The 56,169-nt window shown below is 72.4% G+C and carries 54 protein-coding genes and 1 pseudogene (2 of these 55 cut by a window edge); 36 read left to right on the top strand and 19 right to left on the bottom strand.

The genetic code is table 11. The features are described 5' to 3' along the window. The 7 genes in view from ABD140_RS25280 to ABD140_RS25250 are tightly spaced (at most 42 nt apart) and all read right to left on the bottom strand, a layout consistent with a single transcriptional unit that may run on beyond the window. Positions 1-550, bottom strand: the 5' end (the start) of a protein-coding gene (locus tag ABD140_RS25280) for a class I adenylate-forming enzyme family protein (RefSeq protein ID WP_344243465.1). Its footprint begins 1,133 nt before the window's first position; 550 of the gene's 1,683 nt are visible here — the first part of the coding sequence; the start codon lies at positions 548-550; its stop codon lies off the left edge, out of view. Further along, positions 547-1,296, bottom strand: coding sequence for an enoyl-CoA hydratase/isomerase family protein (locus ABD140_RS25275; RefSeq protein ID WP_344243464.1), 750 nt, complete (start codon positions 1,294-1,296; stop codon positions 547-549). Before ABD140_RS25275 ends, ABD140_RS25280 begins: the two co-directional genes overlap by 4 nt. Next, positions 1,293-2,498, bottom strand: a complete 1,206-nt coding sequence (locus ABD140_RS25270; protein WP_344243463.1) for an amidohydrolase family protein — start codon at positions 2,496-2,498, stop codon at positions 1,293-1,295. The genes ABD140_RS25275 and ABD140_RS25270 overlap by 4 nt, the downstream gene beginning before the upstream one ends. A gap of 42 nt (positions 2,499-2,540) precedes the next feature. After that, positions 2,541-3,698, bottom strand: coding sequence for an acyl-CoA dehydrogenase family protein (locus tag ABD140_RS25265; protein WP_344243462.1), 1,158 nt, complete (start codon positions 3,696-3,698; stop codon positions 2,541-2,543). Next, entirely contained in the window at positions 3,695-4,708 is a 1,014-nt protein-coding gene (locus tag ABD140_RS25260; RefSeq protein ID WP_344243461.1) for an acyl-CoA dehydrogenase family protein, read from the bottom strand. Before ABD140_RS25260 ends, ABD140_RS25265 begins: the two co-directional genes overlap by 4 nt. 4 nt (positions 4,709-4,712) lie before the next feature. After that, on the bottom strand, positions 4,713-6,266 hold the full coding sequence (locus tag ABD140_RS25255) for an AMP-binding protein (RefSeq protein WP_344243460.1): 1,554 nt from the start codon (positions 6,264-6,266) through the stop codon (positions 4,713-4,715). Between the two features lie 28 nt (positions 6,267-6,294). Then, the gene (locus ABD140_RS25250) at positions 6,295-7,590 is read right to left on the bottom strand and encodes a cytochrome P450 (protein WP_344243459.1); all 1,296 of its coding nucleotides are present in this window, start codon (positions 7,588-7,590) and stop codon (positions 6,295-6,297) included. 311 nt (positions 7,591-7,901) lie between these two features. Between ABD140_RS25250 and ABD140_RS25245 the strand changes: the two genes are divergently transcribed. The 3 genes from ABD140_RS25245 to ABD140_RS25235 all read left to right on the top strand — a co-directional run bounded on the left by ABD140_RS25245 (position 7,902) and on the right by ABD140_RS25235 (position 11,037). After that, positions 7,902-8,615 carry a TetR/AcrR family transcriptional regulator gene (locus ABD140_RS25245; RefSeq protein ID WP_344243458.1) on the top strand — a complete coding sequence of 238 codons (714 nt, stop codon included), beginning with the start codon at positions 7,902-7,904 and terminating at the stop codon, positions 8,613-8,615. Between the two features lie 171 nt (positions 8,616-8,786). Further along, entirely contained in the window at positions 8,787-10,181 is a 1,395-nt protein-coding gene (locus ABD140_RS25240; protein WP_344243457.1) for a cytochrome P450, read from the top strand. A 25-nt stretch (positions 10,182-10,206) separates the two neighbouring features. After that, positions 10,207-11,037 (top strand): acyl-CoA thioesterase domain-containing protein, encoded by an 831-nt coding sequence (locus tag ABD140_RS25235; protein WP_344243456.1) that lies wholly within the window; start codon positions 10,207-10,209, stop codon positions 11,035-11,037. Positions 11,038-11,043: 6 nt separating this feature from the next. Here ABD140_RS25235 and ABD140_RS25230 read toward each other — a convergent pair whose 3' ends face one another. Both ABD140_RS25230 and ABD140_RS25225 read right to left on the bottom strand, forming a co-directional pair. Beyond that, positions 11,044-11,685, bottom strand: coding sequence for a TetR/AcrR family transcriptional regulator (locus ABD140_RS25230; RefSeq protein ID WP_344243455.1), 642 nt, complete (start codon positions 11,683-11,685; stop codon positions 11,044-11,046). A 105-nt stretch (positions 11,686-11,790) separates the two neighbouring features. After that, positions 11,791-12,435: a TetR/AcrR family transcriptional regulator gene (locus ABD140_RS25225; RefSeq protein WP_344243454.1), complete on the bottom strand. Its 645-nt coding sequence runs from the start codon at positions 12,433-12,435 to the stop codon at positions 11,791-11,793. A 149-nt stretch (positions 12,436-12,584) separates the two neighbouring features. Here ABD140_RS25225 and ABD140_RS25220 point away from each other — a divergent pair, with 149 nt between their 5' ends. From ABD140_RS25220 to ABD140_RS25170, 11 genes are all read left to right on the top strand, one after another. Next, positions 12,585-13,430, top strand: coding sequence for an amidohydrolase family protein (locus tag ABD140_RS25220; protein WP_344243453.1), 846 nt, complete (start codon positions 12,585-12,587; stop codon positions 13,428-13,430). After that, positions 13,427-13,576: a hypothetical protein gene (locus ABD140_RS25215; protein ID WP_344243452.1), complete on the top strand. Its 150-nt coding sequence runs from the start codon at positions 13,427-13,429 to the stop codon at positions 13,574-13,576. Before ABD140_RS25220 ends, ABD140_RS25215 begins: the two co-directional genes overlap by 4 nt. Positions 13,577-13,579: 3 nt before the next feature. After that, positions 13,580-14,419 carry an enoyl-CoA hydratase/isomerase family protein gene (locus ABD140_RS25210; protein ID WP_344243451.1) on the top strand — a complete coding sequence of 280 codons (840 nt, stop codon included), beginning with the start codon at positions 13,580-13,582 and terminating at the stop codon, positions 14,417-14,419. A 29-nt stretch (positions 14,420-14,448) separates the two neighbouring features. Next, on the top strand, positions 14,449-16,071 hold the full coding sequence (locus ABD140_RS25205; protein ID WP_344243450.1) for a class I adenylate-forming enzyme family protein: 1,623 nt from the start codon (positions 14,449-14,451) through the stop codon (positions 16,069-16,071). A 62-nt stretch (positions 16,072-16,133) separates the two neighbouring features. Next, positions 16,134-16,946, top strand: coding sequence for an SDR family NAD(P)-dependent oxidoreductase (locus tag ABD140_RS25200; protein WP_344243449.1), 813 nt, complete (start codon positions 16,134-16,136; stop codon positions 16,944-16,946). Positions 16,947-17,127: 181 nt separating this feature from the next. Continuing rightward, positions 17,128-18,303: an acyl-CoA dehydrogenase family protein gene (locus ABD140_RS25195; protein ID WP_344243448.1), complete on the top strand. Its 1,176-nt coding sequence runs from the start codon at positions 17,128-17,130 to the stop codon at positions 18,301-18,303. A 16-nt stretch (positions 18,304-18,319) separates the two neighbouring features. Continuing rightward, positions 18,320-19,585, top strand: a complete 1,266-nt coding sequence (locus ABD140_RS25190; protein ID WP_344243447.1) for an acyl-CoA dehydrogenase family protein — start codon at positions 18,320-18,322, stop codon at positions 19,583-19,585. A gap of 73 nt (positions 19,586-19,658) precedes the next feature. Then, positions 19,659-20,768, top strand: coding sequence for an NAD(P)-dependent alcohol dehydrogenase (locus ABD140_RS25185; RefSeq protein ID WP_344243446.1), 1,110 nt, complete (start codon positions 19,659-19,661; stop codon positions 20,766-20,768). Between the two features lie 115 nt (positions 20,769-20,883). Next, complete coding sequence (locus tag ABD140_RS25180; protein WP_344243445.1) at positions 20,884-21,336, top strand: PaaI family thioesterase; 453 nt, start codon at positions 20,884-20,886, stop codon at positions 21,334-21,336. A gap of 92 nt (positions 21,337-21,428) precedes the next feature. Continuing rightward, positions 21,429-22,064: a TetR/AcrR family transcriptional regulator gene (locus ABD140_RS25175; RefSeq protein ID WP_344243444.1), complete on the top strand. Its 636-nt coding sequence runs from the start codon at positions 21,429-21,431 to the stop codon at positions 22,062-22,064. A gap of 49 nt (positions 22,065-22,113) precedes the next feature. Next, a complete protein-coding gene (locus ABD140_RS25170) occupies positions 22,114-23,706 on the top strand; it encodes a class I adenylate-forming enzyme family protein (RefSeq protein ID WP_344243443.1) in 1,593 nt (530 codons plus the stop codon). A gap of 4 nt (positions 23,707-23,710) precedes the next feature. Here ABD140_RS25170 and ABD140_RS25165 read toward each other — a convergent pair whose 3' ends face one another. After that, a complete protein-coding gene (locus ABD140_RS25165) occupies positions 23,711-24,565 on the bottom strand; it encodes an enoyl-CoA hydratase/isomerase family protein (RefSeq protein WP_344243442.1) in 855 nt (284 codons plus the stop codon). A gap of 98 nt (positions 24,566-24,663) precedes the next feature. On the opposite strand from ABD140_RS25165, the gene ABD140_RS25160 reads away from it, so the two are divergent. The 5 genes from ABD140_RS25160 to ABD140_RS25140 all read left to right on the top strand — a co-directional run bounded on the left by ABD140_RS25160 (position 24,664) and on the right by ABD140_RS25140 (position 29,340). Then, on the top strand, positions 24,664-25,476 hold the full coding sequence (locus tag ABD140_RS25160; RefSeq protein WP_344243441.1) for an enoyl-CoA hydratase/isomerase family protein: 813 nt from the start codon (positions 24,664-24,666) through the stop codon (positions 25,474-25,476). A 25-nt stretch (positions 25,477-25,501) separates the two neighbouring features. Beyond that, the gene (locus ABD140_RS25155; protein WP_344243440.1) at positions 25,502-26,284 is read left to right on the top strand and encodes an enoyl-CoA hydratase/isomerase family protein; all 783 of its coding nucleotides are present in this window, start codon (positions 25,502-25,504) and stop codon (positions 26,282-26,284) included. Next, complete coding sequence (locus tag ABD140_RS25150) at positions 26,284-27,771, top strand: class I adenylate-forming enzyme family protein (protein ID WP_344243439.1); 1,488 nt, start codon at positions 26,284-26,286, stop codon at positions 27,769-27,771. Before ABD140_RS25155 ends, ABD140_RS25150 begins: the two co-directional genes overlap by 1 nt. Further along, entirely contained in the window at positions 27,768-28,439 is a 672-nt protein-coding gene (locus ABD140_RS25145; RefSeq protein WP_344243438.1) for a PaaI family thioesterase, read from the top strand. Before ABD140_RS25150 ends, ABD140_RS25145 begins: the two co-directional genes overlap by 4 nt. An 82-nt stretch (positions 28,440-28,521) precedes the next feature. After that, positions 28,522-29,340, top strand: coding sequence for a FadR/GntR family transcriptional regulator (locus tag ABD140_RS25140; RefSeq protein WP_344243436.1), 819 nt, complete (start codon positions 28,522-28,524; stop codon positions 29,338-29,340). 48 nt (positions 29,341-29,388) lie between these two features. Here the strand turns inward: ABD140_RS25140 and ABD140_RS25135 are convergent, their stop codons facing one another. After that, positions 29,389-29,994 carry a TetR/AcrR family transcriptional regulator gene (locus tag ABD140_RS25135; RefSeq protein WP_344243435.1) on the bottom strand — a complete coding sequence of 202 codons (606 nt, stop codon included), beginning with the start codon at positions 29,992-29,994 and terminating at the stop codon, positions 29,389-29,391. 75 nt (positions 29,995-30,069) lie between these two features. Here ABD140_RS25135 and ABD140_RS25130 point away from each other — a divergent pair, with 75 nt between their 5' ends. Beyond that, entirely contained in the window at positions 30,070-30,894 is an 825-nt protein-coding gene (locus ABD140_RS25130) for an SDR family oxidoreductase (protein ID WP_344243434.1), read from the top strand. Positions 30,895-30,956: 62 nt separating this feature from the next. Here ABD140_RS25130 and ABD140_RS25125 read toward each other — a convergent pair whose 3' ends face one another. Beyond that, positions 30,957-32,378, bottom strand: a complete 1,422-nt coding sequence (locus ABD140_RS25125) for an NHL repeat-containing protein (protein ID WP_344243432.1) — start codon at positions 32,376-32,378, stop codon at positions 30,957-30,959. 150 nt (positions 32,379-32,528) lie between these two features. Between ABD140_RS25125 and ABD140_RS25120 the strand changes: the two genes are divergently transcribed. After that, positions 32,529-34,067 carry an acyl-CoA synthetase gene (locus tag ABD140_RS25120; RefSeq protein WP_344243431.1) on the top strand — a complete coding sequence of 513 codons (1,539 nt, stop codon included), beginning with the start codon at positions 32,529-32,531 and terminating at the stop codon, positions 34,065-34,067. Positions 34,068-34,091: 24 nt separating this feature from the next. Here the strand turns inward: ABD140_RS25120 and ABD140_RS25115 are convergent, their stop codons facing one another. After that, on the bottom strand, positions 34,092-36,038 hold the full coding sequence (locus ABD140_RS25115; protein WP_344243430.1) for an AfsR/SARP family transcriptional regulator: 1,947 nt from the start codon (positions 36,036-36,038) through the stop codon (positions 34,092-34,094). A 99-nt stretch (positions 36,039-36,137) separates the two neighbouring features. On the opposite strand from ABD140_RS25115, the gene ABD140_RS25110 reads away from it, so the two are divergent. The 4 genes from ABD140_RS25110 to ABD140_RS25095 all read left to right on the top strand — a co-directional run bounded on the left by ABD140_RS25110 (position 36,138) and on the right by ABD140_RS25095 (position 38,803). Beyond that, entirely contained in the window at positions 36,138-37,016 is an 879-nt protein-coding gene (locus ABD140_RS25110; RefSeq protein ID WP_344243429.1) for an alpha/beta fold hydrolase, read from the top strand. A gap of 88 nt (positions 37,017-37,104) precedes the next feature. Next, the gene (locus ABD140_RS25105; RefSeq protein WP_344243427.1) at positions 37,105-37,467 is read left to right on the top strand and encodes a PadR family transcriptional regulator; all 363 of its coding nucleotides are present in this window, start codon (positions 37,105-37,107) and stop codon (positions 37,465-37,467) included. Then, the gene (locus ABD140_RS25100; protein ID WP_344243426.1) at positions 37,464-37,868 is read left to right on the top strand and encodes a hypothetical protein; all 405 of its coding nucleotides are present in this window, start codon (positions 37,464-37,466) and stop codon (positions 37,866-37,868) included. Before ABD140_RS25105 ends, ABD140_RS25100 begins: the two co-directional genes overlap by 4 nt. A 59-nt stretch (positions 37,869-37,927) precedes the next feature. After that, positions 37,928-38,803, top strand: a complete 876-nt coding sequence (locus ABD140_RS25095) for a MerR family transcriptional regulator (protein WP_344243425.1) — start codon at positions 37,928-37,930, stop codon at positions 38,801-38,803. On the opposite strand, the gene ABD140_RS25090 is transcribed toward ABD140_RS25095, so the two are convergent. The 6 genes from ABD140_RS25090 to ABD140_RS25065 all read right to left on the bottom strand — a co-directional run bounded on the left by ABD140_RS25090 (position 38,770) and on the right by ABD140_RS25065 (position 44,367). Next, positions 38,770-39,420 carry a response regulator gene (locus ABD140_RS25090; RefSeq protein WP_344243424.1) on the bottom strand — a complete coding sequence of 217 codons (651 nt, stop codon included), beginning with the start codon at positions 39,418-39,420 and terminating at the stop codon, positions 38,770-38,772. The genes ABD140_RS25095 and ABD140_RS25090 overlap by 34 nt on opposite strands. A gap of 5 nt (positions 39,421-39,425) precedes the next feature. After that, complete coding sequence (locus ABD140_RS25085; RefSeq protein ID WP_344243423.1) at positions 39,426-40,379, bottom strand: HAMP domain-containing sensor histidine kinase; 954 nt, start codon at positions 40,377-40,379, stop codon at positions 39,426-39,428. Between the two features lie 106 nt (positions 40,380-40,485). Continuing rightward, complete coding sequence (locus ABD140_RS25080) at positions 40,486-41,214, bottom strand: TetR/AcrR family transcriptional regulator (RefSeq protein ID WP_344243422.1); 729 nt, start codon at positions 41,212-41,214, stop codon at positions 40,486-40,488. Positions 41,215-41,238: 24 nt separating this feature from the next. Next, positions 41,239-42,891, bottom strand: a complete 1,653-nt coding sequence (locus tag ABD140_RS25075) for an FAD-dependent oxidoreductase (RefSeq protein ID WP_344243421.1) — start codon at positions 42,889-42,891, stop codon at positions 41,239-41,241. A 19-nt stretch (positions 42,892-42,910) separates the two neighbouring features. Beyond that, entirely contained in the window at positions 42,911-43,933 is a 1,023-nt protein-coding gene (locus ABD140_RS25070) for an AurF N-oxygenase family protein (RefSeq protein WP_344243420.1), read from the bottom strand. A gap of 104 nt (positions 43,934-44,037) precedes the next feature. Further along, entirely contained in the window at positions 44,038-44,367 is a 330-nt protein-coding gene (locus ABD140_RS25065) for a TraR/DksA family transcriptional regulator (RefSeq protein ID WP_344243419.1), read from the bottom strand. A 281-nt stretch (positions 44,368-44,648) separates the two neighbouring features. On the opposite strand from ABD140_RS25065, the gene ABD140_RS25060 reads away from it, so the two are divergent. From ABD140_RS25060 to ABD140_RS25010, 11 genes and pseudogenes are all read left to right on the top strand, one after another. Beyond that, the gene (locus ABD140_RS25060; protein WP_344243418.1) at positions 44,649-46,052 is read left to right on the top strand and encodes a M1 family metallopeptidase; all 1,404 of its coding nucleotides are present in this window, start codon (positions 44,649-44,651) and stop codon (positions 46,050-46,052) included. Between the two features lie 108 nt (positions 46,053-46,160). Beyond that, positions 46,161-47,237 (top strand): annotated as a pseudogene (locus ABD140_RS25055) (LLM class flavin-dependent oxidoreductase); the annotation flags it as partial. A 202-nt stretch (positions 47,238-47,439) separates the two neighbouring features. Further along, positions 47,440-48,156: a CE1759 family FMN reductase gene (locus tag ABD140_RS25050; RefSeq protein ID WP_344243417.1), complete on the top strand. Its 717-nt coding sequence runs from the start codon at positions 47,440-47,442 to the stop codon at positions 48,154-48,156. 19 nt (positions 48,157-48,175) lie between these two features. Continuing rightward, positions 48,176-48,736: a TetR/AcrR family transcriptional regulator gene (locus ABD140_RS25045; RefSeq protein WP_344243416.1), complete on the top strand. Its 561-nt coding sequence runs from the start codon at positions 48,176-48,178 to the stop codon at positions 48,734-48,736. Positions 48,737-48,854: 118 nt separating this feature from the next. Then, positions 48,855-50,435, top strand: coding sequence for a GMC oxidoreductase (locus ABD140_RS25040; protein WP_344243415.1), 1,581 nt, complete (start codon positions 48,855-48,857; stop codon positions 50,433-50,435). A gap of 82 nt (positions 50,436-50,517) precedes the next feature. Next, positions 50,518-51,435 (top strand): D-alanyl-D-alanine carboxypeptidase family protein, encoded by a 918-nt coding sequence (locus tag ABD140_RS25035; protein WP_344243414.1) that lies wholly within the window; start codon positions 50,518-50,520, stop codon positions 51,433-51,435. 71 nt (positions 51,436-51,506) lie between these two features. Continuing rightward, positions 51,507-51,743 carry a hypothetical protein gene (locus tag ABD140_RS25030; RefSeq protein WP_344243413.1) on the top strand — a complete coding sequence of 79 codons (237 nt, stop codon included), beginning with the start codon at positions 51,507-51,509 and terminating at the stop codon, positions 51,741-51,743. Beyond that, entirely contained in the window at positions 51,740-51,829 is a 90-nt protein-coding gene (gene kdpF, locus ABD140_RS25025) for a K(+)-transporting ATPase subunit F (protein WP_344243412.1), read from the top strand. Before ABD140_RS25030 ends, kdpF begins: the two co-directional genes overlap by 4 nt. Continuing rightward, positions 51,829-53,490, top strand: a complete 1,662-nt coding sequence (kdpA, locus tag ABD140_RS25020) for a potassium-transporting ATPase subunit KdpA (RefSeq protein WP_344243411.1) — start codon at positions 51,829-51,831, stop codon at positions 53,488-53,490. Before kdpF ends, kdpA begins: the two co-directional genes overlap by 1 nt. Then, positions 53,490-55,601: a potassium-transporting ATPase subunit KdpB gene (kdpB, locus tag ABD140_RS25015; RefSeq protein WP_344243410.1), complete on the top strand. Its 2,112-nt coding sequence runs from the start codon at positions 53,490-53,492 to the stop codon at positions 55,599-55,601. The genes kdpA and kdpB overlap by 1 nt, the downstream gene beginning before the upstream one ends. After that, on the top strand, positions 55,598-56,169 hold the 5' portion of the coding sequence (locus ABD140_RS25010) for a potassium-transporting ATPase subunit C (RefSeq protein ID WP_344243409.1). Its footprint extends 301 nt past the window's final position; the window shows 572 of its 873 coding nt (coding positions 1-572); the start codon lies at positions 55,598-55,600; the stop codon falls past the right edge of the window. Before kdpB ends, ABD140_RS25010 begins: the two co-directional genes overlap by 4 nt.

The raw sequence follows: 56,169 nt of genomic DNA, 5'->3' as shown, positions 1-56,169 counted from the left end.
ACGATCCGGTGATCCGCGCGTAGAGGCCGGGAGTGAACTCCACACGCGGCAGATCAGGGGCCACCCGCGCCACGACGTCGAGCCTGCGCGCATCGCCCAGCACGACGCGCGGCGCCGCGAGGGAGAGCGCCGCGTCGACCTCCGGTTCACTCCAGTAGCCGTTCATCGCCGCGACCACGCCCCCGGCCGCCAGCACGGCCCAGAAACCGATCACCCATTCCATGGAGTTGGCGGCGAGCAGCGCCACCCGGTCCCCTGGAGCCACCCCGTACTCGTCGCGGAGAAGCCGCGCGAGGGAGGCCACGGCCGACAGATGCTCGCGATAAGTCAGCCCGCGCTCGTCGTCGGCCAGGTATTCACGGTCCGGGTACGCCGCCGTGGCGTCGGTCAGCAACTGGAGGATCGACGTAGCGCGTTGCTCGAACACGGCCATCCGCTCGCCCAGAACGTCCTCCTCAACGACGCGGTACGCCCCGCCCGGCCCGATGAGAGACCGTCCGAACCCGCTACCGGAGGCGTTAGGAAAGGTCCGCCGCACCAGATCACTCATCCGATAGCCCCGTTCGCTCCACGCCGCGCCGCCACCGCACGCCGCTGCGCCACCGCTTCGTGCTCCAGCGCCTGCGTGAACGTGGAGTGCCAGGCGTCGTCGATGAGCTCGAGCGTGCCCGAGGCCGCGACGGGCGCGCACGCGGCCAGCCGCGTGCACCAGTCGTCGACCGTCGCATCCAGCTCACCGGCCGGTACGACGAGGTTGGCGAGGCCGAGCTCGCCGGCCTCGGGCCCGTGCACGATCCGGCCGAAGAGGGTGAGTTCCTTGGCCTTGTGCGGTCCGACGATGCGGGGCAGCAGCCAGCTCAGCCCGCCGTCCGGGGTGAGGCCGACCCGGGAGAACACCGCGCCGAAGCGTGCGCGTTCGGAGGCGACGACGAGGTCGCAGCCGAGCGCGAGGCTCAGCCCCACGCCGACGGCCACCCCGTCGACCTTCGCCAGCGTCGGTTTGGGCATCGTGTGCAGCCGGACGATGACCGAGGCGACCTCGCGCATCTTCGCGGAGACCTGCTCGGCCGACCCGGTGATGCCGCCGCCCAGGTCGGCGCCGGAGGAGAAGTTCCCCTCCGCGCCGGAGAGCACGAGGACGCGGGCCTCGGGGTCCTTTTCGAACCGTTCGAGCGCGTCGGCCAGCAGCTCCCAGGACCGGGCGTCGAGGGCGTTCTTGACCCGAGGCCGGTTGAAGACGATCCGCGCGGTGGTTCCCGGACGGTAGAGGACGGGCGGCTCATCGGGGTGCGTCACGCGCGCTCCCCGACCGTCATGCCGAGGCAGTCGGCCAGGTTGTCCCGCATGATCCGGCGGACCGCGTCGTCTCCCAGTCCCGCGAGCTCCTCGGCGTAGTCGGTCGGCTCGGCGAGTCCTTCGCCGTGCGGCCAGTCGGAACCGAACAGCACGCGCTCGACGCCGATCCACGCGATGAGCCCGGCGACGTCGTCCTCGAAGTACGGAGCCACCCGGACGTGCTCGCGCAGCGTGTCGCCCGGGTCGTGCGCGAAGTGCCGGGGCTGCTGGTTGGCCAGCTTCCGCAGCCGCTCGACCAGCAGCGGCACCCAGGCCGCGCCGTTCTCGATGCTCATGACCTTCAGGGCCGGGTGCCGGTCGAAGACGCCCCGGACGATCATCGAGCCGATCGTGTCGTGGATGGCGCGGTCGCTGACCACTAGCTTGGTCAGCGGGTCGAGGTGGAAGGGGTCGTAGTGGGCGGGGCCGCCCCACGCGCCGGACAGGAGCGTGTAGCCGCTGTCGGAGAGGTGGAAGGCGACCGGCACCCCGGCCTCGGCGAGCCGCGCCCAGACCGGGTCGTGCGCCGGGTGGCCGAGGTCGCGGGGCCGGCCGTCGGCGCCGGGCACGGGCGCCGGACGCACGCAGACGACACGGGCGCCGCGGTCGAGAACCCAGTCCAGCTCCGCCGGCGCGGCCTCGGGGTCGGCCAGCGAGAGCATCGGCGCGGCGTAGAGGCGGTCCTGGTAGGTGAAGCCCCAGTCCTCGTCCAGCCAGCGGTTGAACGCCGACAGCGTCGCCATCGTGGCGGGGACGTCGTGCCGCAGCGCCTCCTCCACCCCGCAGCCCAGGGTGGGGAAGAGCAGGGCGAGGGCGAGCCCCTGCTCCTCCAGCCGGGCGACGCGCGCGTCCCGGTCCCGGTACTCGGGGTGGAGGGGCTCGACGACCCGCAGGCTGTCGGGGGCCACGCCCTCGGGGATGCGGCCGCGGAAGTACGGGTCGAGCGCGCCGGGCACGAGCACCGGGTCGAAAGTGGGATTGGGGATGAACCGGCTGACCCTCTCGCCGATGAGGACCATCGGCCGGTCGTCGGCCCGGACGACCTGCACCCCGCGGCGGCGGAAGCGCTTGTCCAGGTGCCGGGTGAAGGAGTCCAGCGTCTCGTAGTAGTGGTTGTCGGCGTCGAACGGCCGGAATGGACGGCCGCCGAGGGTCATGGGCATGGACGTTCCTCCTCGTCGTCGGTCATGTCGCCTTCTCCGTGCTCACCCCGGGCGCGGCAGGCCCAGGCCGCGCTCGGCGATGATGCGCCGCTGCACCTCGCTGGACCCGCCCCAGATCGACAGGATGGCCGCGTGGCGGAACTCCTCGGCGAACGCCCCGCCGGCCACCGCCCGCGGATCGCCGGTCTCGCGCAGGCCCCGAGGGCCGAGGAGGTCCAGCATCACGGTCGAGAACCGCACCCGGGACTCGGCGTGGAAGAGCTTGTGCATCGACGCCTCGACCGTCGGCGTCCCGCCCGTCGCCTCGATCCAGCAGCTGCGCCGCCCCAGGAGCTTGGCCACCTCGACCTCGACGGCGAGCCGGGCCAGCCGCTCGCGCGCCACGGGGTCGCCGATCGGCGCCGGGCCCGCCGCGCCGGGCTCCCGCACCGCCCGGACGAGTTCCTCTAGGAGGCGGGAGTCGTCGCCGACCCCGCTGCGCTCGAAGGTCAGGGCGGTCATGAGGACGTCCCAGCCGCCGTCGACGGCGCCCACGCGGGCGCTGTCGGGCACCCGGACGCCGGTGTAGTGGACGGTGTTGGTGCGTTCGCCGCCGAGGGTGGCGATGGGGTGGATCTCGATGCCGGGTGTGTCCATGGGCACGAGGAACAGGGTGAGGCCGCGGTGCTTGGCGGCCTCGGGATTCGTACGGGTGAGGAGGAAGACGTAGTGGGCTTCTTCGGCCAGGGTGGTGAACACCTTCTGGCCGTCGATGACCCAGCCGTCGCCGTCCCGCTCCGCGCGGGTGCGTGCGGAGGCGATGTCCGAGCCGCCCTGGGATTCGGTGTAGCCGAGGCAGATGAGGATCTCGCCGTTGATCGCGCGCGGGATGACCTCGGCGCGCATCCGCTCCGACCCCGCGGCCAGGATCGTGCGCGCCACGAGCATCGTCATGCCCATGCCCTCGGTCGGCGCGTGCCGCCTCTTCAGCTCCTCGCGCATCGCCATGAGCTCCAGCGGGCTGCGGCCCTGGCCGCCGTACTCCTTCGGCCAGCCCGCGGCCAGCCAGCCGCGCCGGGCGAGCGCGCGGTGCAGCTCCCAGTCGTGCATCGAGCCGGTGCGCCGGACGCGCTCGCGCACCTCGGGCGTCAGATGCTCGTCGAGGTAGGCGGCGACCTCCGCCCGGAAGGCCTCGCTCTCGGCGTCCAGGGCGAAGTTCACGAGCCGGCCTCCCGTCCGGCCGCGCCGAAGAGCAGGTCGGCGAGGCGCTGGTACTCCCGCTGCACCGAACCCCAGACCAGCGGATAGGCCTGGGCGTGCCGGTAGTACAACTGGATGTCGTATTCGAGGGTGAAGCCGTAGCCGCCGTGGAAGTGCAGGCTGTCGCCCGCGACGGCGACGGCCTGTTCGGCCGCGAAGCAGAACGCCATGGCCGCCAGCCCGGCGGCGCGGGGGTCTCCCTCGTCGACGGCCCACGCGGCCTCCCGCACCAGCAGCCGCGCCCCGTCGACGGCCGTCGCGTGGTCGGCGAGCTTGTGCGCGACGGTCTGGAACGAGCCGACCGGACGGCCGAACACCCGGCGCTCCCGTACGTACTCGACGCCGATCTCCAGCGAGCGGGCCGCCACGCCGACCAGTTGGGCGGCCGTCAGCAGCTGCCAGTCGCGCCGCGCGTCCTCGAACGCCGCCCGCAGCGCTTCGGCCACCGTTTCGGCGGGGCCCGTCAGGTCGCGGTCGGCCAGAGGCAGATGGCCGACGTTGGGCACGGCGGCCATCGGCGGTCCAGCGGAGACCGCCGTGATCGTGTCCCCGTCGCAGGCCAGGACGATCTCCGCCACGGCACCGGCGGGCACGAGCTCCGCCCATCCCTCGGCAGGGGGGTGCAGGGCCAAAGTCGCGATCGCGCCGTCCGCGCACCGCGCCGCGAGCGCGTCCGCCACCGGACCGCCGCACCGTTCGAGCAGCCGCGCGGCCGCCAGGGTCTCCACGACCGGGGCGCAGGCCAGGTGGCGGCCCGCCTGCTCGGCGATCAGTACGAGCTGACCCGCCCCGGCGGCGTCGGGACCGGACGCGAGGTCCGGAACGCCGATCCGCCGGAGCGCCGCCCACAGCGCGGGGTCGAATCCGAGTCCCTCGGCCGCGCGGACGCGGTCGGTCGAGGACTCCTTGGCCAGCAGGGCCGCCAGGGCGGCGACCAGTTCCTCGTCCTCGGGCCGGAGCGCGAGATCCATGGTGTCACCCCTCCTGCGCGGCCTCCCGCACCAGCCGGTCGCGCAATTGGCGTTTGAACAGCTTGCCGGTCTCCGAGCGGGGGAGCTCGTCGGCGAACAGGACGCGGCGCGGGCACTTGTAGCGGGCCAGCCGGGCGGCGCACCAGTCCGTCAGCTCGGCGGCGAGCCCGGGTCCGGCCTCGGCCGGGTCGACGGGCCGCACGACCGCGACGGCGACCTCGCCGAGGTCGGCGTCGGGCAGTCCGAGGACCGCGGCGTCGTAGACCTTGGGGTGCTCGATGAGGGCGTTCTCCGCCTCCTGCGGGTAGATGTTCACCCCGCCGGAGATGATCATGAAGGAGGCGCGGTCGGTCAGGTAGAGGTAGCCCTCCTCGTCGAGCCGCCCGATGTCGCCCACGCTGCGCCAGCCCTGCGGACTGGTCGTCTCGGCGTCCTTCTGGGGGTCGTTGAGGTAGACGAAGTCCACGTTCTCCGCCCAGATCACCCCGGTCTCGCCGACGGGCAGCTCCTTGCCGCCGTCGTCGCAGATGTGCAGGGGCCCCAGGAGGGAGCGCCCGACCGAACCCGGGTGCGCGAGCCACTCGTCGGGGCCGATGAAGGTGAAGCCGGCGCCCTCGGAGGACGACCAGTACTCGTGGACGATCGGCCCCCACCACCGCATCATGGCGTGCTTCACCTCGACCGGGCAGGGCGCGGCGGCGTGCACGACGCCCCGCAGGGTGGAGACGTCGTAGCCGAGCCGCTCGTCCTCGGGGAGCTTGAGCATGCGGGTGAACATCGTGGGCACGAACTGCCCGTGCGTGACGCGGTGCTCCTCGATGAGCCGCAGCGCGTCGTGCGGGTCGAACCTGGACATCAGCACGACGGTCGCGCCGATCCGCAGTGCCGCCATGGTCCAGATGAGGGGGGCGGAGTGGTGGAGCGGCGCGGGACAGAGATAGACCGAGTCCTGGTCCACGCCGATCAGCCTGACGAGGAGGGTGAAGGAGTCCTCGGCCGGCCCGGTGGCGGTCCGAAGGGGGCGCCTGATGCCCTTCGGACGGCCGGTCGTGCCGGAGGAGTACTGCAGGAGGTCCCCTTCGTACTCCGTGTCGCTCGCGAAGTACGGCGCGGCCGCGATCGCCGCCTCGTAGTCGTCCCAGCCGGGGTGGGAGCCGCCGCGCAACAGCCGGTGCTCGACGCCGGGGACGCGGTCGGCCGTCAGCGCGGTGTGGACCGGGCGGCCCGCCGTGGCCAGCAGGGCCCGTGCTCCCGAGTCGTTGAGGATGTAGGAGGCCTCCTCGGTCCCGAGGCTCCTGTTCACGGTGGCGTAGTACAGGCCGGCCAGGCGGCACGCCCAGGCCATCTCCAGGTAGGCGGGGCTGTTGTCCGCGAGGATCGCCACGACGTCGCCGACCCGGAGGCCGCGCCGCCGCAGCTCACCCGCCAGCCGCGACGCGCGGTCGGCGAGCGCGCCGTAGGTCAGGGTCTCCCCGGAGTCGCAGACGACGGCGGGCCGGTCGGGGTGGGTCGCGGCGTGGGGCAGCGCCCGGACGGCGGCGCCGAGGTCTGCGGACATGTCTTCCCCTGTTCCGTGCGCGGTCGGGTCATGACGGGGAGACCGGCAGGTGGTCGATGCCGGCGATGAAGCTGGAGGTGATGCGCTCGGCCTCGCCGTCGAGGCGGAGGCGGGGATAGCGGGCGAGCAGCTCGCCGAGCATGACGGAGATCTCCAGCTTCGCCAGGCGCGTGCCGAGGCAGAAGTGGGGACCGGTGCCGAAGGCCAGATGCGGGTTGGGGTCGCGGGTCAGGTCGAGGCGGTGCGGGTCGGTGAACACCGCGGGGTCGCGATTGGCGGCGTTGTACCACATGACGACCTTGTCGCCCGCGCGGACGGGCTGCCCGCCGAGCTCGGTGTCGCGGGTCGCCGTACGCCGGAACTGCATGACGGGGGAGACGAGGCGGACCAGTTCGTCGATGCCCGTCATCGTCAGCCCTCCGTCGCGGGCGAGCTTTTCCCACAGGCCGTTCTCCTGGAGGAGGAGCACCGATCCCGACAGCGAGTTGCGGGTGGTCTCGTTGCCCGCGATGACGAGGAGGATCCAGAACATGCAGAAGTCGTCGTCGCTGAGCCGCTCGCCGTCGATCTCCGCGTTCGCGATGGCCGACATGATGTCGTCGGACGGGTGCGCGCGGCGCTCCGCCGCCACCTGCCTGCCGTATTCGACGGCCTCGGCGAACGACGCCACCGCCTCGGCGGGGTCGCCGGCGAGCTCGGCGTCCTCGAAGCCGATCATCGCGTCCGACCACTTCACGATGAGGTGGCGGTCGGCCTCGGGCATGCCGAGCAGGTCGGCGAGCACCCGGGTGGGCAGCTCCTTGGAGACGGCGGTGACGAGGTCGACCGACCCGGCCCCGGCGATGCCGTCGGCGATCTCGCGGGAGTGCCGCCCGACGGAGGCGCGCAGCGCGTCGACCGCGCGCGGCGAGAACGCGGGAGAGATGATCTTCCGGATCCGGGAGTGCTCCGGCGGGTCCATGTAGAGCAGCATCAGGCGCAGTCCGGCGAGGGTGAGCTCGTCGGCGTTGAACAGCTGGACGCCGCCCAGGCGGGAGGAGAAGACGTCCGGCCGCCGGGAGGCCTCGTGCACCAGCGCGTGGGAGGTGACCGCCCAGAAGCCCGGGGACGGCGGGGCGGGCAGCCCGCTGGAGGCCTCGCTCGCCCGGTGCGCGACCGGACGCTCGTCGTTCCAGGCCACCGGCGCGGCGGCGCGCAGGACGTCGAACGCGTCGTGCGGTGCGCCCGGCAGGTAGGTCGTGGGGTCGGAGAGGTCGGTGCCGCAGATGTCCGCGACGCGGGGAGCGCCTTCCGGAGCCGTCTGCGGTTGCCGTACATCGTCCATTCGGCACATCCGTTCTGCCGTCCGCCGCTGGGGCTTCCGGCGGTTCGCCCGTCCGCGCGACCGGCGCCGCCGCGGAGGCGGCGGGGCTCGCCGGAGGGGCGCGGCCAGGGCGGTGGCACCGGTCGCTGACAATACACATTTCATTTGGTGTCCTGTCAAGGACGGCGGCGGGAGGAGATGGGAGAGGAAGATTTTCGCCAACTGGTACCCGTGTTATCTTTAACCGGTACATGGACGTTTCATCAAGAGGGAACGCCCGGCTCCCGGCCGGAAGCCCGGAAGCCCGGAAGCCCGCAGGTCCTGGAGGCCGCATGGCACGGTCCGACGGTGAGGCCATCGAGATCCGGGACGCCCCCGACGCGTCGTGGCAGGACCGCGCCCTCGAACGCTCGCTCAAGGCCGCCCGCGCGAAGGCGGTGTCGCGGAGCCGCCGGTACATCGTGACCGCCGCGCAGATGCTGCAGGAGAGCGGCCGCACCGACTTCACGGTCCACGAGCTCGTCCAGCGCTCCCGCACCTCGCTGCGGTCCTTCTACCAGTACTTCGCCAACAAGGAAGAGCTCCTGCTCGCCCTGCTCGAGGAGACGATCGCCGACTCCGTGGCCCAGTGGCGCCGGGAGGCCGGGGACGAGGACGCGCTCGGCGGCCTGCGGGTGCTGGTGCACCGCATCCACGGCTCCACCGGCGACGATCCGTGGAACCGGCTGAACCGGGTGCTCGCGCTGTACCACGCGGGCCTCGCCCGGCAGCGGCCCGAGGCCTATCTCGGCGCGCTCTCCCCGCTGGTGGCGGTGGTCCGCGAGCAGGTCGAGCGGGGAGCGGAGCAGGGACTGCTCCGCTCGGACCTCCCGCCCCGGCAGCTGGCGGCGGTCTTCGTCGAGCTGGTCGTCGGCGCGGCGGTGCTCAACGCCCTGGGCGCGCCGCGGTTCGGCGGCGTCTCGGACCCGGACCGGATGTGGGAGTTCTGCCGGGCGGGCCTGGTCGGCACCGCCTCGGCGGATCCGGGTACCGCCCCCGGCCCTTGAGTGGTACTTCCATTATGCAAATAACGGTAATACGATTCTCGATCATCACCTGTGATGGAGGGAAGACATGTCGTCACGCGGCCTCCAGCCCCCGATCTTCGACGCGGACAACCACTTCTACGAGCCGCGCGGGGCGGAGAGGACCGCCGGACGACGCCGGAGGAGGACGCCGTGAGCGAGGAGCGGACGGACGCCGCCGACGCGGCGCGCAAGAGGCCCGCCATCAGCCTGGACCGGCTCTCTCCGCGCCACCGCGTGGAGTTCGAGCGGATCACGGACGAGCTGCACGCCGGGTGCCCGCTCGCCTGGAACGACATGCACGGCGGCCACTGGTTCGCCAGCGGGAACAAGGAGCTGTTCGACCTCGCGCGGCGCGCCGACGTGCTGTCGAACGACAACGACGTCGAGGGCGTCAGGCGGGGGTACACCGGAGTCACCATCCCGCCGCCGTCGCTGGAGGGGAGGGCCCGGCTGCAGGGCGGGTTCCTGGAGATGGACCCGCCGGAGCAGCGGTACTACCGGCAGGCGCTGAACCCCTACCTGTCGCCGGCGGCGGTCGCCCGGTGGAAGCCGGTCGTCGAGGAGCTGACCCGCGCCTGCCTGGACGAGGTCATCGAGTCGGGCCGCGTCGACTTCGTGGACGACCTGGCCAACATCGTGCCCGCCGTGCTCACCATGGCGATGCTCGGCATGCCGTTGAAGGACTGGGAGATCTACTGCGAGCCCGTCCACGCCGCGGTCTACACCCCGATGGACTCCCCGGAGTACGTCCGGGTGCGCGACCTCCAGTTCCAGATGGGCGCGCACATGATGCGGGCCATCCAGGACGCCCGGACCAGCCCCCGCCCCGGGCTGGTCGACGAACTGGTCAACCTCGAGATCAACGGCGCGCGGCCCGGCGACCTGGAGCTCTTCGGCGTCGTCATGCTGATCATCGGCGGCGGTTTCGACACGACCACCGCGCTGACCGCGCACTCCCTGGAGTGGCTGTCGCAGCACCCGGACGAGCGGGAGCGGCTGAGCGGGGAGCGGGAGACGCTGCTGGACAGCGCCACGGAGGAGTTCCTGCGGTTCTTCACCCCGGCGCAGGGCGACGGCCGCACGATCTCCCGGGACTGCGTGATCAACGGCACGGAGTTCAAGGAGGGCGACCGGCTCTGGCTGTCGTGGGCGATGGCCAACCGCGACGCCGAGGTCTTCGAGGACCCCCACACCGTACGGCTCGACCGCCAGGGCAACCGGCACAACAGCTTCGGCCTGGGCATCCACCGGTGCATCGGCTCGAACGTGGCACGCGTGCTCTTCAAGATCATGATCGCCGCGGTGCTGGACCGGATGCCGGACTTCACGTGCACCCCCGGCGGCGCGGTGCACTACGACACGATCGGCGTCATCAACGGCATGAAGAAGCTGCCCGCGACGTTCACCCCCGGCGAGCGCCTGGGCCCCGGCCTGGCCGAGACGATCGAGCGGATGCAGCGCGTCTGCGACGAGCAGCGCCTCGCCGAGCCGATCACCGTCCGGCGCGCGCAGGCGCGGCTCGACGTCGGGGAGTCCGCCCGATGAGCAGAGGAAGGCGAGGGAGACGCCCGTGAACGGTCCCGCCGACGAAGAGGGCGTCCCGGACGGCGCTGCGCTGTTCGAACGGGACGGCTCACGCGTCGTTCCGACGAACAGGGCCCGCGGCCCCTGGCGTCCGGACGCCCTGCACGGGGCCGCCGTGGCGGGCCTGCTGGCCTGCGGGATCGACGTGCCGGGGCGGACTCCGGCGCGTGTCGTCTTCGATCTGCTGGCGCCGGTGCGCACCGTCCCGATGACCCTCTCGGTGTCCGAGGCCGAGGGCGGCAAGCGGGTGGTACGCCAGACGGTGACCCTGCTGGAGGGGGACGTCCCGGTGGCGCGTGCGCAGTGCCTGGCGGTGCGCAGGGCCGAGCTGGAGCTGCCCGAGGGGGTGACGGAGCATCCGGATCCGTTCGCGGGGGAGCCGGTGCCGGACCTGAGCGCACCCGCGCCGTCCGCGCGCAGGGCCGTCGGCTGGGAGTGCTTCGACAACAGCTCGGTCTCGCTGCGTCCGCTGCGGTCACCGAAGCCGGACGGCGCCGGTCTCGGCCTGTGGGTCGACCTGCTGGTCCCGGTCATCGCCGGTGAGCCGACGCCCGGGATCGCGCGGGCGGCCGTGGCGGCGGACTACGCGTCCGTCGCGACGAACGCGCTGCTGCCCTTCGGCCGGTGGAGTTTCATGAACGCCGAGCTGAGCCTGCACCTCTCCCGAGATCCGGTCGGCTCCTGGGTGGGCCTGGTCGGCACGGGGGTCCTCCAGCCCCACGGGTGCGGCCTGAGCGTCGCCGCCCTCTACGACTCCGGAGGCAGGCTCGGGCAGTCGGCGCAGGCCCTGGTCCTGGAGGAGCGGCAGCGCGGATAGGTCCGCTCAGCCTTCTGAAGGGCGGCCCCGCTCCCAGGACGAATCGGCTATTCCCATCTGGAGCGCGAAGTCGGACAGCCGGTGCATCATCGCGCGGAACCGCCGGCGCCCCTCGGCGGTGTCCGGACCCATCGGAACGCCGTTCTCGGTGATGACGCCGCCGAAGAGGAACCCGTAGACGCTCCAGGCGAAGAGGTTCACGATCAGCCGGTAGTCCGGGTGGCCGGCGATCTCCGGGCCGACCATCTCCTCCATCCACCGGAAGACCGAGGACCGGTGCACGTCGACCTCGGCCAGGTCGGCGGCGTCCTCCAGGTACCGGTGCTGCCAGATCGCCATCGAGAGGGGGTGGCTCAGGTACAGGTCCAGCGCGTCGTCGAGGTGCCTGCGGAGTCCTTCGGGGCCGGAGGCGTAGTCCGCCATGCCCTTCTCGTACAGGGACCGCTGCTCCTGCTGGAAGTCCTCGACTATCCGCTTGTAGAGGGTGCTCTTGCCCCCTCGGTCCTGGACCTCCTGAAGATCCACGCCCGCGGCGTCCGCGATCATCCGCGCGGAGGTGTTGTCGTAGCCGATGCCCGCGAACAGGCGCAGCGCCGCCGCGGTGATCGGATCGTCGTCGAACGCGCCTTCTTCCGTCGTTTCCCTCATGCGCTGGCTCCTCTGCCCCTTCACCCTAGGGCCGGCACCGTTAAGCCCTTTTCGCGAAAGAGGAAATCGTTGGCCACGGGCGGGGCAAGGGCACAGCCGCCCGTCTCAGGTCAGACCGCTGATGGCGTACCGCCGGACGAACAGGCCGACCGCGAGCGGATCGCCGGCCTCGTGCGAGATCGAGGCCTGGAAGATGGTGAAGGACAGCAGGATCCGCGCGAGCCATTCGCCCGCGTCGTCCAGGTCGAGGTCCGCGCGGACCTCGCCGCGCTCGCGGGCCGCGGCTATGTAGGGCCGGAGGAACCGGGCGGTGCGGCGGAGCGCCTGCACGCTCTGCGTGGCCAGCAGGCGGACCAGGGCGATCCTGTTGCCGGACGGCTCCTCGCTCTCCGGGTGGATCGACTGGATGATCCGCTTGGAGAACTCCCCGAGCTGTTCGGAGAGGAGGAGGAGGCCGTCCATCGCCGCGGCGACGTCGGTGAAGAACCGGTCCGCCGCACGCTGCGACAGCGCGTCCAGGAGCACTTCGCGGGACTCGAAGTAGCGGTACAGGGTCCCCCGCGCGACCTTCGCGCCGCGCGCGACCTCGGCCATGCTGACCCGGCCGATGCCGATCTGGCGCACCAGCCGGTCCGCGGCGTCGAGGATGCGCTCCTCGGCCGCCCGGTCGAGGGCTCCCGGGGCGGCGTCCTTCACGCCCGGCCGCACCGGGTCGGTCGACGGCCAGAGCCCGTCGAGTCCGTGGGTCATCTCGCGCTCTCCCTGATCATCGTCGTGCGGATCCCAGTATGGTCGCTCGACCGACGCTAGACAATTGAACACTTTCCGACTTAATGTCTCATCACGTCGACGGCGGCGCTCCGACCCGGCGCCGCGGAACGCCGCGAGAGGGGACTGCCATGACGACGGTGTCCAGGGCCATCGACTGCCTGGTGAACGTGAGCCTGACCGGTGGCCAGGACCCGCCCGAGTGGCTCGTCCGGGTCAAGGAGGACTACTTCAAGGGCGGAAGGGCGTTCCTGGAGGACCTCGACTTCGACGAGCTGGTCGACGAGATGGACCGGCTCGGCGTGCGCCGCGCCATCCTCATGAGCAGCATCCGCAAGGGCTCCCTGGCCAGGGCCAGGGAGTTCGCCGAGAAGGCGCCTGAGCGCTTCTCGCTCGGGGTCGGCGGCCTCGACCTGCTGCGGCCGATGCCGACCCTCCGCGCCCTGGCCGAGGTGGCGGCGAACGCGCCGGTCTCCTACGTCTCGGTCGGTCCGAGCTTCTGGGGCGACGGCAACTACCCGCCCGGCGACGCGGTCTACTATCCGCTCTACACCAAGGCGTGCGAGCTGGACCTGCCGGTCTGCGTGAACACGGGGCTGCCCGGGCCGCCGCTGCCGGGCGAGGCGCAGCACCCGATCCACCTGGACCGGGTGTGCCTGCGCTTCCCCGAGCTGAAGCTGTGCATGATCCACGGTGCCGACCCCTGGTGGGACACCGCCGTCCGCCTGATGATCAAGTACCGGAACCTGCACCTGATGACCTCGGCCTGGTCGCCGAGGCACCTGCCGGACTCCCTGCTGCACTACATGCGGACGCGCGGCCGGAAAAAGATCATCTTCGCCTCGGACGCCCCCGTCCTCCCGCTCACCCGGGCCGTGACCGAGGCGGCGCGGCTGGACCTCGAACCCGAGGTCCTCGACGACTACCTGTACGCCAACGCGGAGCGGTTCTTCTTCAACGGAGGCGAGGAGCGGTGACGGCCGCCTCTTCCGAGCGCGTGGGGGTCCGGCGGGAGCACGCCCTGCCGTTCGTCGCGGACGACCACCACTACGAGCCGGTCGGCGCCTTCACCCGCCGCGTCGGCCTTCTTGATTCCGAAAAGCAAAAATGGATATTTTATTAAATAATGCGCAGTCCGGAGAGGGCCGGGATGACCTACGAGACCATCGTCTTCGAACGCCGGGGCAGGACCGCCTGCATCACCCTGAACCGGCCGGAGCGGCTGAACGCCGTCGACCACCAGATGATCGCGGAGCTGGAGCACGCGTACCGCACCGTCGAGAACGATCCCGACATCTGGACGTACATCATGACGGGCGCCGGCGACCGGGCGCTGTGCTCGGGCGCGGACGTCGGTGTCATCCCCGACTCGGCGCTGCCCGGCCAGGACACCCGGGGGGAGTCACCGCTGGCCTCCTACTGGCAGTGGGACGCGCCCCAGGAGGCCACCCCGCCGTACCTGCGGATGACCAAGCCGATGATCTGCGCGGTCAACGGGCTGGCGGCGGGCGCGGGCCTGGACCTCGTCACCACCGCGGACCTCGTCATCGCCGCGGATTCGGCGACGTTCTTCGACCCGCATGTGAGCATCGGTGTCGCGTCCGGCCGCGAGGCGGTCCGCCTGGCCAGGGTCCTGCCGCTCAACATCGCCATGCGGGTCGCGCTCATGGGCAGGCAGGAGCGGCTGGGCGCGCAGCGCGCGTACGAGTTGGGCCTGGTCAGCGAGCTGGTGCCGCGGGAGGCGCTGCTGGAACGGGCGTGGGAGCTCGCCGAGATGCTCAACAAGAACGCTCCGCTCGCGGTCAGGGGCACACGGCTGGCCGTGCGCAAGGGGCTGGGGCTGCCGGTGTACGAGGCGGAACTCCTCGCGGAGGGCCATCGGCTCCGGGTGGCGGCCACCGAGGACGCGCGGGAAGGGCCGCAGGCCTTCCTCGACAAGCGCGACCCCCACTGGAAGGCGCGGTAGGCGGACCGGACACCCGGGCGAGGAGAGTGATGATGGACATCGCGGAAGCGGACGAGGCCGGGGCGATCCCGACGATGCCCCGGTTGATCCGGCGGCAGGCGGCCTCGTTCGCGTCGAAGAGGTTCCTGGTGTGCGACTCCGACGTTCTGCGCTACGACGAGGCCGAGCGGCGTTCGGCGCTGCTCGCCCGCGGCCTGCTGGCGGCCGGCGTCGGCAAGGGCATGCATGTGGGCCTCCTGTACCCCAACGGCTCGGAGTTCGCCGTCGCGGCGCTGGCCGTCACCCGCATCGGCGCCGTCGCCGTTCCGATCAGCACCATGTCCACGGCCCATGAGCTGCGCGCGCTGCTCCGGCAGGCAGACGTGCGCTTCCTGCTCGCCGCGGACTCCTACCGGTCGCGTGACTTCGTCGAGACGGTCAGGGAGGCGGTTCCCGGGTTCGCGGCGGAGGCGGATCCTCCCGTGCTGTCGTCCACCGTGCCGACGCTGCGGCACGTGTGGTTCTCGGGAGCGGAAAGCGGCGCGGTCCCGGCGCGGTGGCGGGCCGAGTCCCTGTACACGGCGGCGGAGCGGGTCGGCGCGGACCTGCTGCGCGCGACGGAGGACCTGGTCAGACCGGCGGACCCGTTCGTCATCGTGCACACGTCCGGATCGGCCGGCGACCCCAAGGGCGTCGTCCACACGCACGGAAGCCTGCTGCGCCACGCGGCGGACCTGAACAGGGTGCGGGGATACGGCGCCGACGACATCCTGTTCTCCAACAGCCCCTTCTTCTGGATCGGCGGGTTCGCCGCGGCCTTCCTCATCACCCTGGCCGCAGGGGCCCGTCTGGTCTGCTCCGGCGCCCGCGACGCGGGGGAGGTCCTCGATCTGATCGAACGCGAGCGGCCGACCCTCTGCAACGGATTCGCGCAGACGGTGGCGCATCTCGCCGAGCACCCGAGCTTCCCCGGCCGCGACCTGTCGTCCCTCCGGCGCGGCAACCTCTACCCGGTCATGCCGGACGGAGCGAGGCCCGCGGACCCGGAGCTGCGCCACAACATGCTGGGCATGACCGAGACCGGCGGCATCTGCCTGCTCAGCGAGGACGAGGGCGACCAGCCGGAACACCGCCGCGGTTCGTTCGGCAGGCCCGCGCCGGGGCTCGAAGCGCGCGTGCGCACGGCCGACGGAGCGGAGTGCGGTCCCGGCGAGGTGGGCGAACTGCACTTCCGCGGCCCGTCCCTGATGGCGGGCTACCACGGCCGCGAACGCAGGGAGACCTTCGACCCCGACGGCTGGTACGCGACCGGTGACCTGGTGAGCCGCGACGCCGACGGCTTCCTCTACTTCAAGGGCCGCCGCAGCGAAATGATCAAGACGTCCGGCGCGAACGTCTCACCGCGCGAGGTGGAGCGGGCGATCCACGACGTGACCGGGCTGCGGTCGCACGTCGTGGGGGTCGAGGACGCCGGCCGCGGCCAGATCGTCGCGGCCGCCGTCATCGCCGCCGACCCGGAGGCGGTGGACGAGGCGGGGCTCCGGGCGGGCCTGGCCGAGCGGCTCTCGCCCTACAAGATCCCGCGGCGGGTGCGCACGATGACGGCCGAGCAGCTGCCGATGACGACGAGCGGCAAACCCGACCTCCGCAGCCTCCGGAAGCTGCTGGAGTGACGGCCGCCCGGACGCGGTGGAGCACCACAGGAGAGCACGCCCCCGGCAGGGAAGGACAGGCGATGGACCTGGGATTCGACGGCGCCGCCGTCGTCGTCAACGGCGGATCGAAGGGGATGGGCAGGGCCGCCGCGGAGGCGATGGCCGCCGAAGGGGCCCGCGTCGCCCTGCTGGCGCGCGGCGCGGAAGCGCTGGCCGACACCGCGGAGGCGTTGCGGGCCCTCGGCTCGCCCGACGTGGTGGAGATCCCCACCGACCTCACCGACCGAGGCCGGGTCGACGCGGCCTTCGCGGCGCTCGGGGAACGCTGGGGCGAGCTCAACGTCCTGGTGAACGCCGCGGGCCCGGTCGACGTCGGCGTCGGCCGCCGGTTCGACGAACTCGACGACACCGAGTGGCTCTCGACCTTCGACATCGGGACGCTCAGCGCCGCCCGGTGCGCCAGGGCCGCCCTGCCCCTGCTGCGCAAGGCGCGGTGGGCGCGGATCGTGAACGTCTCCGCCCACTCGGTGCGGCGGCAGACCCAGGGACTGGTCGCCTACACCGCCGCCAAGGCCGCCCTCACCAGCTTCAGCAAGAACCTGTCCCTCACCCTGGCTTCCGACGGGATCCTGGTCAACACCGTCTCCCCGGGCTCGTTCCTGTCGCAGGGCCTGAAGAACTACATCCTGCGCCTCCCGTCGGAGCGGCAGGTCGACTTCGACGACCTCCACGCGGTGATGGGGATCATCGCCGAGGACTTCGGCCACCCGGCGCAGCTCGGCCGCGTCGCGCTGCCCTCCGAGATCGGTCCGGTCATCGCCTTCGTCGCCTCCCGCGCCAACACCTACATGACAGGCGCGGACATCAACGTCGACGGCGGCTCCGACTTCTGAGAAGGGGAGCGGGAAGCGCCCGGGACCGGTGAGCACCCGCTCACCGGAGGGAGAGAGGGGTTGTGAGATGAGCGGCTCGGACACGGCGCGGGTGGGGTTCATCGCGGCGGGTTTCCCGACGGCCCTGTGGGCGCGGCGGAACGCCACGCTGTAGACGCTTAGATATATATCATTGACATAAATGGCGCGTGGTGGTCTGCTGTGGCCCTGCGACGCGGAACGGAGTCCGATGGAGATCGAGCTCTCACCGGATCAGAGGCTCTTCCGAGCGACGACCAGAGCATTCATGGACAAGGAGTTCCCCCTGGCGCGGGTCCGCGAGACGGCGGCCACGGGCGGACGGGGCTTCCGCGGCTGGTGGGCGCGTGCGGCGGAGCTGGGCTGGACGGCGCTGCTGGCGCCCGAGGAGCTCGGCGGCGGCAGCGTGTCCGGCGAAGGGGTGCGGGACCTGGCGCTGCTCGCCGAGACGCTCGGGGAGAGCGTCGCCCCGGGAGCGCTGCTGGCGACCAACATCGTGCTGGCCGGGCTGGTGGCGGCGCAGGCGGACGGCGGTGACCACGCCGCGGTGATCAGGGAGCTGGTCGGCGGCGCGAGCATCGCGACCTGGGCGGTCTACGAGCCGGGGCGGCCGTGGGAGCCGCTGGAGCCCGGCCTGGCCGCGACGCCCGTCGCGGACGGCCACCGGCTCAACGGGGTGAAGGACCGGGTGGAGCTCGCCGGCGAGGCCGACCTCTTCCTGGTCACCGCCGACACCGGGGAGGGCGTCGCCCAGTTCCTCGTCCCGGCCGACGCGGGCGGGATCACGGTGCGGCCGCAGTGGAGCCTGGACCTGGCCCGCCCGTTCGGCGAGGTGCGCTTCGACGACGTCCTGGTCCGCCCGCGTGCCCTGGTGGGCGCGGTCGGCTCGGGCGCGGTCGTCGCACGGCAGGCGCGGATCGCCGGAGTGCTGCAGTGCGCCGAGATCTGCGGCGGCCTGGACCGCGTGTTCGAGATGACCACCCGCTGGGCGGCCGACCGCCACTCCTTCGGCCGTCCGCTGGACTCCTACCAGGCGCTCAAGCACCGGTTCGCCGACATGCGCACCTGGCTGGAGGCCTGCCACGCCACCACCCAGGCCGCCGCGGCGGCGGTGCAGGAGCACTCTCCCGACGCCGACCTCGCCGTCAGCGTGGCGAAGTCCTTCGTCGGCGACCGCTCGTTGCGCATCCTCCAGGACTGCGTGCAGCTGCACGGCGGCATCGGGGTGACCTGGGAGCACGACCTGCACCTGTACCTGCGCCGGGCGACGGTGGACCGCGCCCTGTACGGCACACCCGAGGACCACCGGCGGCGGCTGGCCGACCTCACCCTTTCCTGACGTTCTGGAGGCGAGCGTGGTGACCGAGAATCCGGCGGCGGAGAGCGTCGAGTCGTTCCGGCTGCGGGCCAGGGCATGGCTGGCGGAGAACATGCGGCGGCCGGTCGAAGGAGAGAGCGGACGCAAGACCGCCGAGGAAGAGGACTGGCGGCGGGCCCGCGAACTGCAGCGCAGGCTCTACGAGGGCGGCTTCGCCGGCATCTGCTTCCCCCGGGAGTACGGGGGGCTCGGGCTGAGCCCGGCGCACCAGCGGGCGTTCACCGAGGAGGCCGACGGCTACGAGATGCCGCTGCTGCTGAACATCCCCACGTTCGCGATCTGCGCGGCGACGATCCTGGACATGGGCGGCGAGGACCAGAAGCGCGAGCGGATCGGGGCGGCGATCCGGGGCGAGGAGGTGCTCTGCCAGTTCCTGTCCGAGCCCGGAGGCGGCTCGGACCTGGCGGGCCTCATCACCCGCGCCGACCGGGACGGCGACGGCTGGGTCGTCAACGGGGCGAAGACGTGGAGCACCTGGGCGTACGCGGCGGACTGGGCGCTGTGCCTGGCCCGCACCGACTGGGACGCGCCCAAGCACCGCGGCCTGACGATGTTCCTGATGCCGACGAAGGCGCCGGGCGTCACGATGCGGCGCGTCCGGATGGTCGACGGCTCGGACGAGTTCTGCGAGGAGTTCTTCGACAACGTCGTGCTGCCCGCCTCCGCGGTCGTGGGAGAGGTCAACGGCGGCTGGACGGTGGCCTCGCGGCAGCTCGTGCACGAGAAGACCGCCGTCGGCGGCGGCTCCCCGTACGTCAGCGGACGGCTCCGGCACGGGGGCCTGCGCTGGGAGGACCTGCCGGAGGTCGCCCGCGTCACCGGACGCGTCGACGATCCCGCGGTACGGGAGGAGATCGGCGAGTGGGTGGCCATGAGCCACGTCCGGGACCAGCTGATCGAGCGGGTGTCCCGGTCGATCGGAGATGGTGTGCTGCCCCCCGCGGCGACGGCGTTCATGAGGCTGTTCAGCGCCGAGGCCTCCCAGGCCGCCAACGACGCGATGCTGCGGATCGCCGGCCCGGCGGCGGTCGTCGGCGGTGTCGACGAACCCGGCCTCGGCCGGCTCGTCGGGGTCCGCCAGCTCATGCGCCAGGAGTCGAGCCTGGGCGGCGGGAGCACCGAGATCTCCCGCAACATCATCAGCGAGCGGGTCCTGGGCATGCCGCGGGAGTACGCCGCCGACCGGGACGTCCCGTTCCGCGAGGTCAGGCGCGGCCGGGGCGCGGACGAGAGGAGGGCGTGATGTCCCTGGGCGAGCGCATGCTCGTGACCGCCGAGCTCGCGACCGCGACCCCGTCGTCGAGGAAAGGAAACACATGACCGAGTCCCGCAGCGCCGTCCTCCGCGACTTCGCCGCCCCCTACTCCATCGAGACCGTCACCGTCGCCGACCCCGGGCCGGGGGAGGCGCTGGTGCGGGTGGCCGCCACCGGGATGTGCCACACCGACCAGTTCGGCCGTTCGGGGGTGTTCGGCGAGGCGTTCCTGCCCGTGATCCTCGGGCACGAGGGCTCCGGCGTCGTCGAGGCGGTCGGGCCGGGCGTGACCTCGGTCGCGCCGGGCGACCACGTCGTGCTGTCCTTCGACTTCTGCGGGGAGTGCGCGGCGTGCCGCACCGGGGCGCCGGCGAACTGCGCGATGTTCGAGCTGCACAACCTCTCCGGCAATCGGCCCGACGGCAGCGGGTGCGTCACGGACGCCTCCGGCGCCCCGGTGACCAGCCGGTGGTTCGGGCAGTCGTCCTTCGGGCAGTTCACGCTCGCCACCGAACGCAACATGGTCAAGGTGGACAAGGACGTTCCGCTGGGCATCCTCGGTCCGCTCGGCTGCGGCGTCCAGACCGGGGCGGGCGCGGTGCTCAACACCGCGCGGCTGGCGCCCGGCCAGTCCATCGCGGTGTTCGGCACGGGCGCGGTGGGCCTGGCCGCGATCATGGCGGCGAAGGCCTCCGGCGCGGGCGAGATCGTCGCGGTGGACCTGAACCCCGCGCGGCGCGGGACGGCGCTGGAGCTGGGAGCCACCCGGGCGGTCGACGGGGCGGACCCGGCGCTGGTCGCCGAGGTGCGGGCCGGAGGGCCCGGCATGGACGTCGCCTTCGACACCACCGGGGTCTCCGCGGTGATGGGCGCCGCCGTGGAGGTGCTGGCCAGGCCCGGCACCTGCGTTCTCGTCGGCGCGGGCATGGACGTCTTCACGGTGCACCCGGCGTCCCTCGCCGGCCGGACCGTGACCTACGTGTACGAGGGCGACGCGGTGCCCCAGGTGTTCATCCCGCGCCTGATCGGCCTGTGGCGGCGCGGGCTGTTCCCGTTCGACCGGCTGATCAGGCAGTACCCGCTGGAGGAGATCGACCGGGCCGAGGCGGACGCGCACGCCGGCACGGTGATCAAACCGGTGCTCGTCATGCCCGCCGCCACCGCCCGGTAGACGAACGGCCGCCGCCCCGGTGGAGCAGGGGGGAACCCGCTCTGAGAGGATAATTCTGAAAAACGGAAACATCATTCCCGGTGCGGGTTCCTCCGGGAGCGGAAGGGGAGGTCCCATGGAGGCGAAGGCCGACGGGCAGGCGGGCGGCACGGGGGCGCTCGCCGTCCAGGACGACCATCTGCTGGGGCGGCTCGACATGCGCGACGTCGAGGTGCCGGAGGGCGCCGACCTCGCGATGGCCATGCCGGTCACCCCCCGGGTGGCGAACACGCGCGGCGGCCTGCAGGGCGGCCTGCTGGCCACCCTCGTCGACGTCGTCGCCGGGCGCGCGGCGGGCAGGGCGCTCCCCGAGGGGGACAGCGCCGCCACCGCGGACATGGACATCAAGTTCCTCTCCGCGGTCACCGTGGGTCCCGCGCACGCCGTGGCGCGGGTGCTGCGGCGCGGGAGGACGCTCATCGTGGTGCAGGTGGACGTCCGCGACCAGGGGCGTGACGTCCTGGCCGCCGTCGCCACCCTGTCGTTCTCGATCCTGCCCCTGCGGCCGGGGCAGTCCCGCGCCCGCTGACCGGCCCCCGGTGCGCGGGGCGCGGGGCGCGGGGCCGCAGACAGGACACATCTGTTCGGGTGTCCTCTCGGGGGAGGCGGTAGGTTGAGCGCGTGCGTACACACGGGTGGGGCGGTGCGCCGCCTTCGAACGACGACGAGGCGATCCGCAGGATCAAGGACGCGACCCACCGGTGCGTCGCCGAGCACGGCGGCTCCACCAGCATCGCCCATGTCGCGGGCGAGCTCGGGATCAGCCGCCAGACCGTCTACCGGTACTTCCCGAGCACCGAGGCGCTGCTGATCGCCGCGGCGATGGAGGGGACGCGGCCCTTCCTGGCGCGCCTGTCCCGCCGGCTCCGGCACATCGCCGATCCGGGGGAGGCGCTGGTCGAGGCGGTGACGTACATGATCGGCCAGGTGGAGAAGGAGCCGTACCTGCGGCTCCTGCTGGACGTCCGCGGCGGAAGGTCGCTGCTGCGCAGCGTCACCTCGGACACCGCGAGGGCGGTCGGCCGCTCCCTCCTCGACCGGAGCGCGGTGGACTGGGAGGCCTCCGGGATCGGCCCCGAGCAGCGCAACGAGCTGATCGAGTGGACGCTGCGGGTCGTGCAGTCCTTCCTCCTCGACCCGGGCGATCCGGTGCGCGGTCCCGCCGAGCTCCGCGGCTTCCTGCGGCGCTGGCTCGCCCCCTGCGTGGAGGCCGCCGCGGCCCGTCCGGCGTCCGGTGGACCCCGCGTCGCGTCCTGACCGCTCCCGGCCCTGGAGCTCGCCATATCCGCAATTTAAGATTTCATAGATGTATAACATAGATGAAAAAGCGTCGGGAGCCGGTGAACCTCCGGAGACGGTTCCCGGGCTGCTCGCGTACCGGGCGCGCACGGCGGGCGAGGAGCAGGCGGTCGTCTGCGACGACACCGCCGCGACCTACGCGGCGCTCGACCGCGACAGCCGCGAGATCGGCGCGCGGCTGCTCGCCGCGGGCATCGGCGGCGGGGACAGGGTCGGCCTCCTCATGCCGAACGGCATCGACTGGGCCGTCGCCGCGTACGCCGTGGCGCGCATCGGCGCCGTACTCGTGCCGCTGAGCACGCTCCTGCGCCCCCGCGAACTGGAGGCGCAACTGCGCACGGTGGAGGTCGCCGCGCTCATCATCGTGCGCGCCTACCGCGACCGCCGCTACGCCGAGGATCTGGAAGAGGTGCTGCCCGGCGCGCTCTCGCCCACCGCCGGAACCCACCCGTACCTTCCCTCGCTGCGGAGGGTGTGGGTGTGGGGTGAGGGCCTCGCGGTCGAAGGCGCCTTTGCCGACGGGCCGCCGGGGCCCGCCGTCCGGCCGGACGACGACTTCGTCATCCTGTTCACCTCCGGGAGCAGAGGGGCGCCCAAGGGCACCGTCCACACGCACGGCAGCGCGTTGCGGGCGGTCTCCGGAGGTCTCGAAGCGCGCTGCGTGCGGCCGGGCGAGCGGCTGTACATTCCGATGCCGTTCTTCTGGGCGGGCGGGTTCGCGGGCGGCCTGCTCACCGCCCTCGCCGCCGGGGCGACGCTCCTCACCGAGCGCTCCCCGGAGCCCGGACGGACCATCGGCTTCCTCAAGCGGGAGCGGGTCACGGTGTTCCGCGGCTGGCCGCAGCAGGGGGCGCGCATCGCGGCCCATCCCTCGTTCGATCCGTCGGAGCTGCCCGGCCTGCGACCCGGCAGCCTCGACGCGGTCCTTCCCGAGGAGTTGCGGGCCCGGCCGGGCGCCCGCGCGAACCTGTTCGGGATGACCGAGACGTTCGGCCCGTACGCGGGATACCGCCTGGACACCGATATGCCGCCGGAGAAGCACGGCAGTTGCGGGCGTCCCTTCGCCGGGGTCGAGGTCAGGGTCGTCGACCCGGAGACCCGGCGGCCGGTGCCCGCCGGAGGGAGCGGGGAGATCCTGCTGCGCGGCCCGATGCTGATGCGCGGCGTCCACGGCAGGAGGGACGGCGAGGTGTTCGACGCCGACGGCTACTACGCCACCGGCGACCTCGGCCGCCTGGACGAGGACGGGTACCTCTGGTACGAGGGGCGGCTCGACGACATGTTCAAGGTGAGCGGGGCGACCGTCTACCCCGTCGAGGTGGAGCAGGCGCTGCGCTCCCTGCCCGGGGTGCGCCAGGTGTTCGTGACGGACGTGGAGCGCGCCTCCCGGAGGGAGGTGGGGGCGGTGCTGGTCGGCGAGGGGCTGGACCCGGCCGGGCTGGCGGCGGCGGGGCGCGCGGTCCTGAGCTCCTTCAAGGTCCCCTCGCTGTGGCTGGTGCTCCCCGACGAGACGGGGATCCCCCGGCTCGCCTCCGACAAGCCGGACGTGTCCGCGCTGCGGCGGCTCCTGCGCGACCGCGGTGTGCGCGCCGCCTCCTGACCGGTCAGTCCTCGATGCCGAAGTGCTCGTCGCGCAGGCGGAACGCCTCCTTGGTCCCGTGCTCCGCCCGCGCCTTGACGAAGTTGAACTCGCCCTCCTCGAAGCGCAGGTTCGTGCCGAACGCGTGGGTGAGGTAGCTGAGCACCTCTTCGCCCTGGTAGGCCTGGAGCTGCTCCACCAGGCGGAACGCCTCCTTGGCGATCACGATCCCGTCGGCGGGCATCCGGGACGCCTTGCGCGCCCAGTAGGCGGCGCGCGCCGGCACGGACTCGGCGTCGGTGAACTCGGTGAAGACGCCCAGCGCCTCCAGTTCGCCGGCTTCGACGAGGTCGCCCGTCAGGAGCATGCGCCGGGTCAGGACCGGCCCCAGCCGGTGGAAGAACAGGTGCAGCGAACCCAGGGCGGGGCCCAGGAAACGCGCCGCGGGCATGCCGATCCGGGTGTCGCGCGCGATGACGGCGATGTCCGCGGCGAGGGCGAGCTCCAGGCCGCCGCCGAGCGCGAAGCCGCTGACCTCCGCGACGGTCACCTTCGGGAAGCCGATGAACTCGTGGTAGAAGCCGAACGCGTGCCGGTCGACGGCCAGCCGCCGCCGCTGGCTGGGCCTGCGGCCGTCGCCCTTCCCGCCCCCGTACCAGGCGTAGGCGTTGTCCATGTCGGCTCCGGTGGAGAACACGCCTCCCGACCCCCGGAGGTGCACGACCTTGACGTCGTCGTTCCGGGCGGCCTCGTCGAGGTGGGCGGCGAGCCGCTCGCGCATCGGGGGGTCGTAGGCGTTGCGGCGCCGCGGGTTGTCGATGGTGAGCCGGACGACGCCGGCCTCCTCGTCGTGGTCCCGCAGGATCCTCGCGTCCGGCATCGGGTGACCTCCGTCTGTGGCGGGTCTGTCGATTGAGCGCCTTCTAAGATATATACATTAGTAATCTTAAAAATCGTATCCGGGGCGCGGGAGGCGGAATGGCCGAAGCGGATGACGGAGATGGCGGAACGGTGGCGGTACGCCGTGAGGACGAGGTCCTGCGCGTCGTCCTCGAACGCCCGGAGCGCGGGAACGCCCTGAGCCCGGGCATGGTGCGCGCCTTCGCCGCGGCGTTCGAGGAAGCGGCCTCCGACGACGGCCTCCGGGCGATCCTGATCGAGGGCGCCGGCCGTGACTTCTGCACGGGCGTCGACTGGGTGTCGAGCAACGAGGAGGGCGGCCGCCCGAGGACGGGCCACCTCGTCCGGCGCACTCCGCTGCGGGCCCACCGGATCGTCCAGCTCCTGCACGACGTGCACCTGCCGGTGGTGTGCGCGGTCCAGGGCTGGGCCGCGGGATTCGGCATGGGCCTCGCCCTCGCCGCCGACTTCACCGTCGCCACCCGCTCGGCGCTCCTGTGGGCGCCGTTCACGCGGCGGGGCTTCACTCCCGACAGCGGGAGCACCTGGCTGCTGCCGCGCCTGGTCGGGATGGCGCGGGCCAAGGAGCTGCTGCTGCTCGGGCGCAGGATCACCGGGGCCGAGGCAGCGGAGATGGGCCTCATCCACCGCGCCGTCGAGCCGGACGAGCTTCCGTCCGCGGCCGCGGCCCTGGTCGGGGAGCTGGCGAACGGGCCGACGGTGGCGCTGGGCCTGGCGAAGGCGGCCCTGCACGGCGCGGCGAACCGGACCCTGGCCGACGCGCTGACGGACGAGACGATGCGGCTCGAGCTCGCCTGCCGCACGCTCGACTTCAAGGAGGGGCTCGCGGCGTTCGCCGAACGGCGGGACCCCGGATTCCGCGGGCGCTGACGGACCACGCAGGAGGGCGGGACCCGTGACGACCTACGAAACGATCACCTATGAGACCGACCGCGCGGCGAAGGTGGCGACGCTCACTCTGGACCGCCCGGAGGTCCTCAACGCCTTCGACCGGACGATGTGCCGGGAGGTCGCCCACGCGTGGCGGCGCGTCCGCGACGACGCGGGGATCAACGCGGTCGTGCTGCGGGCGAGCGGGGACCGCGCGTTCAGCACGGGGCTCGACGTCAAGAAGAGCTATGGACAGCCGGACGACGTGTGGAACCACGAGGACCCCGGAGAACTGCTGAGCGCCAAGTGGCAGAAGGTGTGGAAGCCCGTGGTCTGCGCGGTGCAGGGCATGTGCACCGCGGGCGCCTTCTACTTCGTGAACGAGTCCGACGTCGTGATCTGCTCGGAGGACGCCACGTTCTTCGACTCCCATGTGAGCGCCGGCCTGGTGTCCGCGCTGGAGCCCGTCGGCCTCATCCGCAAGATCGGCCTGTCGCAGACCCTGCGCATCAGCCTGATGGGCAACCACGAACGGGTCGGCGCGGCGACGGCCCTGGCCATCGGCCTGGTCACCGAGGTCGTGCCCCGCGAGGAGCTGTGGGACCGCGCCTTCGAGCTGGCGAGCACCATCGCGGCCGCCCCGTCCGCGGCGACGCAGGGCACCGTGCGCGCCATCTGGGAGTCCCTCGACCGGCCCTACCGGGCCTCCCTCGACCAGGGCCTGCTCTACACCAGGCTCGGCAACCCGATCGGCCAGGCGGAGCTGGGCGGCCGGCCCCGGCGCGTCGAGAACCCGAGGATCCGCTGATGACGCCCCGCCTGTCCGGCAGGATCGCGGAGGTCGCCGCCGCGGACCCCGCGGCGCGGGCCCTGGAGTTCCGGGGCCGCTGGCACACCTGGGCCGAGCTGGCCGCGGCCATGGACCGGATCGACGGCGTCATCGACGCCCATGCCGGTGGCGGTACGGCCGTCGTCGGCGTCCCGGCCCGCAACACCCCTCTCCACGTCGCGCTCCTGCTCGCCGTCCTGCGCCGCGGCGGATGCTTCGTCGTCATCAACCCCGCTCGCGGCCGGGAGAGCGTGCGCTCCGACGTCGCCGGGCTGGGCCTGCGGCTCGTTCTGGGGCAGACCGCCGACATCGAGGAGCTGGCGGGCGCCACCGACGGCACCGCGCTGGTCGCCTTCGACGACCTCGACGCGGACGCCCGGGTACAGCACCGCCCCGCCCGCCCGGCGGAGGGCCGGAGCCGTCCCGGCGTCGCCGTCCGCATGCCGACCAGCGGCACCACCGGCCCGCCGAAGCGGATCGACCTGGCCTACGACGCCCTGGACGCGAGCATGGCCGTGGCCAAGCACTACGAGGCGAAGAAGCGGGACCCCGCGCGCAGGCCGAGCGGCGTCGCGCTGGTGAACTCGCCCCTGGCCCATATGGGCGGGGTCTTCCGCGTGCTCCAGTGCGTCCTCGACGGGCGCGCCTTCGTGTTCTTCGAACGTTTCGACCTCCGACCCTGGCTCGAAGCGGTTCGCACGTACCGTCCGAAGACGGTCAGCCTGGTCCCGGCGGCGCTGCGCATGGTCCTCGAAGCCGACCCCGATCCCGCGGACCTCTCCAGCCTCCGCGCCGTCACCTCGGGCACGGCGCCCCTGGCGCCGGAGGACGCGGACGCCTTCACCGCCCGTTTCGGCGTGCCCGTGCTGACGTCCTACGCCGCGACGGAGTTCGCCGGGGGCGTGGCGGGATGGACGCTGCGCGACCACGAGAAGCACTGGAGCGAGAAGCGCGGCAGTGCGGGCCGCGCCCAGCCCGGCTGCGCGCTGCGGGTCGTGGACGAGCACACCCACGACGTGCTCGGCCCCGACCGGCCGGGCCTGCTGGAGGTCAGACCGGCGCAGCTCGGCCGGGACGCGGGGTGGATGCGCACGAACGACCTCGCGCGCATCGACGCCGACGGGTTCCTCTACATCCTCGGCCGCGCCGACCAGGCCATCATCCGGGGCGGCTTCAAGGTGCTGCCCGACCGCGTCAGGTCCGTGCTGGAGGCGCTCCCGGACGTCCGCGGGGCGGTGGTCCTGGGCGTGCCGGACGGCCGACTGGGCGAGGTGCCGGCGGCACTGGTCGAACCCCGCCCCGGAGCGGCGCCCGACCCGGCCGCCCTCCGCGCGGAGGCCGCGCGCTCGCTGGCCGGATACGAGGTGCCCAAGGAGGTCCACATCGTGGCGGAACTGCCCCGCACGACATCGGGCAAGGTCGACCTGGGCGCGGCGAAGGCGCTGCTGCGGGAGGTCTCGGCATGAGCGCGGCCTGGAGCTTCGGTGAGGAGCCCCTGGACCAGACCCGGGCGTTCGCGGCCGCCGTGCGCGCCCTGACCGAGACGGCGCTCTCCCTCGAAGGACCGTCGCCCCTGCTGGAACGGCTCATCGCGGACATCCGCGGGACGGACGCCGAACTGCGCGCGGCCGCGCGGGTGACTCCCGCCGTCCGGGTCGGGGCCCGCGCCGACGACCCCGGAGCACGCCTGTATCTCGACCACGCCACGGACATCGGAGCGTTCAACCCGGCGTTCCCCGAGTACGGCTTCCGGGAGATCGGCCACGACCGGGCGAGCGGCTCCATCCGTTTCCCGATCGTCTACGAAGGGCCTCCCGGTTTCGTCCACGGCGGCTTCCTCGCGGTCTTCTTCGACGCGGTCATCGCCCACCACAACTGCCGCGCGGGGGTCGCGGGCAGGACGAAGAGCCTGGAGATCCGCTACACCAGGCCGACGCCGCTCGGCGCCGACCTGGACTACGAGATCAGGAGGACGGTGACGGAGCGGGAGGTCGTCTCGGCGGCCGCGCTCTACCGCGGCTCGGACCTCCTGTGCACGGCCGAGGCCAGGAACGCGGCGGGGAGTCCCGAGGCGCTGCCTCCGGTGGGGCGCCGGGGCCGTCGGGCGCCGGGACACGCGCGGCGTCGCCGTTGATCACGTCAAGGCGGTCAATCTTATCTACTATAGATAGAGAAGCCCCGGATCGGCGGGGAACGGACCATGACAGGAGGACGGCGTGGCCCACCTGCGGCAACCGCGGCTCGCCGAGATCATCGCGGCGCAGCTGCGCGAGGACATTCTGACCGGCCGCCTGCGGGAGGGCGACCTCCTGGCGAGTCAGGCGCGGCTGTTCGACGGCTACCAGGTGAGCCCGCCGGTGGCGCGGGAGACGCTGCGGATCCTGGAGACCGAGGGGCTCATCACCGTGCGGCGCGGCAACGTCGGCGGCGCCGTGGTGCACAGCCCCACGCCCGAGCGCGCCGCGCAGATGATCGCGATGGTGCTGCAGAAGCGGTCGTCGTCGCCCCGGGAGGTGAGCGTCGCCCTGCGCCACATGGAGCCGGTCTGCGCCGGGTTGTGCGCCTCTCGGGAGGACCGGGCGGAGACCGTCGTCCCGGCGCTGCGCGCGATCGTGGAGCGGCAGCGCGAGAGCCTGGAGGACATGGAGGCCTACCTGCGCCATTCGCGGGACTTCCACTCCGGCATCGTCTCGTTCTGCGGCAACGAGCCGATGATCGTCGTGATCGGCGCGCTGCAGGCGATCTGGTCGGCGCACGACTCGCTGGTGTGGGCGACGGTCGCCGACGGCGCCGACATCGAGGCGGACCCGTCGGCGCCGCTGGCGCGCAGGACCCGCCGCGACGCCCTGCGGGTCCACGAACGGCTGGTCGACGAGATCGAGCGCGGCGACCCGGCGAAGGCCACCCGGCTGGCCGCCGCGCACCTGGACCTCTCCCACGCCAACACGCTGGAGTCCGGCGAGCACGAGACCGTCCAGGCGAAGCTGGTCAGCGCCGCGTCCTTCGACGTCCCCAAGGCCACGGCGGTCGGCTAGGCGCCGCGGCCCCGCGCGGGATCCGGGCGGGGCGTTCGGCGCGCGGGATCAGCCGGGCGGGGGAGGGGGCGCGCCCGCTGCGAGGGCGGCCCCGTGGAGCAGGGGGATGACGGCGGCGCTCATCTGCCGCGCGGTGCCGGGGCAGCCGCGGCGCAGCCGGTCCAGGACGGCGCCGACCAGGGCGCCGGCGAGGACCACGGCCGCGGTGTCGGGGGAGGCGGCGGCCGTGCCGCCGCCGCGGACGAGGTTGGTGCGGACGGAGGCGGTCAGCCGCTGGTGCATGTGGTCGATCACGTGGGCGCTGCCGCCGTCGCCGAGCAGGGCGCCGTAGAGGCGGGCGTGCTCGGCGACGTGGGCGAAGACGTCGGTCAGGGCGTCGGCGGCGGGCCCCGGCTCCTCGATGCCGTACCGTCCGCCGATCACGGGGGCGGCGGCGATCAGCTCGTCGAACATCGCGGCGCACGCGTGGGCCGCCAGGTCGCCGACGCTCCCGTAGTGCTCGTAGAACGTCGAGCGGTTGACGCCGGCCCGCCGGGTGATGTCGAGGATCGTGATCCGCGCCAGGTCGTGCTCGCGGATGAGGTCCAGCAGGGCGGTCTCCAGCGCGGTGCGGGAGCGGTGGACGCGGCGGTCGGAGGGTTCTCGGGGCGGCACCCCCCTACTGTATTGTTTCCGACACATGCCGGAAAACCGGCATGTGTCGGATTAGGTGAACCGAGGGGCGGGCGCATGGCGCGGAACGTGGTGGTGGTCATCGGGATCGGCGGGATGGGACAGGCCATCGCCCGCCGGCAGGGGACCGGGGCGCACGTCCTGGCCGCGGACTTCGACGAGGGGCTGCTGGAGTCGGTGACCGGCGAGCTGCGGGGCGAGGGCTACGAGGTGACGCCCGCCGCGGTCGACGTCTCCTCGCGGGAGTCGGTCGCCGCGCTGGCGCGGCTGGCCGCGTCGCTGGGGGAGGTGCGCGCGGTGGTGCACACCGCCGGGCTGTCCCCGGTCCAGGCCCCGGTGGAGGCCATCCTGGCGGTCGACCTGCTGGGCGTCGCCCTGGTGCTGGAGGAGTTCGGCGAGGTCGTCGCCTCCGGCGGGGCCGGAGTGGTCATCGCCAGCATGGCCGGGCACTTCCTGCCGCCGCTGCCCGAAGAGGCGGCCCGGAGCCTGGCCACGGCGCCCGCCGACGAGCTGCTGTCCCTGCCGGTCGCCGACGCCTCCCGCTTCTCCGGCCCCGGCGAGGCCTACAGCCTGGCCAAGTACGCCAACCTGCTGCGCGTCCGGGGCGCGAGCCCCGTGTGGGGGGACCGGGGCGCCCGGATCAACTCCGTGAGCCCCGGCGTCATCGCCACCCCCATGGGCCAGGAGGAGCTGAACGGCGAGAGCGGCGCCGGAATGCGGATGATGATCGACGCCTCCAACGCCCAGCGCGTGGGCACCCCCGCCGACATCGCCGCGGCCGTCGACTTCCTGCTCGGCCCCCTCTCCGGTTTCATCTCCGGGACCGACCTGCTCGTCGACGGCGGCGCCGTCGCCGCCGTCCGCACCGGCCGCCTCGGCTGAGCCGCCTTCGCATCCGCCGAACGTGAAGGGCGGCCCCGCGCCGGGCCGCCCTTCACGCGCCGTCAGCCGTTGGCGATGCGGACGACGCCGGTCGTGGTGCCCTGGTAGACGACGCCCGGGGTGATGGTGCCGACCATCTGCAGGGAATCGAAGATGAAGCCGGTGCCGAGGTTCTTGCTGCGGACGGTGGCGCCGGTGGCGGGGTCGATCTCGGCGTAGGCGTAGGTGTCGAGGACGGACGTCGAGGTCGAGCCGGGGATGACCGGCTTGCGGACGATGGTGCGGAGCAGGCCGTCCCCGAGTGACAGGCGGGGGACGGCGGCGGAGCGGACGACGACGTCCCAGGCCAGGGTGCAGCCCGACGCGGTGACGTTCACGCGGGACAGGCCGCCGGGGAAGTCGGCGGACGCCGGGACGCTGGTTCCGGCGTCGTCGGGCAGCGCCGGGTAGGGGTAGCCGTAGGTGCTGGCGACGAAGACGGTGTCGCCGCCGGCGACCGGCGAGTTCTCGCTGCCGCTGCCACCGGCCTTGAGAACGGGGAGCTTGCAGATCTGCCGGCCCGTCCCCGTGGCGTACACGAGCAGGTTCACCGTCGGGGCGGCGTTGTCGACGATGGTGACGTAGTCGGTGCCGTTCGGGCCGAAGAACGTCGGGGTGGAGCCCGAGCCCCAGCTGAGCTGCCCGGGCTTGCGGCCCGGCCCGCGGTCGTAGGCCTGGCGCCACACCACGGACGGCGTCCCGGCGGCGTCGGCGCGCAGCAGGTAGGTGGCGTGGGTGGTGGTGACGGCGGTGCCCTGGGGCACGGTGGAGATGCTGTTGGCGACCTTCTCCCCGGCCGGGAGGGCGAGGGTCTTCACGGTGCCGGTGGCGTCGTCGGCGGTGCCCACGACGCCCGCGCCGGTGGCGAACCACACGCGGCCCTGCCAGTCGGGGGAGAGGCCGATGACCGAGTCGTTCTCGGCGATGGCGGAGTCCAGGGGCAGGCGGCTCGCCACGTGGAGCTCCCAGCCGCCCGAGGCGTTCCTGCGGTGGCCGATGCGCAGCAGGTCGCGGGTGCCGTCGACGACGACCAGGCGGTCGAGGTGGTCGAGGTAGGCGTAGACGCCGCCGAGCAGTGAGCCCTTGGTGAGGCCGAGCTCGGCGACGGAGTCGCCGGTGGCGGGGTCGAGCAGGTGGACCGTCGGGGCGCGGCCGAAGATCTCGGTGCACAGCGCCACGGGGTACCCGTCCGCGCCGACCAGGACCGTCGGGCAGGCCGAGGCGAGGGCGGCGCGGTGCGAGGTCAGCGACCCGGCGGAGGGGCCTGCGTGCGGGGTGGCGTCGGAGGAGGCGGTGTCGCCGTGCATGGTGGCGGTGCCGAGGGGGCCGGCGTAGGGGTTGGCCGGCGGCAGGGGTTCGAAGGGGCCGGCCGCGGCGGCGGGGGAGGCGGCCGCGGCGAGCAGCGCCACGACGGCGGCGGCGCGGGTCAGGGCGGTGGAGCGCAAGGGGATTCCTCGGAAAGGGTGCGGGGGGCGGCCATCGGGCGATGATCGCGACGCCGATCATAAACCTACTTTATCGACTGATCTAGTGGGGTTATCGCCCGGGAAAACTCGACCTATCGCTTGCTTGCTCGGTTCATCTACGCTGGCCCCGTGACGGCTTTCAATCTGGCGGACCTGTTCGAGATCGTTGCCGATGCCTGCCCCGACAGGCTGGCGCTGGTGGCCGGTGACACCCGGCTCACCTACCGGCAGTTGGACGAGCGTGCCACGCGCGTGGCCCATCACCTGCTCGACGCGGGTGTACGACCCGGGGAGCACGTCGGCATCCTCAGCTACAACCGCGCCGAGTGGCTCGAGACGATGATCGGATGCTTCAAGGCGCGGGTGGCGCCCGTCAACGTCAACTACCGCTACGTCAAGGACGAGCTCACCCACCTGCTCGGCGACTCCGAGTGCGTCGCGCTGGTCGCGGAGGCCGACCTCCTCCAGAACGTCAACCGGGGGGACCTGCCCCTCCTGCGGCACGTGGTGGTGCTCGACGGGCCGGCTCCGGACGCGCAGGACTACGAGAAGGCGCTGGCGGAGGCGTCCCCGTCCCGGGCGGACGTGCTGAGCCTGACGGGCGAGCGCAGCGGCGACGACCCGTACATCCTGTACACCGGCGGGACGACGGGGCTGCCGAAGGGCGTGCTGTGGCGGTCGGAGGACATCTTCTTCTCCGCCATGGGAGGCGGGAACATCGGCGGGACGCCGATCTCCGACCCGTCCGAACTCGCCGCGGCCGCCGACCGGGACGGCATGCGCACCCAGGTCCACGCGCCGCTGATGCACGGCGGCGGGCAGTGGGTCACCTGGATCAACCTGACCACCGGCGGCACGATCATCCTCTACACCGAGCGCCGGTTCGACGCCGCCAAGGCGCTGGAGATCGCCGCGCGGGAGCGCACGCAGATCCTCATGCTCGTCGGCAACGGCATGGGCCACCCCGTCGCGGAGGAACTGGCGGCCCGCGAGTACGACCTGGAGATCTTCGCCTTCGGCTCCGGCGGCGCGCCCCTGTCCGACGACGTCCGCGCCAAGCTGCTCGAAGCCATTCCGCACGCCTTCATCTCCGACAACCTCGGCGGTTCGGAGACCGGCGCGATCGGCCCGTCCCTCGGCGGCGGACGCTTCCAGATGCACCCGCAGATGGCCGTGCTCTCCGACGACCTGCTCCCCGTGGCGCCCGGTGAGACCGGGACCGTCGCCCGCACCGGGAACATCCCCCTCGGCTACTGGAAGGACGAGAAGAAGTCCGCCGAGACCTTCAAGACCGGTCCCGACGGCCGCCGCTGGGCGCTGCAGGGCGACTACGCGCGTCTCGAAGAGGACGGCGTGGTCCTGCTGCTCGGCCGCGGCTCCCTCGTCGTCAACACCGGCGGCGAGAAGGTCTTCACCGAGGAGGTCGAGGCGGCCCTGCGCACCTGCCCCGGCATCACCGACGCCATCGTCGTCGGCCTGCCGGACCCGCGCCTGGGCTCCAAGGTCGCCGCCGTCGTCGCGGGCACCGCCACCGAGGAGGGCGTCAAGGAGCACTGCCGCAGCCTCCTGGCCGGCTACAAGATCCCCCGCGCCCTCGCCGTGGTCGACGAACTCCAGCTCACCGCCGTCGGCAAGCCCGACTACGCCTGGGCCCGCGCCCAGTTCTGACTCCCCGCCGCCCGCGTACCGGTCTCAGCCGGTGCGCGGGCGTACGGCGAGGAGTTCGGCCACGGGGCCGAGGGAGACCAGGCCGCTCGCCGCGCCCGCCAGCTCGCCTGCGGCCGGGAGCAGTGCGGCCTGAGCGCGTCGTAGGGAGGCTTCGTCCCGCAGCTCCAGCGCCGCGCGGGCCAGGAGGGCCCACATGGCCTCGGCCAGCAGGTCATGGGGAGGGTCGGGCGCCGCGCCCAGGGCTTCGGCGGCCTCGGCGCGGTGTTCTGCGGCCAGCAGCAGAAGCGGACGCACCCACGGCTCGTAAGGGCCATAGGCGTCTGCGGCTTCCGGACCGGGCGGCCGGTCGTGCCGCAGCCGCAGGCAGAGCAGGGCGAGCGGAAGCAGCCCGTCGCTCAGGCCCGGCATGCCCGCCGAGTCCAGGGACGCGGCGGCGGCGCGGTAGGCCGCTTCCTTGTCGGCGTAGGCCGCCTGCGTGTTCTCGGCGAGGCGGAGCGCGCGGTACCAGGTGGTGAAGACCGACGTCAGCGGCCGGTCGTGGCGTCGCGCGAGATGGTCGAGACGCGCGGCATGCCGGTCGGCGCGGGTGAAGTCGGCGAAGGCGCAGGCGGACTGGAGCCGGATGAGGTGGCCCAGGATCTCGTAGGTGCGCAGGCCGTGCCGTTCGGACAGCTCGACGATCTCCGCGCCGACGCGGTCGCGTTCTCCGGCGAGGCCGGTCCGCGTGAAGGTCTGCATGTAGACGCCGTTGAGGGCGAAGGCCAGCAGCGCCGGGTCGTCCAGGCCGCGGGCGATCCGTTCGGCCTCCGCCGCCGCGGCATGGGCGCGCGGTGAGGCCGCACCGCGTGACTCCAGCGCGATCGACGCCAGAAGGCGGGCACGGGTGCCCAGGGGCGTGTCGGACGGGAGCCCGGCCAGCGTGCGTTCGGCCGCGGCCACGACCCGGGCGGCCTGCGCCGGGTCGTCGGAGCGGGTCCAGTTGGCGGGGACGTCGTAGGCGCCGATCACGCGTGCGGTGAGATCGGGATCGCCGAGTTCCTCGGACGCCTCGATGGCGGCGGCGCGGTGTTCGCGGGCCGCGACGAGGCCGCCTCCTCCCGTCACCGCCAGCCCCCGCATGAGCCCGACGGTCGCCTCCAGCCGCAGGCGCGCGTCGGGCGCGGCGCGTTCGTGGGCGGCGGTCGCGCTCGCCCACAGCCGGGTCGCCGCGTCACCGGGGGCGGCCAGCCGGTCGTCCTGGCGCAGGATGCCGGCCTCCAGCTCACGCAGCCCGCTCCCGGGGTCCAGGCCCAGCCGCTCGGCCAGCGCCGTACGGGCCTCGCGCAGCACGGCGAGCGCGTCGGCCTGGCGTCCGGCCCGGTACAGCGCCAGCGCCAGCAGCCGCCACGCCTCCTCCCGCCACGGGTGCGCGTGGGCGTGCGCGTCGAGATCGGGCACCGCCTCGGCGGCGCGGCCGAGATCGAGCAGGGCTTGGGCGCGCCGCTCCACCGCGTGCAGCCGCAGCTCCGTCAGCCGAGCCCGCTCCGGCTGCGCCCACGGCGCCTCCGCGAACTCGGCGTAGGCAGGGCCCCGCCACAGGGACAGCGCCGAGTCCAGCACGGGAAGCAGCCGTTCGGGCGCCTCCCCGGACTCGGCGGCCCGCTCGAAACGCCAGGCGTCGACGGCGTCCGCCCCGGCCCGCAGCGCGTAACCCGGACCGACGGTGACGATCAGCCGGGGCGGGGTCCGCGGCGGGCGGCCCGGCTCCAGGGCCCGCCGCAGCGCGCCCACGAACGTGCGGATCGCGCCCACCGCGCCCGGCGGAGGGTCCTCCCACAGGTCGGCGGCGAGCAGATCGACCGGCACCACGCGGCCCCGCGCCGCGACCAGCCGGGCCAGGACCTCCCGGTGCCGCCTGCCCCGCAGGGAGATCTCCGCGCCCGCGCCGTCCCAGGCCTGCACCGGCCCGAGCACCCCCAGGAAGACGTCCACCGGCCCCGCCCTTCTCCCTCGTGCTGATCGGTTGCTCATCGACGCACGGCAGCCTCGAGGAGTCAGGACATCGACGACGTCCCCCGAGGAGAGAAGCCCATGTCACCCATGATCCAGGATTTCACCTACCACCGCGTCCCCGCCGCCGACGGCACGATCCTGAACGCCGCCGTCGGCGGCTCGGGCCCGGCCGTCGTCCTGCTGCACGGCTTCCCCCAGACGCACCTCATGTGGCGGCACGTCGCCGCCGACCTCGCCGCCGACCACACGGTCATCTGCCCGGACCTGCGCGGCTACGGCGCCAGCGGCAAGCCCGCCGAGACCGGTCCGGACACCTACTCCAAGCGCACGATGGCCGCCGACACCGTCACCGTCGCCCGCGCCCTCGGCCACGAGCGGTTCGCGCTCGCCGGCCACGACCGCGGCGCCCTCGTCGCGTTCCGCGCGGGCCTGGACCACCCCGACGCGATCACCCGTCTCGCCTGCCTCGACGTGCTGCCCACCCTCGACATGTGGGACGTCATGCACGGCGCGTCGGCGGCCGTCGGCTTCCACCTGTACCTCATGGCCCAGCCGCCCGGCCTGCCCGAACGGCTGATCGGCGCCGAGCCCGACGCGTTCTTCGGCCACTTCCTCGACCAGTGGACGCAGGACCCTTCGGCGATCCCCGCCGAGTTCCGCGCCGCCTACCTGGCCGCCTGCCGCGACGCCGTCCCCTCGATCGTCGCCGACTACCGCGCCTCGGCGGGCATCGACATCGAACACGACAGCGCCGACCGCGCCCGCGGCACCCGCCTCCGCATGCCCGTCACCGTCGTCCAGCAGGACTGGGGCGCGGCCCTCGGCTACGACGCCACCGCCCTGTGGCGCGCCTGGACCACCGACCTCCACCACCACACCACGACCGCCGGCCACTTCATGGCCGAAGAAGCCCCCGCCGAGATCACCCGCCTCCTCCGCGAACTCCTCACCCGCTGACCCGGGACGCCCGCCGCGAACGGCACCACCGCCCGGACCTCCCCAGGGGCGCTTGCTTATAGGAAGATATCTTCCTATTCTTTTGTCCATGCCAAGACGGAGACCCGGCACCCTCCTGCCTCTCGAGACCGAGATCCTGGAGGCCGCGCTGTCGATACTGCGTTCCGGTGAGGACGCCTTCCACGGGTTCGGTCTCGCGCAGGCCATGCGGGAACAGAACGACTCACGCTCACTGACCGCTCACGGGACCCTGTACAAGGCCCTGGGGCGCCTGGAGGACTTCGGCCTCCTCACCTCCCGCTGGGAGGACGCGGAGGCGGCCGAGGGGCGGCCGCGGCGGCGCCTGTACGAACTCACGGCACCAGGCGTCCGCGCGGCCGAACAGGCGCTCGCCGAGCAGAGGGACAAGGCGGTCCGGCGCTCCCCGCGCATCGCTCCGGGGTCGGCATGACCCCGGAGCGCGCGGCCGGGCTGGTGGTCCGGTGGACGCGCTTCTACACCCGGGACCTGCCCGCCGCGATCTCCCAGCGCCGCGTCGAGGAGATCGCCGCCGACCTCCACGACCACATCGCCCACGAACGCGCGCACGGGACCGAAGAGCGGCGCATCGCCCTGAGCATCCTGTCGCGGATGATCCGCGGCCTGTCCGCCGACGCCTCCTGGCGATGGCGGTTCCGTCCCTCGAAAGGAAGTCTCGTGAAGCCTCTTCTCGCAGTCCTCGCCGCCGCCCTCGGCTCCGCCGCCGTCGTGCTGGGGGAGGCCGACGACTCACCCGGCCTCCAGCTCCTGGGCGCCCTGTTCGTCATCGGCGCGATCACGTTCGGTGTGCGCACCGCCTTGCGCAGCAGATGAGACCGTCCGGGGGGCCGCGCGCTTGACCTTGTGGTCGCTGCAAGGCCGAGACTTGAAGCATGTTGTCCATCAGCGAGTTCAGCGAGATGTGCCGGTTGTCGCCGCAGGCGTTGCGGCTCTACCACTCCGAGGAGGTGCTCGTTCCCGCCGTGGTCGACGAGCAGACCGGCTACCGCTCGTACATGTTCGACCAGGTCGAGCGGGCCATGCTGGTCACCGTTCTGCGCGGTGCGGGGATGAGCCTCAAGCTCGTCCGTGATGCCCTGGACGATCCGGAGGGGGCGCTGGTTCTGCTGCAGCGGCACAGTGCGGAGGTCGAGCGACAGCGGCGGGTCCAGGACGAGGCGATCAGCGACGCGCGTGAGCTGCTCGGCTCGCGGCCGGAGGTGATCTTGCGTCATGCGCCCGAGATGACGGTGGCGTCGAAATCGGTGCTCGGCACGTCGGCCGAGGACGACTGGGACAAGGTCGATGCCGCCGTCGCCGCGACGGTGCGGGACGTGGTCGAGGTGGTGGAGTCCTGCGGGGCCGTCGTGTCGGGGACGCCTTGGCGCGCTTGGGCGGGTGAGACCCCGGAGCAGAAGCGGCGGAGCCGCACCGCCGAAGGGCCGCACTGGCTGGTGAAGGTCCCCGTCGCGGTGGGAGGGGAGGCCGTCGCGGATCTCCCCGGGGACATCGAGGTGCAGGGCTTCGCGGCCCGGGACGAACTTTCGATCTTCATTCCGGGCCGGAACTCGATGGCCAAGTACGGCACCGCGCTCTCGCGCCTGCTCGCCCATCCCCTCCAGGGGGCCTACCTCGATGTCTCCCGCATGCGCCATGTGCTGCACGAGCACGGCGTCGAGACGGCCGCGGCGGTCCGCGGGCCCGGAGCCGAGGAGGGGATGGCGGGAGAGCCGGGTCAGGGCTCGATGAGGCCGACGCGGATGGCGTAGCGGGTGAGGGCCAGGCGGTCGTGCAGGCCCAGCTTGTCCAGCAGGTTGGCGCGGTGGCGCTGGACGGTCTTGACGCTGATGGCGAGGGTCTCGGCGATCTCCTTGGAGGAGTGGCCCTCGGCGATGAGCTTGAGGACCTCCTCCTCCCGTGCCGTCAGGACGGTGTCGGGGACCTCGTGGCCCTGGCGGAGGCGTTCCAGGTACTCGCGGACGAGCGTGGCGACGGCGTCGGGGTAGAGGAAGGACTCGCCGCGCATGGCGGCGCGGCACGCCTCGATGAGGTCGCGGTCGGCGGCGGACTTCAGGACGTATCCGCAGGCGCCGGCCTTGAGGGACTGGAAGAAGTACTGCTCGTTGTCGTGCATCGACAACATGAGGATGCGCAGCTCGGGATACAGCAGCGACAGCTCGCGCGCGGCCTGCAGGCCGGTCAGGCGCGGCATGGCCACGTCGAGGACGGCGAGGTCGGGATGGTGGGCGCGGGCCAGGGCGATGGCCTCGGCGCCGTCGCCCGCCTCGGCGACGACCTCGAAGCCGGTCGCGCCGTTGAGGATCATGCGTACTCCGCGGCGGACCAGGGCGTGGTCGTCGGCCAGGAGGACACGGGTGGTGGACATCGTCGTCACGAGCCTTCGCGGGAGAGAGGGATGGTCAGGGTGAGCAGGGTGCCGCCGCCGGGGTTCGGGCCCACGGACAGGCGGCCGCCCACCAGCAGGGCGCGTTCGCGCATGCCGCGGATCCCGGCGCCCTCGCGGACCGCGCCGATGCCGTGGCCGTCGTCGGAGAGGCGCAGCACCACGGCGTCGTCGGCGCGGTGCAGTTCCAGCTCGGCGTGCTCGGCGTCGGCGTGCCGGGCGACGTTGGTCAGACCCTCCTGGGCGACGCGGTAGAGCACCAGCTCGACCTCCGGGTCCAGCGGGGGCAGGCCCGGTGGGAACCTGCGGGTGACCGCCAGGCCGGTGTGGGCGGCGATCTCGGTGCTCAGTGAGATCAGCGCGCTGCTCAGGCCCAGGTCCTCCAGGACGTCCGGACGCAGCCGGCGGGCCAGGCGCCGCACCTCGGCCAGGCTCTCCCGGGTGACCTCCTGGGCGTCCAGCAGCTCGGCGTGCAGCGGCTCGGGGGCGCGGTCGGCGAGCCGGCTCAGGCTCAGCAGCACCGCGGTCAGGCTCTGGCCGACCTCGTCGTGGAGCTCCCGCGCGATGCGGCGCCGCTCGGCCTCCTGGGCGGACAGCACGCGGGCGCTGGCGTCGGCGCGTTCGGCCTCCAGCCGGTCCAGCATGGCGTTGAAGGTGCTGATCAGACCGGTGAGGCCGCCCCTGCCCGGCACCGGCAGCCGCCTGCCGGGCTGGAGCAGGTCGACGGTGGTCATCAGCCGGGACAGCCGGTTGAGCGGGGCGAGGCCGACCCCCAGCAGGGCGGCGTTGGCGACGAGCATCACGGCGAGCCCGGAGAGCAGGACGGCCGCCTCGGTCAGCAGCACCGGCACCGAAACGGTCACCGGCGCCCACAGCAGCAGCGCCGTGGCCGCGCCCAGCACCAGGGCGTTGAGCCCGAAGATCCGCCAGAACAGGAACAACGGATGCGCCTCCTCGACCGACAGGGATTCCCACCACTATGGGCCACGCCCGTCCCGGACGGGCCCGGGGCCGCCGCCGGGGCGTGCCGGAGGGCGGCGGGAGGGGTCAGCTCCGCTCGACGAGCGCGGCCCGCTCCAGGAGGGACTGCACCGGCTCGTCGCGGGGGAGGGACACGCCGAGGGAGCGGCCGTGCCCTTCGATGAGGTACCACACCGAGTCGGTCAGGGAGGTGACGAGCACCGGGGCCGGGGGCCGCTGGGCGCCGACGGACAGCCAGCGCCGCACGGCGCTGAAGACCGCGCCGACCAGCCCGAAGGCGAGCGGGTCGAGCATCGCGCGCTCGTCGTCGTCCAGCTCGACGCCGAGCGTGTCGAGGGCGGTGACGATCACGCTCATGACCTGCTCGGAGATGCGCTCCAGGCCGCGCTGCAGGGGACTGCCGGCGCGGGCCGCGGGCTCGGACTCGGCGAGCCGGTGCAGGGAGGGATGGGCGACCGCCCAGCCGACATAGCGGGAGACGACCCGCTCGATGATGTCGGGGATGGTCCCCTCCAGGGCGACGGCGGGCAGCAGCTCGTCGGCGAGGGAGTCCACGACCGCCGTCCGCACCGCGCGGTCGAGGTCCGCGCGGTCGGCGAAGTGCCGGTAGATCACGCTGCGGGTCAGCCCGGCCCGCTCGGCGATCTGCTGGAGGTGGACGTGGGTGCCGGGCGCGTTCTCCTCGATGACGGCGATGGCGGCGCCGACGATGTGCTGCTGCCGCTCGTGGTTGTGCCGGTCCCAGCGGGCCTGGCGGCCGTCGGGCCGCTCCGTCGCGTGATCCGGCACCGACATCGTCGCAACTCCGTCCTGGTCTTCCTAGCGTCTCCCGCCGCCAGCGTAGCGGCCCGCGAGCCGGTCGCGGGCCGCCACCCGGGTGAGCTCGGCGGGATCGACGATCTTCCGGCGCGGCCGCCCCGCCGCCGCGCCCCGCCGCCGCTCCTCCTCGTCGATGGCGCGCCACCCCGCCAGGTCGACCACGGTCACACCGCGGCGGCGCAGCTCTTCTTCGAGCCCCCGCGGGTCGCGCGGGCCCCGGTCGACCAGGTTCGCGTCGAGGTCGTCGAGGAGGCGGCCGACCGTCTCCTGGGCGCAGGTCTTGTTGCTGCCGATGAAGCCGGTCGAACCGCGCTTGGCCCAGCCCGCGACGTACACGCCGGGGCGGACACGGCCGCCGTCGTTGCGCACCGTGTGGGTGTCGGCGTCGTGGGGGAGGTCGCGGACGGGGACGCCGCGGTAGCCGACCGAGCGCAGGACCATGCCCGCCTCGATCGTCTCGGTGTCCTCGGTGAGCCGGGCGCGGAGCACGCCGTTCCCGTCGGGGACCAGCTCGGTGCGGGCCACGCGGAGCCCGCTCACCCGGTCGGATCCGAGCACCTCGACGGGCGCGGTGTTGAAGCGCAGGACCATCGTGCGCAGCGCCGGGTCGACCGGGCGGCGGGCCAGCTCCGCCAGCGCCACCAGCCGCGGGTCGTCGCCCGCCAGGTCCTCGGCGGCCGCCTCGACCCGGACGTTGAGGTCGTGGTGCCCGGCGAGGCCCACGAGCTCGGGGAGGGTGAACGCCGCCTGCGCCGGTCCCCGGCGGCCGAGGACCACCACCTCGCGGACGCCGCTCTCGGCCAGGGCCGCCAGGGCGTGGTCGGCGATGTCGGTGGCGGCCAGCCGCGCGGGGTCGGCGGTGAGGACGCGCGCGACGTCGAGGGCGACGTTGCCGTTGCCGACCACGACGACGCGCTCGCCGTCCAGGCGCACGTCCAGGTCCCGGCGGTCGGGGTGGCCGTTGTACCAGCCGACCAGGTCGGTGGCCGACAGGGAGCCCGGGAGGTCCTCGCCGGGGACGCCGAGGGGGCGGTCGGCGGAGGCGCCGACGGCGTACACCACCGCGTGGTGGTGGCGCAGCAGCTCCTCGAGGGCCACGTCCTCGCCGACCTCCACGCCCAGCCGGTAGCGGAAGCCGGGCTGGGACTCGATGTCGCGGAACAGCTCCTCGGCGCGCTTGGTGTCCTGGTGGTCCGGCGCGACGCCGGCGCGCAGGAGGCCGTAGGGCGTGGGGAGCCGGTCGTAGACGTCGACGCTCACCTCGGGGTGCTTCAGGAGCTCGTCGGCGACGTACATCCCGGCCGGTCCCGCCCCGACCACGGCGACGCGCACCGGGTCGGAGGAGCGGAGCCGGCGCTGCGCCGGGACCAGCGCCAGCGGCGTGCGGTCGGCGTGCGGGTTGTCGCGGTAGTAGGAGGCGTTGATCTCCAGGAAGGGCAGCTCGTGGGGCTGCAGCTTGGTGTGCGGGACGATCGCGCCGACCGGGCAGGCGGTGGCGCAGGCGCCGCAGTCGACGCAGGTGGCGGGATCGACGTGCAGCATCTCCGCCTCGGCGAACCCGGGATCGCCCGGGGCCGGGTGAATGCAGTTGACGGGGCAGGCGACGACGCAGGAGGCGTCGTTGCAGCACGACTGCGTGACGACGTACGGCATGGAGGGACTCTTCTCCTGGTCAGGAAGCGGCGGAGGCCGGCTCGCTGCGGAACCGGGCGGGCCTGCCGTCGATGCGGCACATCCGCCACACCCGCCGGGAGACCGGGTTCATCAGGTCGAGGGACTCGGCGAGCATCCGGACGTCGGCGAAGAAGTCGCGCAGGACCTTGCGGGACTCGGGGTCGCGCCACCACACCTCGCGCGCCACCGCGCGGGGGATGCCCATCCCGCGGCGCGCCTCGCTCCCCGGAACCATGATGACGTCGCACAGCCACCGCATGATGAGCGGGAAGAGCACGGACAGCACGGCTCGCCGCACCCGGCCGAGCCGCGGCACGTGGTGCTGGAGGAACCGGTGGGCGAAGCCGATGTGGCGCGCCTCCTCGGCGATGTGGATCTGCATGATCCGCCGCAGCAGCGGGTGCGCCTGCGCGCCGGCCCGCAGCACCGACTTCTGCAGGTGGTCGATGGGCTCCTCGCCGGCGAGGACGCCGACGAAGAACGCGGCGGGCACCCACGCGGCGGCCAGCGGCATGAACGGCGCGGTCATGCGGAAGAGCCGCGAGCCGCCGGGCGCGTCGACGCCCGAGCGGTTCACGAACTCCTGGAACATCTGGGTGTGGTGGCACTCCTCGGCGGCCTCGTGCGTGGAGTAGCGGAACTCGGGGTCGCCGTTGCGCACCCGGAACGCGTGCTGCATGATCCCGCCGATGAGGACCTGCTCGAACTGCAGGCCCACCTTGTTGATGTTGGCCTGCCGGTAGAGACCGACCTCGATCTGGCGCTCCTTGGGCAGCGAGCGGTACCAGGGGTGCCGCCCCAGCACGTCCTCCTGCGGCAGGATCCACCGCTCGTCGCGGGGGTCCACCGCGTACGCGGGGTCGTCCCAGGGGATGTCGAGGAACGCGTCGAAGTGCTGGTGCACCGACGCCTCCGACAGCGTCCGCAGCGTCTCGTGGTAGTCCGGCCTGCGGTCGTCCCGGCGCGCTTCGGGCCGCCCGGTCCTCGTCGCGGCGGTCGCGGTCTGCTTCGTCGCACTCATCTCGGCACCTTCCTCGTTCCGGCTCCCTTCCCGAGGTTAGTGCGACACGATGTCGCGTGTAAAGAGTTGGTGCGACATCGTGTCTCGGTAATCTTCGCGGCGCCTCAGCGGCCCTCCTTCTGCTGGCACTTCACGCAGCAGCGGGCGTAGGGGAGGATCTCGAGCCGCTCGACGGGGATGGGCTTGGCGCAGCGCTGGCAGTTCCCGTACTCGCCCGCCTCCAGGCGCTCCAGGGCGACCTCGATGTCCTTGATCACGCGCTGGATGGAGGCGCGCTGGACGCCGGCGATCTCGTCGGCCCCCGACTCCGCGTCCTCCTGGAGGGCCGTCAGCTGCTCGATTCGGTTCCGGTGCTCCTGTTCCAGCCGCCTGCGCGCCTCCTCGGCGTCCAGGCGTCCGGATCGCGGAGTTTCCTGGCCGGAGTACGTCGACATCGAAACACGCCTTTCCCTGGGTAACAGAAGGGGAGGGTCGTGGTGAACCCTCCCTGGCTCCAGTCTGGGCGGCCCGCCATGCCCCCACCATCGGTCGCAGGCCCCATTAACGCGGGGGGTCATGGTGTAGGAGGACGCCGCGGAATGCCGGGGGGCGGGTCCGCCCTCCGTTCGATCCGGCCCCGCGTTGCGAAACGGACTCGCGTTCATGAGGGACTTGTAGGGGAAATGCGGGTTCGTCAGGCTCGAGAGGGACAGATGGTGCATCGAGGGGAGAAACGATGAGACGGAGCGGACCGGTCACGGCCGCGGTGCTGACGGCGGCCCTGGCGTTCGCGCCCGCCGCGCACGCCGCGGAGCGGTTCACGCCGGGGGCGGCGGGGGCGGGAGACCCGTACTTCCCGGAGAACGGGAACGGAGGGTACGACGTCCGGGACTACGACCTGACGTTCCAGTTCGAGCCTTCGACCGGGGCGATCACCGCCACCGCGCGCATCCAGGCCAGGGCGACGCAGAACCTCTCGTCGTTCAACCTCGACTTCCTCGGCCCGCTGGAGGTCGACGACGTCAAGGTGAACGGACGGGCGGCCTGGAAGAGGGAGGGCGCGCAGGAGCTCGTCATCACCCCGCGCAAGGGGATCAAGGCCGGCAAGAGGTTCACGGCGACGGTGAAGTACCACGGCGTCCCCAAGCGCATCGACGATCCCGCGCTCGGCACGTCCGGCTGGATCGCCACGGACGACGGCGCGGTGGCGCTCAACCAGCCGTTCGGCGCCGCCACCTACTACCCCGTGAACGACACCCCGCGCGACAAGGCCACCTACAGCGTCACGGTCACGGCGCCGTCCGGGCTCAAGGCGCTGTCGAACGGCGAGAAGGTGAAGGAGCGGACGCGCGGCGGCCTCACCACCGTCACATGGCGGATGCGGCACCCGATGGCCAGCGAGCTCGCCATGCTCGCGATCGGCAGGTTCAACGTGACGACGGGGCGGACCCCCTCGGGCATCCCGTCGGTCACCGCGATCGACTCGGCCCTCGACACCGCCCCGGACCAGTCGAAGACGTTCTTCGACACGACGAACACCGTGACCGACTGGATGCGCAGGACCTGGGGCCCCTACCCGTTCACCTCCACAGGCGGCGTCGTCGACCGCATCGGCGTCGGCTACGCCCTGGAGACCCAGGGCCGCTCGGTCTACGACGTGGGGGAGCCGGGCCGCCAGCCGAACACCGGGACGATCGCGCACGAGCTGGCCCACCAGTGGTTCGGCGACAGCGTCACGCCCTACCTGTGGAAGGACATCTGGCTCAACGAGGGCTGGGCCACCTACAACGACTGGCTGTACACCGAGGCCACCGGCGGCCGCACCGCGCAGGCCGCGTTCGACGCCTCCTACGCCCGCGCCGCGGACCATGCGGCATGGCAGACCGTCATGGACGACCCCGGCCGCGACGGCATCTACAACTGGTCGTCCTACACGCGCGGCGCGATGACCCTCCACGTCCTCCGAACGAAGATCGGCGACGAGAAGTTCTACCGCCTCGGCCGCACCTGGGCCGCGAAGTACAAGGACGGCAACGTCACGACCGCCGACTTCAAGGAACTCGCCGAGAAGGTCTCCGGACAGGATCTCGACGCGTTGTTCACCGCCTGGGTCCACACCCCGGGCAAGCCCGCCCTGTAGCGGCGACGACGAGCGGCGGGATCGGGAACAAACACCCGAGCCTGATGGTTCAATATTCAACTACCATCGGCGGGTGCCCGCCCGCGCGGACAGGAAGGAGCCGTTCCCATGCAGTTCGGGATCTTCAGCGTCGCCGACATCACCCCGGATCCCACGACCGGGGCGGTCCCCACGGAGCGGGAGCGGATCCGCGGCGTCGTGGAGAAGGCGAAGCTGGCCGAGGAGGTCGGCCTCGACGTCTTCGCCGTCGGCGAGCACCACAACCCGCCGTTCGTCACCTCCTCGCCCACCACGACCCTGGGCTTCGTCGCGGCGAAGACCGAGCGCCTGCTGCTGTCGACGGCCACCACGCTGATCACGACCAACGACCCGGTCAAGATCGCCGAGGACTACGCCATGCTCCAGCACCTCGCCGACGGCCGCGTCGACCTGGTCATGGGGCGCGGCAACACCGGCCCCGTCTACCCGTGGTTCGGCCAGGACATCCGCCAGGGCATCGAGCTGGCGGTCGAGAACTACCACCTGCTGCGCCGCCTGTGGACCGAGGACGTCGTGGACTGGGAGGGCGAGTTCCGCACGCCCCTCCAGCGGTTCACCTCGACCCCGCGGCCCCTCGACGGCGTCCCGCCGTTCGTCTGGCACGGCTCGATCCGCTCCCCGCAGATCGCCGAGCAGGCCGCCTACTACGGCGACGGGTTCTTCCACAACAACATCTTCTGGCCCATCCGCCACACCAAGCAGATGGTGGAGTTCTACCGGCAGCGGTTCGAGCACTACGGGCACGGCACCGCCGACCAGGCGATCGTCGGGCTCGGCGGCCAGTTCTTCGCCCGGGAGCGGAGCCAGGACGCCGTCCGCGAGTTCCGCCCCTACTTCGACAACGCCCCCGTCTACGGGCACGGCCCGTCGATGGAGGACTTCACCCGCGAGACCCCGCTGACCGTCGGCTCACCCGACCAGGTCATCGAGCGGTACCTGGCCATGCGCGACCACGTGGGCGACTACCAGCGCCAGCTGTTCCTCGTCGACCACGCGGGCCTGCCGCACAAGACCGCGATGGAGCAGATCGAGATCCTCGGCACGAAGATCGTCCCGGTGCTGCGCAGGGAGCTCGACGCGCTGCGTCCCGCGCACGTGCCGGACGCCCCCACCCACGCCTCCCTCGTCGCCGCCCGCGACGCGGCGCTGGCGGCCGAGGGCGAGCAGCCGTACTCCGACGCCTACCGCTTCGGCACCGGCGACAACTGGACGGGGCTGACCGCCGAGGGCGGCGAGCAGGCCCGCCGCCAGGCCGCGCTGCGCGAGCTCCGCGAGCAGCGGCGCCTGGCCGGCTCGGCCGCCGGACGCGAGACGGCGGCCCGCGAGGCCGCCGAGAAGGGAAACGGCCATGAGTGACGTCCGCCCGCTCGGCCTCGTGGTGATCTCCTCGGGGTTGAGCGTCCCCTCCACCACCCGCATGCTCGCCGACCGCCTCGCCGCGTCCGCCCGCGACGTCCTCGAACGCGACGGGCACACCGTGCGCACCTCGTTCATCGAGGTCAAGGACCTGGGGCACGACATCGTCGACGCGACGCTGACGCGGTTCGCGGGCGAGCGCCTCCAGTCCGCGATCGACGCGCTGAAGGCCGCCGACGGCGTCATCGCCGTCACCCCGACCTTCAACCTGTCCTACGCCGGCGTCTTCAAGTCGTTCATCGACGTCGTCGACCCGGGCACGTTCACCGGCGTGCCCGTCCTGCTCGGCGCGACCGGCGGCACCGCCCGCCACTCCCTGGCGATCGACTACGCGCTGCGCCCCCTGTTCGGCTACCTCAAGGCCGACACGGTCCCGACGAGCGTGTTCGCCGCCGCGGAGGACTTCGGCGCGGCCACCACCGCCAAGGCGGAGGACTCCCTCCAGGAGCGGACCCTGCGCGCCGGCACCGAGCTCGCCCAGTACATGCTGCGCTTCGCCGGGATCACCGGCGGTGCGGTCGCCCCGACCAGGGCGCGCACCGGCCCGGCCGCCGCCTCGGCGGAACCCGCCGTCGACCAGCGCGGCCGCGCGGGCGCCCTGGAGGAGTTCGCCGACTTCGTCCCGATGGGAACTCTGCTCGGCCGGTGAACGCCGATATCCTCTCGGTGTGGGGGCGAGAGAGCGGATCCTGGACGCGGCCGCGGCTCTCGTGGCGCGGTCGGGTTTCGAGGCCGTGAACATGGTGGCGGTGGCGCGGGAGGCGGGGGTCTCCCGGCAGACGGTCTACGCGCACTTCGGCGGGCGGGACGAGCTGCTGTCGGAGGCGATGGTGCGGGTCACGCACCAGGTGCTGGGGCGGCTCGACGCCCGGATCGCCGACGTGCCGGACGCGGCGGAGTACGTCGTGGAGCTGATCGTGGCGGTGCGGGCGGAGTGCCGCCGCCATCCCGTCCTGGGCGCGCTGCTGCTCGCGGACCGGGGCAGCCCGCTGTTCGACGAGGAGACCTTCGTGCGGACCAAGCCGGCGGCGGAGCGGCTGCTGGTGCCGCTGCTGGTGCGGGAGCCGCGGCTGGCCGCCCGGTTCGGCGACGTGGTGGAGGTCATCCTGCGCAGCGCCCTGTCGGTGCTGCTCTTCGACAGCGACGCCGTCCGCACCGACGAGGACCTGCGCTCCTTCCTGCGCTGGACGCTGCTTCCGGTGCTGGAGTCGGCGTACACCCGCGGTTGACACTCGCGACATTTGTTGTCCAATTTTATTGACACTCTCACCGCCCGGTGTCTAGTTTCAGGCGGGCCGCGCGCAGGCGCGCTCTGGCTTGACCGGAAACCGACCGAGTGGAGCACACATGTCCTCATTGAGCCGCCGTTCCCTGCTCGCCGGGGCCGCAGCGACGGGCCTGACCGCCCTGGGCGCGTCGCGGGCCGCCGCCGCCGGACGGCGCAGGGTGCCGGTGACGCGCGAGGAGCACCGCGTCGTCATCATCGGCTCCGGGTTCGGAGGCGGCGTGGCGGCGCTGCGGTTCGCCCAGGCCGGGGTGCCCTCCCTCGTCCTGGAGCGCGGGGTCCGGTGGCCGACCGGGCCGAACGCCGAGACGTTCCCGCACGCCGCCACCCCCGACAAGCGGATGTTCTGGCTGGGCTCGCCCGCCGAGATCCTCGGGATCAAGGTGCCGGGCTTCGAGGGGCCCTACACCGGCCTCCTGGAGCGGGTGTTCGGCAACGGGATGGACATCGTCTGCGCCTCGGGCGTCGGCGGCGGCTCGCTGGTCTACCAGGGCATGACGCTCCAGCCCTCCGAGGCGGTGTTCAACGCCACGCTGCCCCAGGAGCTCGACTACGCCAGGATGGACCGCGAGTACTACCCGCGCGTCGCCAGGATGCTGAAGCTGCAGACCGCGCCCGACGAGCTGATCAACAGCAGGACCTACAGACCGGCGCGCGTCTTCGCCCGCAACGCCGAGCGCGCCGGCTACGCCGTGTCGAAGATCCCGATGCCGATCGACTGGGACTTCGCGCTGCGCGAGCTCGACGGCGAGATGAAGCCGTCCTACACCAACGGCGACTGCGCCATGGGCGTGAACAACGGCGGCAAGCACTCCGTCGACGTCACCTACATCGCCGCGGCGGAGGCCACCGGCCTGGTGACCGTCGCGACGCAGCACAACGTCACGGACGTGGCCAGGGCCGCCGACGGCCGCTGGCAGGTCTGCGTCGACCGCATCTCCACCGACGGGACCGTGCTGGAGCAGAAGATCATCACCGCGAAGGCGCTCGTCATGGCGGCGGGCTCGGCGGGCACCACCCGGCTGCTGATGCGCGCCGGGGCGAAGGGCCAGATCCCCGACCTGCCCGACGGCCTGGGCACCGGCTGGGGCTCCAACGGCGACCGCATCTACGTCTGGACGAACTTCGCCGACGACTTCGGCGCCCCCCAGGGCGGGCCGGTCATCTACGGCAGCAAGGAGTGGGACGACCCCGCCTCCGCGAACACCATCATCCAAGCGTCCCTCCCGCCGTCGCCGAACCTGCGCTCCACCATGCTCGTCGGCTTCGGCGTGAGCGCCGACCGCGGCCGGTTCACCTACGACGCCGCCAAGGACGACGCCGTGCTGCAGTGGGCGGCCAAGGGCGACGAGGCGCTGTTCAAGCGGATCGACGCGCGGGCCAAGAAGATCGCCGGCCCGCTCTCGGCCCTCCTCGACACCACCGCCGCCTACCCGTCCACCTGGCACCCGCTGGGCGGCGCCGCGATGGGGTCGGTCTGCGACCTCGCCGGGCGGGTCCAGGGGCAGCGCGGCCTCTACGTCCTGGACGGCGCGCTGATCCCCGGCACCACCGCCGCCTGCAACCCGTCGATGACGATCGCCGCGGTGGCCGAGCGCGCCACCGACGAGCTGCTGGCCCAGGACGCGGGGACCGTCTTCTGAAGCCGCCGGGCCGTCCCGCTGTCCGAAGATCGCGATAGCCTCTCCGGGCTCGGGACGAACCCAGACGCAAGGGGACAAGCTGGTGCTGAAGAAGTTGACCGCGACCACCCTCGCCGTATCGATGATCACCGTGGCCCCGGTGGGCGCGGCGGAGGCCAGGGCCAAGCCCAAGGCGCCCCAGGGGGTGTCGGCCACCTCCGCGATCCTCTACGACGCCACGGCGAAGAAGGTCCTCTGGCAGCGCAGTCCGAACAAGCGCATGCCGGTCGGCAGCATGAACAAGGTCGCGCTGGCCATGGTGGTGCTGCAGAAGGGCGGCCTGAACAAGAAGATCAAGATCAAGCAGAAGTACAAGGACTGGGTGGACGACTGGGGCGCCAGCAACAGCCGTCTCGTGCCCGGTGACGTGCTCACGGCCCGCCAGCTGCTGGAGGCCATGCTCATCGAGTCCGGCAGCGACGCCGCCTACGCCCTCGCCGACACCTACGGCGGCAGCGGCGGATTCCTCGGCGCCCAGGCGAAGATGAACGCCCTGGCCAAGCGGCTCGGCATGAAGAACACCCGCTACACCTCGTTCGACGGCCAGCCCCAGAAGGGCGACCGCACCACCGCCGCCGACCAGCTCAAGCTCGCCCGCCACGCGATGAAGAACAAGACCTTCGCCGCGATCGTCAAGACGGTGAAGAAGGACATCGTCTCGGCGAAGGGCCGCAGGTACCCGCTGCGCACCCACAACCTCCTCCTGCGCGGCAGCGGCACCAACGAGGACAACACCGGCTACCCCGGCCTCTACGGCATCAAGACCGGCACCACCGGCACCGCGGGCGCCTGCTTCATGTTCGCGGCCCGCCGCAAGAAGCACACCGTCTACGGCGTCGTCCTCAAGAGCTCCTCCGGCGAGGAGCGCTTCCAGGACACCGTCAGGATGCTCAACTGGGCGTACGGCACCAAGAACACCGTGACCCTCACCCCGGCCCCGCCGCGCCTCAGGAACGACTGACCACCGCCGGAACCCCGGCACCGGCCCCCGATCCCGGATCGGGGGCCTTCGTCATTTCCGGGGGCGGCCGTATGGATCGCGTAAAGATCGCGGGTCCCGCCGTATGGAAGGCGTTAGGGGACGCCGGAAATCCGAAAATCGGCGGTTTTCTTCTCTTTGGCGCCGCCGAACGGGGCGGCGCCGGTCCTCCGCGGACCCTTTCGAACCGGAGAAGAACAGCAGCCATGGCAGACCTCGTGCTCATAGCGCTGACCATCGCGGTCTTCGCGATGCTCGGCCTCGTCGTGAAGGCGGTGGGACGCCTGTGAGTCCCGACAACATCGTCGGCCTGATCCTCGCGGTCGGACTGATCGTGTTCCTGGTAGTGGCCCTCCTGCGCCCGGAGAAGTTCTGATGAGCTCCACCACCGCGGGAGTCCTCTTCATCGTCTCCCTGTTCGCCGCGCTCGCCCTCGTGCACATCCCGCTGGGCGATCACATGTACCGGGTGCTCAACTCCACCGGGCACAACAAGGTGGAGCGCGGCATCTACCGGGCCATCGGCGTGGATCCGGACTCCGAGCAGAAGTGGAGCACCTACGCCAAGAGCGTCCTGGCGTTCTCCCTGCTCTCCTTCCTGCTCCTCTACGGGCTCCAGCGGCTGCAGGACAAGCTGTTCCTGAGCCTGGGCTTCGACCCGGTGCCCGACCACGTGGCCTGGAACACCGCCGCCAGCTTCGTGGCGAACACCAACTGGCAGGCCTACTCGGGCGAGAACACGATGGGCCACCTGGTCCAGATGGGCGGCCTGGCCGTCCAGAACTTCGTGTCCGCCGCCGTCGGCATCGCCGTCGCCATCGCGTTCGTCCGCGGGTTCGTGCGCAGGAGGACCCAGGAACTGGGCAACTTCTGGGTGGACCTCACCCGCGTCACCCTCAAGATCCTGCTGCCGATCGCGGCGGTCGGCGCCGTCGTCCTGATGGCCGGCGGCGTCGTGCAGAACTTCGCCGACCCGCAGGCGGTCACCACGGCGACCGGCGGCTCGCAGACCGTCACCGGGGGGCCGGTCGCCTCCCAGGAGGTCATCAAGCTGCTGGGCACCAACGGCGGCGGCTTCTACAACGCCAACTCCGCGCACCCGTTCGAGAACGCCACGGCCTGGACCGACTGGGTCGAGATCTTCCTGATCCTGGTGATCGCCTGCTCGCTGCCCCGCACGTTCGGCCGCATGGTCGGCCAGAAGAGGCAGGGCTACGCGATCGTCGCGGTCATGGGCGTCCTGGCGACCCTGTCGATCATCGCCACCACCGCCGTGCAGCTCGCCCACCACGGCACCGTGGCCCAGGCCGTCGGCGCCTCGATGGAGGGCGTCGAGCAGCGCTTCGGCGTCGCGAACTCGGCGATGTTCGCCTCCGCCACCACCCTCACCAGCACCGGGGCGGTGAACTCCTTCCACGACTCCTACACCAGCCTCGGCGGCGGTGTGCTGATGCTGAACATGATGCTCGGCGAGGTCGCGCCCGGCGGCGTCGGCTCCGGCCTGTACGGCATGCTGATCCTCGCCGTGATCACGGTGTTCGTCGCGGGCCTCATGGTCGGCCGCACCCCCGAGTACCTCGGCAAGAAGATCGGCGCCCGCGAGATCAAGCTCGCGTCGATGTACTTCCTGGTCACCCCGGTGCTGGTGCTGACCGGCACCGCGATCGCGATGGCCTTCGAAGGGCCGAGAGAGGGCATGAACAACCCCGGGGCCCACGGCTTCTCCGAGGTGCTCTACGCCTTCACGTCCGCCTCGAACAACAACGGGTCGGCGTTCGCGGGCCTGACGGTCAACACCTGGTTCTACGACATCGCGCTCGGCCTGTGCATGCTGCTGGGCCGGTTCCTGCCGATCATCTTCGCCCTCGGCCTGGCCGGGTCGCTGGCCCGCCAGACCCCCGTCCCGGTGTCCGCGGGCACGCTCCCGACGCACCGGCCGCAGTTCGTCGGCATGGTCGCCGGCGTCGCCCTCATCCTCGTCGCCCTGACTTTCTTCCCGGCGCTGGCCCTCGGCCCGCTGGCAGAAGGGATCCACTGATGTCCACCCCCGTGCAGGCGCCTCGGCAGGTGTCGGCCAGGGTCTCCAGCGGGCTGCTCGACCCCAGGCTGCTGCTGTCCTCGCTGCCGCTCGCGCTGCGCAAGCTCGACCCGCGCGTCATGTGGCGCAACCCCGTCATGTTCATCGTGGAGATCGGCGCGGTCTGGGCGACCTTCCTGGCCGTCCGCGAGCACACCGCCTTCGGGATCGCGATCGCGGTCTGGCTCTGGCTGACGGTGGTCTTCGCCAACCTGGCCGAGGCCGTGGCCGAGGGCCGCGGCAAGGCCCAGGCCGACACCCTGCGCAAGGCCAAGCAGGACACCACCGCACGCCGGCTGGCGAACGGCGGGGAGGAGGAGGTCCCGGCGGCCGAGCTGCGGCAGGGCGACGTCGTGGTGGTCGAGGCCGGGCAGATCATCCCCGGAGACGGCGACGTCGTCGAGGGCATCGCCTCGGTGGACGAGTCGGCCATCACCGGCGAGTCCGCGCCCGTCATCCGGGAGTCCGGCGGCGACCGGTCGGCGGTGACCGGCGGCACGAAGGTGCTCTCCGACCGGATCGTCGTGCAGATCACCCAGAGGCCGGGCGAGTCGTTCGTCGACAAGATGATCGCCCTGGTCGAGGGCGCCTCCCGGCAGAAGACCCCGAACGAGATCGCCCTCAACATCCTCCTGGCCGCGCTGACGATCATCTTCATGGTCGCCACCGTCACCATGCAGCCGTTCGCCATCTGGGGCAAGCTGAGCAACCCCGGTGTCCCGGACACCGCGGCGCTGGACGGGAACGGGGTGACCGGCATCGTCATGGTCTCCCTGCTGGTCTGCCTCATCCCCACCACGATCGGCGCGCTGCTGTCGGCGATCGGCATCGCCGGCATGGACCGGCTGGTGCAGCGCAACGTCCTGGCGATGTCCGGCCGCGCCGTCGAGGCCGCGGGCGACGTCAACACCCTGCTGCTGGACAAGACCGGCACCATCACCCTGGGCAACCGGCAGGCGTCGGAGTTCACCCCCGTCGGCGGCGTCTCCGAGGAGGACCTGGCCGACGCCGCGCAGCTGTCGTCGCTGGCCGACGAGACGCCCGAAGGCCGCTCCATCGTGGTGTACGCCAAGCAGGCGTACGGGCTGCGCGAACGCCATCCGGGCGAGCTCGCGCACGCCGAGTGGATCCCCTTCGCCGCGCAGACCCGCATGTCGGGCGTCGACGTGGACGGCCGCAGCCTGCGCAAGGGCGCCGCGTCCGCGGTGGCCGACTGGATCCGCGCCAACGGCGGCATCGTCTCCCCGGCGCTCGGCGACGTGGTGGACGGCGTCTCCGCCGCGGGCGGCACGCCCCTGGTCGTCGGCGAGACCACCGACGGCGGGGCGCGCGTCCTGGGCGTCATCCACCTCAAGGACGTCGTCAAGTCCGGCATGCGCGAGCGGTTCGACCACATGCGCGCCATGGGCATCAAGACGATCATGGTGACGGGCGACAACCCGCTCACCGCCAAGGCCATCGCCGAGGAGGCCGGAGTCGACGACTTCCTGGCCGAGGCCAAGCCCGAGGACAAGCTCGCCTTCATCAAGGCCGAGCAGGACGGCGGGCGCCTGGTCGCGATGACGGGCGACGGCACCAACGACGCGCCCGCCCTGGCCCAGGCCGACGTCGGCGTGGCGATGAACACCGGCACCTCCGCCGCCAAGGAGGCCGGGAACATGGTCGACCTCGACAGCGACCCGACGAAGCTCATCGAGATCGTCGAGATCGGCAAGCAGCTCCTCATCACCCGAGGCGCGCTGACCACGTTCTCCATCGCCAACGACATCGCCAAGTACTTCGCGATCATCCCGGCGCTGTTCGTCGGCCTCTACCCCGGCCTGGACGCCCTCAACATCATGCGGCTGTCCAGCCCGCAGTCGGCGATCCTCTCCGCGGTCGTCTTCAACGCGTTGATCATCATCGCGCTGATCCCGCTCGCCCTGCGCGGCGTGCGGTACCGCCCGAGCTCGGCCTCCCGGCTGCTCAGCCGCAACCTGGCCGTCTACGGGCTCGGCGGGGTGGTCGCCCCCTTCGTCGGCATCAAGATCATCGACCTTCTGATCCAGTTCGTCCCCGGGATCTCCTCATGAACACTCTGCCCGGCTGGCTGCGCCAGCACCTGGCGGCGCTGCGCGCGCTGCTGTTCCTCACCCTCGTCTGCGGCGCGGCCTACCCGCTGGTCATCACCGCCGTCGCCCAGCTCCCCGGCCTGAACGGCAAGGCCGAAGGCTCCTACGTCGAGGTCGACGGGAAGCGGGTCGGCAGCGAGCTGATCGGCCAGCCGTTCCTCGACGGGAACGGCGACCCCCTGAAGCAGTATTTCCAGGTCCGCGAGTCCAACGCCGGCGACGGCTGGGACCCCATGGCCACCGCCGCGGGCAACCGGGGGACGGAGGACGTCGTCGACACGGCCGAGCGCGAGTCGCTGCTCACCACTGTCTGCGCCCGCAGCCTGAAGTTCGGCGAGCTCGACGGCGTGGACGGCTCCCGCCCGTACTGCACCGACGGCGGGGTCGGCGCGGTGCTGTCGGTGCTCGGGCCCCGCGACGCCACCGGCACCGTCACCCGCCCCACCAGGGTCGTCAGCGTCAACGAGGCATGCCCCGCCACCCCGTTCCTCGCGGAGTACAAGGGCGTCAAGGTCGAGTGCGCCGTCTC

The sequence above is a fragment of the Actinocorallia libanotica genome (assembly GCF_039525175.1).
Lineage (GTDB): Bacteria > Actinomycetota > Actinomycetes > Streptosporangiales > Streptosporangiaceae > Actinocorallia > Actinocorallia libanotica.
This window is presented reverse-complemented; position numbering and strand designations above follow the sequence as displayed.

What these genes read in the sequence shown, in the direction of transcription:
- ABD140_RS25270 (WP_344243463.1), bottom strand. Translation starts at nt 2,498, where the DNA reads ATGCCCATGACCCTCGGCGGCCGTCCATTCCGGCCGTTCGACGCCGAC.
- ABD140_RS25260 (WP_344243461.1), bottom strand. Translation starts at nt 4,708, where the DNA reads ATGGATCTCGCGCTCCGGCCCGAGGACGAGGAACTGGTCGCCGCCCTG.
- ABD140_RS25255 (WP_344243460.1), bottom strand. Translation starts at nt 6,266, where the DNA reads ATGTCCGCAGACCTCGGCGCCGCCGTCCGGGCGCTGCCCCACGCCGCG.
- ABD140_RS25250 (WP_344243459.1), bottom strand. Translation starts at nt 7,590, where the DNA reads ATGGACGATGTACGGCAACCGCAGACGGCTCCGGAAGGCGCTCCCCGC.
- ABD140_RS25245 (WP_344243458.1), top strand. Translation starts at nt 7,902, where the DNA reads ATGGCACGGTCCGACGGTGAGGCCATCGAGATCCGGGACGCCCCCGAC.
- ABD140_RS25230 (WP_344243455.1), bottom strand. Translation starts at nt 11,685, where the DNA reads ATGAGGGAAACGACGGAAGAAGGCGCGTTCGACGACGATCCGATCACC.
- ABD140_RS25225 (WP_344243454.1), bottom strand. Translation starts at nt 12,435, where the DNA reads ATGACCCACGGACTCGACGGGCTCTGGCCGTCGACCGACCCGGTGCGG.
- ABD140_RS25220 (WP_344243453.1), top strand. Translation starts at nt 12,585, where the DNA reads ATGACGACGGTGTCCAGGGCCATCGACTGCCTGGTGAACGTGAGCCTG.
- ABD140_RS25210 (WP_344243451.1), top strand. Translation starts at nt 13,580, where the DNA reads ATGCGCAGTCCGGAGAGGGCCGGGATGACCTACGAGACCATCGTCTTC.
- ABD140_RS25205 (WP_344243450.1), top strand. Translation starts at nt 14,449, where the DNA reads ATGATGGACATCGCGGAAGCGGACGAGGCCGGGGCGATCCCGACGATG.
- ABD140_RS25200 (WP_344243449.1), top strand. Translation starts at nt 16,134, where the DNA reads ATGGACCTGGGATTCGACGGCGCCGCCGTCGTCGTCAACGGCGGATCG.
- ABD140_RS25195 (WP_344243448.1), top strand. Translation starts at nt 17,128, where the DNA reads ATGGCGCGTGGTGGTCTGCTGTGGCCCTGCGACGCGGAACGGAGTCCG.
- ABD140_RS25185 (WP_344243446.1), top strand. Translation starts at nt 19,659, where the DNA reads ATGACCGAGTCCCGCAGCGCCGTCCTCCGCGACTTCGCCGCCCCCTAC.
- ABD140_RS25180 (WP_344243445.1), top strand. Translation starts at nt 20,884, where the DNA reads ATGGAGGCGAAGGCCGACGGGCAGGCGGGCGGCACGGGGGCGCTCGCC.
- ABD140_RS25170 (WP_344243443.1), top strand. Translation starts at nt 22,114, where the DNA reads ATGTATAACATAGATGAAAAAGCGTCGGGAGCCGGTGAACCTCCGGAG.
- ABD140_RS25165 (WP_344243442.1), bottom strand. Translation starts at nt 24,565, where the DNA reads ATGCCGGACGCGAGGATCCTGCGGGACCACGACGAGGAGGCCGGCGTC.
- ABD140_RS25160 (WP_344243441.1), top strand. Translation starts at nt 24,664, where the DNA reads ATGGCCGAAGCGGATGACGGAGATGGCGGAACGGTGGCGGTACGCCGT.
- ABD140_RS25150 (WP_344243439.1), top strand. Translation starts at nt 26,284, where the DNA reads ATGACGCCCCGCCTGTCCGGCAGGATCGCGGAGGTCGCCGCCGCGGAC.
- ABD140_RS25145 (WP_344243438.1), top strand. Translation starts at nt 27,768, where the DNA reads ATGAGCGCGGCCTGGAGCTTCGGTGAGGAGCCCCTGGACCAGACCCGG.
- ABD140_RS25130 (WP_344243434.1), top strand. Translation starts at nt 30,070, where the DNA reads ATGGCGCGGAACGTGGTGGTGGTCATCGGGATCGGCGGGATGGGACAG.
- ABD140_RS25110 (WP_344243429.1), top strand. Translation starts at nt 36,138, where the DNA reads ATGTCACCCATGATCCAGGATTTCACCTACCACCGCGTCCCCGCCGCC.
- ABD140_RS25105 (WP_344243427.1), top strand. Translation starts at nt 37,105, where the DNA reads ATGCCAAGACGGAGACCCGGCACCCTCCTGCCTCTCGAGACCGAGATC.
- ABD140_RS25100 (WP_344243426.1), top strand. Translation starts at nt 37,464, where the DNA reads ATGACCCCGGAGCGCGCGGCCGGGCTGGTGGTCCGGTGGACGCGCTTC.
- ABD140_RS25095 (WP_344243425.1), top strand. Translation starts at nt 37,928, where the DNA reads ATGTTGTCCATCAGCGAGTTCAGCGAGATGTGCCGGTTGTCGCCGCAG.
- ABD140_RS25090 (WP_344243424.1), bottom strand. Translation starts at nt 39,420, where the DNA reads ATGTCCACCACCCGTGTCCTCCTGGCCGACGACCACGCCCTGGTCCGC.
- ABD140_RS25080 (WP_344243422.1), bottom strand. Translation starts at nt 41,214, where the DNA reads ATGTCGGTGCCGGATCACGCGACGGAGCGGCCCGACGGCCGCCAGGCC.
- ABD140_RS25075 (WP_344243421.1), bottom strand. Translation starts at nt 42,891, where the DNA reads ATGCCGTACGTCGTCACGCAGTCGTGCTGCAACGACGCCTCCTGCGTC.
- ABD140_RS25070 (WP_344243420.1), bottom strand. Translation starts at nt 43,933, where the DNA reads ATGAGTGCGACGAAGCAGACCGCGACCGCCGCGACGAGGACCGGGCGG.
- ABD140_RS25065 (WP_344243419.1), bottom strand. Translation starts at nt 44,367, where the DNA reads ATGTCGACGTACTCCGGCCAGGAAACTCCGCGATCCGGACGCCTGGAC.
- ABD140_RS25060 (WP_344243418.1), top strand. Translation starts at nt 44,649, where the DNA reads ATGAGACGGAGCGGACCGGTCACGGCCGCGGTGCTGACGGCGGCCCTG.
- ABD140_RS25050 (WP_344243417.1), top strand. Translation starts at nt 47,440, where the DNA reads ATGAGTGACGTCCGCCCGCTCGGCCTCGTGGTGATCTCCTCGGGGTTG.
- ABD140_RS25040 (WP_344243415.1), top strand. Translation starts at nt 48,855, where the DNA reads ATGTCCTCATTGAGCCGCCGTTCCCTGCTCGCCGGGGCCGCAGCGACG.
- ABD140_RS25030 (WP_344243413.1), top strand. Translation starts at nt 51,507, where the DNA reads ATGGATCGCGTAAAGATCGCGGGTCCCGCCGTATGGAAGGCGTTAGGG.
- kdpA (WP_344243411.1), top strand. Translation starts at nt 51,829, where the DNA reads ATGAGCTCCACCACCGCGGGAGTCCTCTTCATCGTCTCCCTGTTCGCC.
- kdpB (WP_344243410.1), top strand. Translation starts at nt 53,490, where the DNA reads ATGTCCACCCCCGTGCAGGCGCCTCGGCAGGTGTCGGCCAGGGTCTCC.